Here is a 55,334-nt window from a genome sequence, read left to right as displayed (position 1 = left end):
CGGTCCTGTGGGGCCTGGCCATCTCCACCCGCGCGATGGGGTCCCGGCCCCGCCCGGCGTGGCTGTTCGACCTTCACCGCTTCCTGGGTGGCATCGCGGTGGTGTTCACGGGCGTCCACGTCGGCGCGATCCTCCTCGACACGTACGTGCAGTTCAGCCTGGTGAACGTCCTGGTCCCGTTCACGGGGAACTGGCATCCCGCCGCCGTGGCCTGGGGCATCGCCGCCATGTACGTCCTCTTGGCCGTCGAGATCACGTCGCTCGCGCGGTCACGGATCCCCAAACGCCTCTGGCGGCGCGTCCACTACGGCGGCTTCGTGGTGTTCGCGGCCGGGACCGTCCACGCGCTGAGCGCGGGAACCGACGCGGGCTCGACGTGGTTCCGGATCCTGGTGATGGGGGTGGTCCTGGCCGCCGCCACCCTGACGGCCGTGCGGGTCATGCAGTGGGGACGGCGGCAGCCCGTCGCCGCCGTCGATCGCCGGCGAGCCGCTACGAGCTGAACGCCGGCCCGGCCGGGGCGTCCCGCTGCGGCGCGTCCTTCGCCAGCTCACGGACGAAGGAGTCCTCCAGCTCGCGGATCGTGCCGCCCAGCGGGGTGTAGCCGAACAGCACGCTGTGGCCGTCCGGGAACTGGAGCCCGATGAGGTTCTGGGTCACCCCGATGTTGAAGTCCACCCCCCGGAGGGTGTGGACGTCCTGCCCGCGCACCACCCGCACGCCGGCCCGGGGCCACGACGCCAGCTCGTCAAGGACCTTGACGCTTCCCGAATACGCCCCGACCTTGAAGGCGAAGACCTGGAGCCGAGTCGGGGTCACCGCGACGGCCACCGGCTGTTTCATGAGGTGCTTCACGTCGCGCCCGGACTGGCCGGGGGTGAGGGCCGACCGGGGCATGAACATGCCGAGGGCCTGGATCGGCTCCGAGAGGCGGCCCCGAAGGCTCTCGGTGAGCCCCGCGATCGTCTTCTTCGGGGTGGGGAACATCCGTCCTCCTCTCCTCGTCCCGCGGCCCGTCCAACCGCGTACGGTCGAGGATTCACGCAACCGTTCGACCCGTCAAACGAGGTAGGGTTGGCCCGCCGGAACGGAAGGAGGCGCGATGCCACTGTTCATGGACGTGCACAAGGAGCTGCCCGAGGGGTCGACCGCGAAGGACGTGGCCGACGCTCACGCGGCGGACGTGAAGACTCAGGACCAGTACGGCGTGAAGTACCTGCGCTACTGGGTTGACGAGGGGTCGGGCAAGGTGTTCTGCCTGGTGGACGCGCCGGATGCCGAGACGGCGGCCACGGTGCACCGGGAGGCCCACGGCCTGGTGGCCGACGAGATCTACCAGGTCCAGGAAGGGTCGTAGCCAAGCCTGACGCCGGTGACGCCGGGACGCCCTGGCTCAGTCCCGCGTCCCGGCCGGGTCCAACCCGGAGGCCAGCGCCAGCACGACCTGCTCCTCCAGCCAGCCCAAGTAGCTGTAGATGGCGAAGGGAACGGTCCGCGGGTCGTTCTCCGGCAGTCCGGTCTCATAGAGGTCCTCGGTCACGTCGAGACGGGTCCCGAGCACCAGCCGTAGGTCGTTGATGGCGCTCAGCCAGGCCAGGACCTGTTCCTCGTCCAGGCGGGTCGCGTCGATGGTTGACGCCATGACGTCCAGGGAGGTCTCCCGGGTCACGACCAGGTCTTCCCGGACCAGCCCGCGATACTCCTCCTCCAACCGCGCGTCCTCCGCGTAGGCCGGCGGGAACAGCCGTTCCAGGGCCGGGTCGCCCGACCGCAGCACCACCCGGAGCTGCGAGGGGAGGGACCGCAGGACGTCGCGCTCGGCCCCGGGCAGCCGGAGCTCGAAGTCGCCGCGGCGCGTTCGCCGAATCCTCGCCCCCCGCATCGCCTCAACCTCGCTGCATGGTGGCCCACAGGCCGTGGGCATGGAGGCGGAACGTGTCGAACTCCGCGTGCTCGCGGCTCCCGCTGGACACCACCGCCTTGCCCTTGTGGTGCACGTCGAGCATCAGCCGGGTGGCCTTCTCCAGGCTGTACCCGAACAGCTTCTGGAACACGTAGGTCACGTAGGACATCAGGTTGATCGGATCGTTCCACACGACGACCAGCCACAGCCGTTCGGGATCGACGACGTCGTCGGCGGAGGGCCGTTCGGTCTCGACCGGGAGCGTCGTGGTGGAGGAGTCCGTCACCCCTCGATTGTCGCAACTCCCGGCCCGGGTTGCGGGCTCAGGCAGAGGTGGCTGCCGTGGCCGCCGTGGTCAGCTCCGGGACGGAGGAGATCGGGCAGGTCACGGTGCGGGTCACCCCCGGGATCTCCTGGATGGCGGCGAGGGTGGTGCCGTTGAGGCTGAACATGTCCCGGCCCCTCACCCGGGCGACGACGTCGTACGGACCCGTGATGGGCTCCGCGTACACCACACCCTCCAGGCGGCCGATCTCCCGCGCGACCTCCCGCGACTGCCCGATCTGCGTCTGCACCAGCATGTAGGCGTCCATTTCCGCCCTCCCGTCTCGGGGTCTCGTCTCTCGTCACCGGCGAGGATGCGCCGGCCGCGTTCGCGGATCTCGGGTCGGTGGACCCCACGTCCAGGGGCCGGACGGGCCTCGCTTCGCCGGGCTCGCCGCGGAAACCCTTCCGGTAGAATCGGCCCGATGCGCTCGCGCCGTCCCCGTCTGTCCCGACCGATGGTGCCGCTCGTTGCCGCGATCCTCGGCGTCGTCCTGCTCCCACAGGCCGCGCTGGCCCAGGTCAGCATCAACCCGACGCAGTCCCCGTCCCGGGACACCGGCGGGTGGGTGTACTGGATGGCCGAGGGAGCCATCGTGCTGGGGGGCATCATCCTGTTGCTGGCAGCGTTCTCGTACCTCCGGTTCTCCCCGCGCTTCTCTCGGGACGAGGACGCGGAGGGGCGGCCCAGAGCCGGGGTCCGGGCTCCGGAGCCCCAGGTCGGCCTCCAGCGGTCGTGGCGGCAGGCGTCTCCGCCCGTCGCGGTGCAGCCCGTTCCCCCGCCCATCGTGGCGCCGCCGCAACCGGTCGCCGTCGGCGCGCCCGCTGCGCCCGCACCTGGAGCCGCTCCCGCCGCGGCTGGCTCGGCTGGACAGGCGCCCGCTGCTGCGGCGGCACCGGCCGCGGGGGCCTCCGCGCCGGCAGCCGCTCCCGCACCTCCCCGGCCCAAAGCGGAAGCCATCGAGCTCGACCAGGAGACCCTCGAGCGTGTCCTGGCCGAGCAGCTGGCCAAAGGCACGGACCGTCGGGTCGCGGAAGGGCGGGCCCGGTCCGCCGCCATGAAGGCCGCCAGGGCCAAGGCGGAGAGCTGATTCCCTCGGGCGCGGTTCGGGGATGCCCCCTGGTGAGGGGGAGGTAGCCGTGCGGGCCCTGGACTGGAAGATGGGCGAGCAGGCATCCCGGCTGGTCGACTGGCAGGTCGCGTCGATGGTGGGCGCCAGGGTGGGCGGGGCCGGCGCGCACCTGACCGACGTGGAGCGGGCCCGCCTGGACGAGGACTTCGCCGAAGCGGTGTCCGAGGCCCAGGACCTGGTGGTCGAGTTCACCGGCCTCCAGCCCTCCGGGTACCGGGCCCGGGCCTGGGTCATGAGCCGCTCCGAGTGGATCGACGCGAATCTCCGCGGGTTCCAGCGGGTGCTGGAGCCGCTGGCGGAGCGGGTGCTGGCCCACCGGAGCGACGGCGCGGGCGTGGCCATCCGCCGCAAGGGCCTGGGGCTCCAGATCGGGATCCTGATGGGATACGTCTCCCGGAAGGTCCTGGGGCAGTACGACCTGTTCGTTCCGCCCGACGACGACGGGCTGCTGTACTTCGTGGGGCCGAACGTGGTCGGAGCGGAACGGCGCTTTCGTTTCCCGCGGCGGGACTTCCGGAGGTGGCTGTCGCTGCACGAGGCCGCCCACCGGGTCCAGTTCGGCGCCGTCCCGTGGCTCCGGGGCTACCTGACCGGCCGGATCGACGCGTACCTGTCGGCGGTCCAGCTCGACCCGCACCAGATCGTGGAAGCCCTGAAGGGCGTCGTCGAGGAGCTCCGCACCAAGGGCGGCAAGCGGGGCCAGGACCTGGTTCTGCTCCTGATGACCCCGGAGCAGCGGGCCATCCTGGAGGGCATCCAGGCCATGATGTCGCTGCTGGAGGGCCACGCGAACTTCGTCATGGACCGGGTCGGCGAGGGGCGGATCCCGGAGGCGGGCCGGATGCGCCGGTCCCTCCAGGAACGTCGGCGCTCGTCGGGCCTGGAGCGGTCGTTCCAGCGCCTGATCGGCTTCGAGTCGAAGATCCGCCAGTACGACGTCGGCGAGCGGTTCGTCGCGGAGATCGTGGACCGTGTCGGCATGGACGGCTTCAACCGGGTGTGGGATGACGAGGCGAACCTTCCCTCCATGTCCGAGGTGCTGAAGCCGGAGGAGTGGCTGGCCCGGGTGGGACCGGCCCGGTAGCGCCTGCCGTGGCCGCGCGCCGGCCTCCCGCGGTCGCCCGGGTGCTGGAACGCGTCACCGCCACCGTCCGCGAGCACCACATGCTCATGCCCGGGGATCGCGTCCTGGTCGCCCTGTCGGGAGGCCCGGATTCCACCTGCCTGCTGCACGCGCTGCACCGGCTGCGGCGGCTGTTCCGGATCCGGCTGGAGGTGTTCCACTTCGACCACCGGCTCCGGCCGGACTCCGGAAAGGACGCCGCGTACGCCCGCCGCCAGGCCGAGCGGCTGCGGCTGCCGTTTCACCTCCGGACGGCGGAGGACCGGCCCGACCGGGGCGAGTCGGTGGAGGCCTGGGCCCGGGCCGTGCGCCTTGGCGCGCTGGCCGGCGTGCTGCGCGACGCCCCGGCCACCCGGGCCGCGACCGGCCACACGCTGGACGACCAGGCGGAGACGGTCCTGCTGGCGCTGACGCGGGGCGGTGGGCTGGGCTCGGTGGCGGGGATCCGGCCCGCGGAGGGGCCGATGGTGCGGCCCCTCATCGACGTCACCAGGGAGGAGGTGGAGGCGTTCGTGCGGGCGCTCCGGCTTCGCCCCCGCATCGATCCGACCAACCGCGACCTCGGGATTCCGCGCAACGCGATCCGCCACACGGTCCTTCCCGCGATGGAACGGGCGCTGGGGCGGGAGGTGAAGCACCCCATCGCCCGCAGCGCCGCACTACTTCGGACCGACGCCGACGAGCTGGCCCGGCAGTCCGAGGCCGCGGCGCGGGAGCTGCTGGAGGAGGTGCCGGACGGCTTCACGCTCCCGGCGGCCGAGCTGGCCTCGCTGCCCCGGGCCGTGGCCGGCCGGGTGGCCCGCCTGGGCCTCATCGCGCTCCACGTGGCGCCACAGGAAGACCACGTCGCGGCCATCCTCGACCTGGCCGCGGGCGTCCCCGGCCGCAGGCGAAATCTGGCCGAGGGATTGCTCGCCGTCCGGGAGAAGGAGTATGTTCGCGTGGCCCGAACTTCCCCCGGAGCCGCGGGCACACGCCACTAGAGGGGGGAGCTTCCAATGGACGTCGGCATCGCAGATCCGATCTCCCGTTCGCGTATCGAAGCTCCCCTTCCTACACTGCTGGCTCACGTGCCCGACCACGAGACCGACATCGAGAAGGTCCTGATCTCCGGCGAGGAGATCCAGGACACGGTGCGCCGGCTGGGCGAGGAGGTCACCCGCGACTACCAGGGGCAGGACCTGCTGCTGGTGGGCGTGCTGAAGGGCGCGTTCGTGATGATGGCCGACCTGTCTCGGCACATCCGGCTGCCGCTGGAGTTCGACTTCATGGCCGTGTCGTCCTACGGCGCGGCCACGAAGACGTCCGGCGTCGTGCGGATCCTGAAGGACCTCGACCACGAGATCGAGGGCCGCAACGTCCTGCTGGTGGAGGACATCGTGGACTCCGGCCTGACCCTGAACTACCTGCTGAAGAACCTCCGGACCCGCCGGCCGGCCAGCCTGGAGGTCTGCGCGCTGATGGAGAAGCAGGGGATGGCCAAGGTGCCCGTGTCGATCAAGTACAAGGGCTTCGAGATCCCGCCGGTGTTCGTGGTCGGCTACGGCCTCGACTTCGCCGAGAAGTTCCGCAACCTCCCCTACGTGGCCACCCTGAAGCCGGAGGCCTACGAGGGCGTCCTCGGATAACGAAGAGGAGAGCCGCACGAGGCGGCCCTCCTCTCCAGCGGACGCGGGCAGGAAGGCGTCCGGAGTGCGGTCTTGCTCAGATCGCGGGTGTCCTCCGAAAGCGCCGCGTCATCGTGGCCCCCGCCGCGACGAGCACCACCGCTGCGAGGAGCAGCCCGAGTGGGGTCCAGTTCGTCGACGAGCCGGGAGCCGGGGCTCCCACGGCGACGGGCGCCGGAGCCTGCACGTGCACCGGTGTGGGCACGATGTGGTCGCCGAATCCCGGCCGCGCCGACTGGATGCGGTCCCCGAACCCGGGGCGCTCACTCACGACCGCAGGGTGGTTGGTTGTGCCGATCAGATCGCCGAATCCGGGCCGGTCGGCCGAGGCCGCCGGGTCGCTCGGCGCCCCGATGAGGTCGCCGAACCCCGGCCGTCCGGTCGCCGACTGCTGGCCCTTCGGAAGCACCCGGCCCGGCCCCCCGTCCGCCAGCGCGGCGGTGACGGGGCCGGTCACGATCAGGAGGGACAACGCTGCCGTGACGATCCCCTTCAGGGACCGACCGACTCGTTCGCTCATCTCCGTCTCCTTCCGTTCCTGTCCGGGAGCCCGTCTCCCAGATCTGGTCCTCAACCGGAAGGCGTGAGGAACGACGGAACGCCCGTTCACTCGGGCTGAACGACCGGAAAAAGTTCTCTCTACAGGTGCCAGGCCGGCGGGAGCCGGGAATCGGGGACGTAGGAGCAGAACGTGCCGGTCCGGAGGGTGGAGTCGAGGTGCCGGCCCAGGGACTGTGAGTGCTCGGCGATGCGGCCGAGGGCCGACCGGATGGCGCGGGTCACGTTCACTCGGGCCCGCTCCGCGGCCGAGGCGGCCTTGCGGTCCCTGCCCCCCAGCCCCACGGCACCGGCCAGCTCCCGGGCCAGGAACTCCATCTCCTGGCGGGCCCGGGCCGCCCGTTCCGGGTCGTTCCAGGCCTCCGCCTCCTCCAGGTCCTCCCGGAGCTCCTCCATCCGGCGGCGGTAGGCCGCCTTGGCCTGGGGGTCCAGGATCTCCCCGGCGTCCCCGATCAGGCCGCGCTCCGGCTCGGCGCCCTCCTCGCCCCCCACCAGGTCCAGGGCGTGGATCTCCCGACCCGGAGCCGCCAGCAGCGCGGCCAGGTACCGGAGGCCCTTGGAGTCGTGCAGACGGAACGCGTCGCCCTCGAAGGCCACGGACCAGTACTCACCCTCCCGGCGGAACACCCACCGCCCTGTGGCCGGCTCGAGCGAGGCCGGGGCGTCGGCCGTCGGGGTGACCAGTGGTTCGACCTTCGCTTCGAGTGCCGTCATGCCGAGCTCTCGGGCCGTGGCCAGCGCGGCGCCGAGCAGCTGAGCGGCCCGGTCCCGGTCCCCGGGGCCGTCACGTGCCAGCAGCATCCTGGCGAGGTCGTGCCGGGTGTGCGCAGCCCAGGGCCTGGAGCCCATCCGTTCGTTCATCTCGATTCCCTCGCCGAGGTGGCGCTCGGCGTCGTCGAGGCGGCCCATGGTGGTGGCCAGCAGGCCGAGGTAGCGGTCGACGGCGCCGACGCTCCCCTCCCCGAATCCGATCGCCTGTCGCCCGGCGAAGGGGACCAGCTGGTCGTAGAGGATCGCCGCCGAGGCGGCGTCTCCCAGGAGGGAACACGCCTCGCTGGCCAGGCTCATCCCGAGGAGCCACTCGTTGTCTCGGTAGAGGGCCTCGAAGTCGTTCCGGGCCAGGTCCTCGAAAACGGTTCGGGCCTCGTCGATCCGCTCCAGGTCGAGCAGCAGGCACGCCAAGGCGGCCCGGTTGAGCGGGTACCAGGGGAATTCCACCATCGACGACCGGATTAGGTCTTCGACCTCGCCGACTCGGCCCTGCTCCCTTCGGAGCATGAACAGGTGACACCTCGCCGCGGCCACGTTGTCCCGGATGGGCGTGGCGGGCTGGTCCGCTTCCAGGCCGAGTGGGATGAGGTCCTCCGCCAGCCCGTACTGCCCCTCGAGCAGGGCGAGCTGGCACCGGAGGGCCCAGCCGACCCACTGCTGCGCGGGCTGGCGGAGCTCCTCGGCGATGCGGACCAGGGGGGCGAGCTCGGCCCGCGCCTGCCCCATCGCGCCCTGGTCGGCCAGGGCCGCGTACCTCGCGAGGTGGGCCTCCACCATCAGCTCCCCGTCGTCGACTTCCGTCGCGATCCGGAGGACCTCGGACGCGATGTCGAGACGCTCCTGCGCGTTCTCGGGCCACCACGTGGCGAAGCACTTTCCGCGCAAGGCGTAGCCGAGCGTCAACGGGTCGCCGAGCCGCCGAGCCACGTCCACGGCTTGCTGGGACAACGCGGCGGGGTGCTCGCGGTCGGGGGAGCTCCGGAGGGCGCAGGCCAGCCGGGTCAGCAGGCGGACCCGCAGCCGGTCGTCGCTTCCACCCAGCAGCACCAGGGCGTCCTGGAGCAGCGGGATGAGATGCGGGTCGTCGCCGACTCGCGCGTACGTGACCCTGCCGCCGTAGCCGAGCACGGCCCGTCCGAGCATGTCGGCCGCCCCGAGTCGCCGGGCGATGGCGGCGGCCGACAGGAACGTCTCCCGGGCGCTCCACAGCTCCCCCATGCGGGCCTGGGCGTCCCCCAGGCCGATCAGGAGCTCGCCGCGGGCCGCCTGGTCCGGGGAGGCCTGCGTGTCGAAGGCCTGGAGCGCCATCCGGTACAGATGGGCCGCCTCCTCGTACGCAAGCGCGCCGGCGGCCTGGTCGCCGGCTCGGCGGGCGTAGTCCGCCGCCTTCTCCGCGTCCCCTCCTCGGGCGGCCTCGAAGAAGTGGTGGGCCAGCTCCGCGAGGTGCGGTTGCGCGTCCGATCCGTACAGCTCCTCCAGGACCTCCCCCGCCCGCCGGTGCAGCCGGACCCGCCGAGCCGGAGACAGCCCTCGTACAGCGTCTCCCGGACCAGGCCGTGCGAGAACCGGAAGCGGCCGAGGGCCCCGGGTACCTCGACCAGCAGTCCCGCCTGCACCACCTCGTCGACCACGTCCAGGAGCTGGTCAGCGGAGAGCTCGGCCAGACGCCGCAGGACCTCGGAGGTGAATTCCGGACCGAGGACCGAGCCGAGCGTCAGGGCCTGCTGGCACGTCTCGCCGAGATGGTCAACGCGCCGCCCGATCACGGCTCGAATCCCGGCCGGCACCGCGATCCGGAGCGACGCCGGGTCGGCCATCTCGTCGAGACGTCCCTCCGCGGCCAGGAGCCTGACGGCCTCGCCCAGGAACAGCGGGTTGCCGTTGGTCTCCCGATGCAGCATCGAGACCAGCTGTCCCTGTGGGGCGACGTGGGCCGCCGTCTCGATGAACTTCGCCACGTCGGCCTCTCCCAGTCCCGCGATGACCAGGTGGCGAGTGTTCGGCTCGCGGGCGAGCTCCGAAAGGGCAGGGGTCAGCGGATGGTCGGGGGTGAGCTCGACGTCCCGGTAGGTGGCCAGGACCAGGATGTGGCTGTCCGAGACCTGCCCGGCCAGGAACCGCAGGAGCAGGAGCGATGCGGTGTCGGCCGCGTGGAGGTCCTCGATGACCAGAGCCATGGCCCCTCGCCACTCGCGTTCCGGAGGAACGCCGCCGTGGAGTCGAACAGGCGGAAGCGGGCGGACTCCGGGTCGACGGATGGGGGCGGCGGAAGCTCGGGGATCAGGGCCCGGACCTCCGGAAGCATCTGCGCCACGTCCATGGCCCCTTCCCCCATCTGCTCCCGCACCGTGGCGGGATCCTGGCCGCGGAGGCAGGAACGGAGGAGCTGCACCCACGGCCAGTAGGCGGGCGCCCCTCCGGCCTCCCAGCAACGGCCCCACAGGACCCGAACCCCTTGCGCCCGGGCCCTGGAGGCCAGCTCGTCCGCCAGGCGGCTCTTGCCGACCCCCGGCTCCCCCGCCACGAGGAACAGCCGGCCCCGGCCGGCCACGGCTCCCCGCAGCCCCTCCAGCAGCTCTCCCAGCTCACGCTCCCGCCCGATGAGGGCGCCGGGCTGGACCGGTCTCCTTTCTCGAGCGGCGGGAGGCTGCTCGGCGCCGGGGAACCGGGCCGCCGGCGCGGTGATGGCCTCCCGGAGCGCCCCGACCAGCTCGCCGGCCGTGGCGTACCGGTTCTGGGGCCGCTCGGCCGTGGCCCTCGCGATGACGGCGTCGATCTCCGGCGAGTCCCGGGTGGGGGACCTCCCAACCTCCAGGCAGAATCGAGCCACACGGCCCAGGGCGTACACGTCGGCCCGGCCATCCACCCCTTCGGTCTGGGACTGCTCCGGAGCCACGTAGTCGGCGGGCAGATTCGCCCCGGCCGCCGCGCCGAGGCCGAAGTCGGTGAGGTACGCGTGCCACGAGGCCCCCTCAGCCCGAGCCACCAGGATGTTCGCTGGCCTGACGTTGCCGTGGACCAGGCCGGCGGCGTGCGCGGCGTCCAGGGCGGAGGCCACCTGAGACAGGACGGCGACGGCGTGCTCCGGCGCGATGCCCCACCAGTCCACCAGGCGTCCGAGGTCCTCACCCTCCACGTACCGCATGGTGAGGTACACGACCCCGTCCGCCTCGCCCACCTCGTGGATGGGGATGACGTTGGGGTGGTCCAGCGCGGCCGCGGCCCGGGACTCGCGCACGAATCGTTCGCGGAAGGCACGGTCGGACCCCACCTCGGGGGCGAGGACCTTCAGTGCGGCCTTCTCGGAGGAGGATCCCTGGGCGGCCAGGTAGACGACGCTCCGGGGGCCTCGTCCCAGGACCGAGAGGACGCGGTGGCCCGCAATCTCCGTCCCGATTCGAAGGTCTGTCTGCATCCCGGCCGAGTTGTACACCCCGAACGGCCGGTCCCGGTAGGGGGCCGTCGGCGGGGGGCTATGCTCGGCTCGATGGCGGTGATGGTGCGATGAGGGCGAGGAACCGAGCGCCCGGCCGGAGCGTCGAAGCGAGCGTGAGACGGATCGTGCCCCTCTTCCTCGTGCTCGTGGCCCTGGTGGGATGCGCGAAGCAGGCCTCGACCCCGGGCGGGTCTTCCGGCGGCGACTCGGGGATCAACGGGCTGGTGACCCTGGGGCCGCTCTGTCCGGTGGAACGCGCGGACAGCCCCTGTCCCGACAGGCCGCTGGCGGCGAAGATCCAGGTGAAGGACCCGTCGGGCGACGTCGTGGCGACCGTGCAGTCGGGCGACGACGGCCGCTTCACCGTGGCGCTGGCCCCGGGAAGCTACGTTCTTCAGGGACTCTCGCCGACGCCGGGCAACCCCTTCCCCATTGGCAGCTCCGTCACCGCCACCGTGAAGCCGCATCGGTTCACGCAGGTCACGGTCACCTTCGACTCCGGCATTCGCTGACGCCGGCGCCGCGCCCCGAGCGCGCGAACCGGGACATTTCGCCCCTGGTGATGTCACAGCCCTGTGCTACCATCGGCGCCAGGCGCGGCGGGGAGGACGCCCCTCGGCCGGTTCCGGCATCCCCAGGAGTAGAGAGATCCCGACCAATCGGCCCGACTCGATCCTCGGAAAGCTTCTCCGGGGACCCTTCATCTACATCCTCCTGATCCTGGCGGCCCTGTGGCTGTTCGTCTCGTTCGCCCTCAAGGGGCCCGAGGCCAGGAAGATCCCGCTGTCGCGGTTCGAGCGGCTGGTCACCGCGGGCGACGTCCGCTCCGCCACCTTCCTGGAGCAGAAGCAGGTCATCGAGGGCGAGCTCAGCGACGGCCAGCGGTACCAGGTGAGCTACCTGGCCGACGCCGGCAGCGACCTCACCAAGCTCCTGAACGACGCCGGCGTTGCCTACGACGTCAACCCCCAGAAGTCCTCCGCCCTCATCGGGGTGCTCCTCCAGACGGTGGTGCCCGTGGTCGTCATCGTCGTGCTGTTCCTGTTCTTCATGAACCAGATGCAGGGCGGCGGCAACCGGGTCATGTCGTTCGGGAAGTCCCGGGCCAAGCTGCTGACCAAGGACCAGCCCAAGACCTCGTTCGCCGACGTGGCGGGGGTGGACGAAGCCATCGAAGAGCTCGAGGAGGTCCGGGACTACCTGAAGAGCCCGGCCAAGTTCCAGGCCATGGGGGCGAAGATCCCCCGTGGCGTCCTGCTGTTCGGCCCGCCCGGCACCGGAAAGACGCTGCTGGCCCGCGCGGTGGCCGGCGAGGCGGGCGTCCCCTTCTACTCCATCTCCGGCTCCGACTTCGTGGAGATGTTCGTGGGCGTCGGCGCGGCCCGGGTCCGCGACCTGTTCGAGCAGGCCAAGCAGAACGCGCCGGCCATCGTGTTCATCGACGAGATCGACGCCGTGGGCCGGCATCGCGGCGCCGGGCTGGGCGGCGGCCACGACGAGCGGGAGCAGACCCTCAACCAGCTGCTGGTGGAGATGGACGGGTTCGACCAGAGCACCGCGGTGATCCTGATGGCGGCGACGAACCGGCCGGACATCCTGGACCCCGCGTTGCTGCGGCCGGGGCGGTTCGACCGGCAGGTGGTCATCGACCGGCCGGACCTGGAGGGCCGCAAGGGCATCCTGCGGGTCCACGGGCGGGGCAAGCCGCTCGACGCCGGGGTCGACCTCGACGTGATCGCCCGGCGGACCCCCGGGTTCACCGGCGCCGACCTGGCCAACGTGATCAACGAGGCCGCGTTGCTCACGGCCCGGCGGAACAAGCGGGCCGTCACCATGTCCGAGCTGGACGAGGCCATCGACCGGGTGGTGGCGGGCCCGGAGCGCCGCAGCCGCATCATCTCCGACAAGGAGAAGCGGGTCATCGCCTACCACGAGGGCGGCCACGCGCTGGTGGCCTACCTGCTGCCGAACGCGGACCCCGTCCACAAGATCACGATCATCCCCAGGGGCCGCGCCCTCGGGTACACCATGACCCTGCCCATGCAGGACAAGTTCCTGATGAGCCGGGGCGAGCTGATCGACGAGCTGGCCATGCTCCTGGGGGGCCGGGTGGCCGAGGAGCTCGTGTTCGGCGACATCACCACGGGCGCCCAGAACGACCTGGACCGGGCCACCAAGATCTCGCGGCAGATGGTGACCGAGTTCGGGATGTCCGACCTGCTCGGGCCGCTGACCCTGGGGCAGAAGCAGGGCGAGGTGTTCCTGGGACGGGACTTCGCGTCGCACCCCGACTACAGCGACCAGGTGGCGTTCGAGATCGACACGGAGATCCGAAAGCTGATCGACGAGGCCCACGACGAGTCGCTGGAGATCCTCACCGAGCACCGGGTGCATCTGGACAAGCTGGCCGAGGTCCTCATCGAGCGGGAGACCATCGACAAGGACGAGCTCATCGAGCTGCTGGACGGGCTGATGAAGCGCCCCCAGCGGGGAGCCGGCTCCGGCCTCGCCGTGGCCCGCCGCAGCGTCGCCCGCGACCAGGGCCTGGAGCCGCCCAGCCTGAGGTAGTCTCACCTACGTGGAGCAACCTGCCGAGCGGGTCGCTACTCCGCGGCTCCCCGTGGACCGGGCGAGAGTCGAGGACTTCTGCCGGCGCTGGAAGATCACCGAGTTCGCCTTCTTCGGTTCGGTGCCGCGCGACGACTTCGGCCCTGATAGCGACGTTGACGTGCTGATGTCCTTCGCCGAGGACGCCCACTGGAGCCTGTTCGACCTGGTCACCATGGAGGACGAACTGAGCGGCATCCTCGGTCGCCACGCGGACCTGGTCGAGCGTGGAGGGGTCGAGCAAAGCAAGAACTGGATCCGCCGGCGAGCCATTCTCCAGGCCGCGGACTTCTCGAGATGAGGCCTGGGTCGTCGACATGCTGGTGGCGGCGAACTCGATCCTCGGTTTCGTCGGGCCCGGCGCGAAGGATCGCTTCTTCAGCGAGCCGCTGACCCAGTCGGCGGTCTTGTACCAGTTCACGGTACTCGGGGAGGCCGCCAAGCGAGTTCGACTGAATGGACAGTCCCTTGGCCATCATCGTCCTGGATTCCTGACGATCAGGACCGGCGTTAGTCTCCGAGCACGGCACGGCGCTAGGCCGTCGTCCGCGCGTTGAACGACTCCATCCAGGATTGCACGGCCCGAGGATCGGTCGGGTCCACGCCCTCGTCCATCATGGCCAGCATGATCGCCTTGGCCGGTCCGAAGTGGGTCCGGTCCTGGGTGGCATCCAGTAACTCGGGCTCGAACCGATCGACCGCCTCGAGGGTCTCCGCCACGAGGTGGGAGGGAAAGCCCACCCGCTCGCCGGTGTAGCGGATCCACGCTCGGAGAGCGCTCGGGATGGTCGGGGCCACGTCCTCGGCTCGCAGAACCTTCCTCGGGTACCAGTCGCACAGGAAGAGCTCCACCGCGACGGGGTTCCAGCGGAGCGGATCGCCCGCTCCATAGTCGCTCGCATAGTCCACGAAGAGTCCCGCCTGCTCGGCGTTCGGCACTCCTGCGCTCCACGGCGATCCAAGGAAGTCGTCGACCAGGGTGTCCCGTTCCGCACGGCCGAACTCGGGCCGCGGCTCCTCCTCCCACCCCTTCGGGAGCGCGCGCATGCGGGCCTCGAGCAGGGCGTGGGTGGCGAAGAACTCGTCGGCAACCGGCGGGTCGAGGGTCATGTCGGTCATGGCCAGCGCGCGTTCGATCCTTCCTCGAATCTCGGCTGCGGCGATCGGCTCGACGGTCATGTCGGGCTGGGCTCGCCAGCCGTCGGCGACCCCTCCCGGATCCTCGATCGGGAAGGCGCTTTTCAGGATGCCACCCAGGTTGTGGTCGATGAGGACCGAGAGTCCGTCGACGGGCCAGCCCTCGTGCCGAAATGCGGCCACCAAGGCGTCCTGGTCGCGGTACGGGTGGGTGACCAGCCACGCACCAGAGAATGATTCCTTTCCGATCACTGCCCCCCAGGGCTGGTCTGGCACTCCCGCCTCCGCCAGGGTCGATGCGGCAAGGAGGGCCCGATGGCACGAGGGCGGCGGCGCAACGGACGAGAGGCTGCGCAGGAAGGCGAGCGCATCTGGCGTCCGCCGCCGGGACAGGGATCGCACCAACTCGTCGCAGAGGCGGACGACGGCTTCGGAGTCCGCACCAGAGCTCATCACGAGACCGAGGAGATCGCTTCCCCACATCTCGGCGTCGGTAGGGTCGTCGAGTTCCAGGATGGTGGGTGAGCCCCCAATGATGGTCTCGACCAGGTCCTTCAGGGGGTCCGGGCGGGCCGCCCTGGATCGCGGAACGCGACTCTTTCGCGCCTTCCCAGCCACAGCCGCAACTCCTCTCCGGGGAAGGCGGTTAGACGGCGCCCTCAACCTAGTGACCCGGGGAACGCCCGGCAAGCCCTCCCTCGATAGGATTGCGCTTCGCATGGTTGATCGCTGGGCGACGTTCGACTGTTACGGGACGCTCATCGACTGGGAGCAGGGGATCCAGGGGGCGTTCCTGTCCTTGTGGCCCGATGCCGACGCGGAACGCCTGCTCGACCTGTACCACGAGATCGAACCGAAGGTGCAGGAGCGGCGGGACATCCCGTACCGGGAAGTCCTGGGCGAGGTCCTCCGGCAGGTGGCCGCCCACGAGGGGCTGCCCCTTCGGGTCGAGGACGAGACGACGCTGGGGGTGTCGCTCTCGGCCTGGCCGGCGTTCCCGGAGGTCCCCGCCGCGTTGAGCGAGGCCCGGTCGCGCGGATGGAAGCTGGCCATCCTGTCGAACACCGACCCGGACCTGCTCTCGGCGTCGCTGGGGAACGTCGGCGTGCCGGTCGACCTCACCGTGACCGCGGCGGAGGCCGGTTCCTACAAGCCGGCCCACGGCCACTGGGACCGGTTCTTCGAGCTCTCGGGCGCGGACCGGGCCGGCCACGTCCACGTGGGGGGGAGCCTGTTCCACGACATCGTGCCAGCCTCCGACATGGGCCTGCGGACGGTGTGGATCAACCGGCTGGGGGAGGCCACCAACCTGCCGCGGGACGCCGAGCTGCTGGACCTCACCGAGCTCCCCGACACCCTGGACGCCCTGGTCCCGGCGTAGAGTCTGGGCGGCCGTGTTCGACGACGAAAAGATCCGCCGCGGGGTGCGGCTGATCCTGGAAGGGATCGGCGAGGACCCTTATCGCGAGGGCGTGGTGGAGACGCCCCGGCGGGTCGCCGGCATGTACCGTGAGGTCTTCGGCGGCATGGACGGCGATCCGCTCGCCGTCCTCACGGTGGTCAAGGGCGCGGAGCACGACGAGATGATCATGGTTCGCGACATCCCCTTGTATTCGATGTGCGAGCACCATCTGGTCCCGTTCACCGGAAAGGCCCACGTGGCCTACCTGCCGAACGAGGACGGGCGGATCACCGGGCTGTCGAAGATCGCGCGGCTGGTGGACCTGCTGTCCCGCCGGCCGCAGGTCCAGGAGCGACTGACCACCGAGATCGCCGACGCCCTGGAGCGCTCCCTCGAGCCCAAGGGGGTGTTCGTGGTGATCGAGGCCGAGCACCTGTGCATGACCATGCGGGGGGTGAAGAAGCCGGGGTCCGTCACGGTGACCTCGGCGGTGCGGGGCCGGTTCCGCTCGGACGCCCGGACGCGCTCCGAGGCCATGGCCCTGATCCGTCCGGACCGGTAGCGCTTACTCCTGCGGGAGCAGCGCATCCGCGTCGCGGAAGATGCGGCGCGGGTCGCGCAGGATCGTTCCCAACGCGCTCTCGATGGCTTCCAGGTGGGCGGGCTCAAGGAGCCCCTTCGATGCGGCCTCCTTGGCCTCATCCTCGTCCTCCACGTGGACGTCGCCGGTGGCCGAGACCACCACGTCGACGATGAGGTCCAGGTACTCGATGCGGTCCGGTTCGACGCTGACCTCGGCGACCACGTCCAGCCGGTGGCCCAGCAGGTCTCCGTCCGGCGACAGGAACCGGTACAGGTTGTAGCTCCGGTTCTCCCAGAAGAACCCCAGCGTCATGGTGCCGCGGGGCCAGTCGCCGACCCGCGTGGGAAGCTGGAACCGGACCACCGCCCGGTCCTCGGCGACGTGCACCGGCTCGCAGTCGAACGTCTGGACGCGCCCGTCCAGGTGCCGCTTGACCTCTTGGACCTTCGCGGCCTTTGCCTTGCCCACGAGGGGAAGGCTACTCCGGGTCAGCACCACGCCTGGATGCACGGATAGACCTTCTCGGCCACGGCCTGCACGAGGTTCCCCAGCTGGTCCACGGAGTACACCGGGTCGGCCCGGGTGACCTGCTCGTTGGAGCCTCCTCCGGAGTTCCCGGACGTCCCCGAGATGATCCAGTTCCCGGCTTCCGCCCCGATGCCCGAGCGGTCCGGCCGGACCAGCACCACCTCGATGGTCTTGTTGCCGTTCTGGTCGAGCACGCCCCGCAGGACCAGCAGGCTGCCGCCGACACCCTGCTCTTCGACGCACGGGGCGCCCTGGGTGAACTCCGGGTCCGAGCAGGGGTGGGCCTCCAGTTTCCCGGGCGCGTCGGTGACGTCGATCATCAGGCGCCCGGGGCCGGAACCGTCGTCGACCGTGCCGTCCAGCGTCCAGTCGCCGTCCAGCCGTCCGGGAGTGAGGTCGAACGTCCAGTGCGGCGGGCTGGCCGCCCGAATCGTGGTGAGCATCGTGCCGAAGACGCCGCTTTCGATCGTCGGTGAGGGAGTCACCGTCGTGGATTCGGACGGGACGACCCCCGTAGCGAGCCGGAGCACCGTGACCCCGACCACCGCGTACTTCGGGCCGGGCTCCACCTGGCTCGAGTCGAAGGCTGGCACCGACAGGATGTAGCCGCTGTTCCCGCCGTCGGGGACCGGCGTGAGCATCCCAGAGAACGTTCCCCCCACGAGGTCCATCCGTTGGTCGGTGGCCGAGCCGCCCGGGACCACCAGGTGTGGGTGGACCACATCCACCGGCGCCTCATCGGCGACACGGCCCGCCACCTCCAGGCTACTCCCGGGAACGGGACGAGCATCCCCGACAGGTGCGGAGAGAGAGATCCCGCCGAACTCGGACCCCGTCACCGTCCAGATCCCTTCCGGGCCCTGCTTCCCCAGCCGGCGCAACGTGACGCTCGTAACGGTGCCCGCGCTGTCGCCGTACACCTGATCCCACACGTCGACGATAGCCGCGTCCTCCGACTCCGACGAGAGGTGCGACCCGACGTCGTCCTGGCCGAAGTACAGGCGCGTGAACGCCACGGCCGTCCCCTCCGGATCGAGCCGCCAGGGATCCTCCCCCCGGTCGACCCGGGTCTGCTCCTGCTCCAACGCGATGGCATTGGTCTCCGGCCACACGCCGCCGAACACGCCCTCCGGCGTGGGCATTGGGGTCGGCGTCGCGACGGGGGCAGGAGCGAGCCGGCTCTGGAGCGCCTGGACCCCGACCACGCTTCCGGCGACCACGGCGGCGGCCGTCACGGCACCGAGTACCCCACTGGCCCAGCGTCGCCGGCGGGCCCGGCGCAGGACCGGAGCGGACAGCTCCGGAGGTGGCGCCAGCCGGTTGGCGCGGTCCCGGAGCAGCTCCCGAAGTTCGGTTTGCATGTCGTTCACTCCCTCGTCACCAGCTCCCGGAGCCGGTCCATGCCCCGCGAGACCAGCGACTTGACCGTCCCCACCGGGCACTGCATGGCATCCGCGGTCTGGGCCTCCGACAGGTCCTCGTAGTACCGCAGCACGATGGCGGTGCGCTGCCGCTCGGGGAGGGCCAGCAGCGCCTGCCACAACGCCTCGCGCTCCCCCATGTCCGTCGGGGCCTCGACCTCCCCGGCCACGGCGCCCCGCTGTTCCTCCGCGTACCGGCGCTCCACCCGAGCGTGCCGGAAGTGGGAACGGGCCAGGTTCACCACCGTCCGCCGCAGGTACCACTCGAACGCGTCCGGGTTCCGGAGGTCGCGGAACCGCCCGGCAAGCCGGACGAACGCCTCCTGCACCAGGTCCTCGGCCAGGGCCCGGTCGCCGGTCAGCAGGAAGGCCAGCCGCACCGCGGCGGCCGCGTGCTGCCGGTACAGCCCGCCCAGCCGCCCCGTGTCCGTCACCGCCGGCTCCAGGGCATGGGTTCGCATCATGATGACCGCCGGAATGAAGACGCCCTCGTGCTGCCGGAAGTTGCACCGAGCCGGGCCCGGCTAGGCTTGTCCCTCGTGACAACCGGGGAGCTCCTGTGGCGGTTCGGGGAGCGGGCGCTCGACTGGCCCTCCCGCACCAACGTCATGGGCGTGCTGAACGTGACCCCCGACTCGTTCTCCGACGGCGGCCTGTTCCTGGATCCCGAGGCTGCGGTGAGGCGGGGCATCCAGATGGCCGAGGAGGGCGCCGACCTCATCGACGTGGGGGGCGAGTCGACCCGGCCCGGCTCGGACCCCGTGCCGCCCGAGGTCGAGATGGACCGGGTGGTGCCGGTGATCAAGCGCCTGGCCGCCGAGCTCGACGTGCCGCTGTCGATCGACACGCAGAAGCCGGACGTGGCCCGGGCCGGGCTGGATGCTGGCGCCGCGATCGTGAACGACGTCTCGGGAGGGCGCGACCAGCGAATGCTCGAGGTCGTGGCCGATTCCCGAGCCGGGCTGGTCCTCATGCATATGCTGGGCGAGCCCCAGACCATGCAGGCCGAGCCCAGCTACGGCGACGTGGTCGCCGAGGTGAGGGCCTACCTGGGCGAACGGGTCGAGGCGGCCGTGGCCGCGGGGATCGAGCGCGAACGGCTGTGCGTGGATCCCGGGATCGGGTTCGGCAAGACCATGGAACACAACCTGGCCCTGCTTCGCCACATCGAGGCCTTCGCCGACCTCGGCCGGCCGGTGCTGGTGGGTCCCTCCCGGAAGTCGTTCCTGGGGAAGCTGCTCGGCACCGGGGTCGACGACCGGCTGGAGGGGACGGCCGGCGCGGTGGCCTGGCTGGCCGCCCACGGGGCCCACATCGTCCGGGTGCACGACGTCCTCGAGATGGTGCGAGTGGTCCGGGTGGTGGACGCGATCGTGCGGTCCGGATGAGTGGCGGCAGCGTGAAGACCTTCCGAACCTCCGGCGGGGACGTCGCCTATCGGGAGGAACGGGAGGGACCGCCCGTGGTGCTGCTGCACGGGTTCCCCACGTCGTCGGTGCTGTGGCGGGCCATCGTGCCGGCGCTGTCCGCGCGGATGCGGGTGATCACCGTGGACCTCCTGGGGTTCGGGCGTTCTGAGAAGCCCGCGGAAGCGCCGCTGCACATCCGGGCCCAGGCCGGGTACGTCCGGGAGCTCTTGCAGGGCAACGGGATCGAGGAGTTCGCAGTGGCGGGCCACGACATCGGCGGCGGCGTGGCGCAGCTCCTGGCGTTGGAGGGCGGGGTGCGCGCCCTGGTGCTGGTGGACTCGGTCGCGTTCGACACGTGGCCCATCGAGGGCGTCCGCCTGATCCAGGACGCCTCGCCGGACCAGGAGACGCCGGAGTTCGTCCGAGACGTCCTCGGGGTCGCGTTGGACCTCGGCCTGGCGAGGCCCGACGCGCTGCCCGGCGACGTCCGTGAGGCGTACGTGGCCCCGTTCGACGGCGTCGAGGGAGCACGAGCGTTCTTCCGGGCGGCCCGGGCCATCGACGGTCAGGGGCTGGCCGGTCGGGAGGCGGAGCTGGCCCGGCTCGACGTTCCTGCGCTTCTGGTGTGGGGCGAGGACGACCCGTACATCCCCGTGGAGATGGCCGACCGGCTGGCGGACACGCTGGCGCACGCCACGGAGGTCCTCCTGCCCGGCTGTTCCCATTTCCTTCCGGAGGACGCACCCGAGACCCTGGCCGATCTGATGTCGGAGTTCCTGCGGGCCCGGTACCTCGGGCTGTCGCACGGGCACGAGCATGCAGCCGGCCCCGTCCCCCTCGAGCTCCATCGCCGTGGCCCGGCTTGACATCGCGCTCTCGCCCCAGGAGGTCGACGCGTTCCTGGGCGCGCAGCGGACTGCCCGGGTCGCCACCAGCGCTACCGACGGGACGCCGCACGTGGTGCCGCTGTGGTTCGTCTGGATGGGCGGCGCGCTGTTCGTGAACACGACCCGCGGGAACCAGTCGGTCCGGAACCTCGAGGCGAACCCTCGGGCCGCCGCGACCGTGGACGACGGCCAGACCTACGACGACCTGCGGGGCGTGGTGCTGACCGGCCCGATCCAGGAGGCCACGGACGATCCCCGGCTCCCCCTGGTCCGGGAATCGTTCGGGGACAGGTACTTCGGAGGGAACCGGCCGTCGTTCGAGCTGTGGCGGAACCGGGTGTTCTTCCGCCTCGATCCCGAGCGGATCGTGTCGTGGGACTTCCGGAAGATCCCCCAGGCGCGGGCCAGGAGGAGATCGACGTGAGCCACGTCGTCGTGCGGCTGGACGGCATCCGGGCCCGAGGCCGGCACGGGGCCAGCCCCGGCGAGCCCGATCGACCGCAGGACTTCGTGGTGGACCTCGATGTCACCGTGGACGTCGAGGGCGATCACCTGGACGGAACGGCCGACTATCGGGAGCTGGCTCGCACCGCAAGGGACGTGATCGAGGGCGAGCCGGTGGTGCTGCTGGAGACGCTCGCGGCCCGGGTGGCCGCCGCGGTCGCGGCCCTGGAACGCGTGGTGGAGGTTCGGGCCACTATCCACAAGCCCCGCGCGGCCTCGTCGGTGGAGGCGGAGGACGTGTCGGCCACGGCGACGGCCCCGGCAGCGCGGCCCGAGGCGGACGAGCCGGGATGAGTGTCACCGCCTACCTCGGCCTGGGGTCGAACCTCGGCGACCGGCTGGCCAACCTCCGGCGCGCCGTCGACCTGCTGGGGGCGACGCCGGGGATCACGGTGGTCCGGTCGTCGCGGGTCTACGAGACCGATCCGGTCGGAGGGCCTTCCCAGCCCGACTACCTGAACGCGGTGGTGGAGGTGGCGACGGAGCTCGGCGCCGTCGAGCTCCTGCGGGCCTGCCAGGCCATCGAACAGGAGCTGGGGCGGGAACGGGCCGAGCGCTGGGGCCCCAGGACCGTGGACGTCGACGTGCTGACGTACGGGCGGGAAGAGGTTCACCTGGAGTCCCCGGAGCTGGACGTCCCGCATCCGCGGATGCACGAGCGGGGGTTCGTGCTGCTCCCGCTGCTCGAGCTGGACGCCGACCCGCCGCTGCCCGGCGGGCGTCGCGTGGCTTCGCTTCGGCTGGGGCCGCTGGCCCTGGGTGGGGTCCGCGTGTTCGCTCCGCCCCTGGTGGTCGCTCCTTCCCGAACGTGAGCGCGGCGGCCTGCTTTCGGTGCGACTGGGAGGGTGTGCCGTCCGGTTCGGCGTGTCCGCGGTGCGGGGCGGAATTGTGGGTGGGCTCTCCCGACACGCTGGGGCCGGCGTTGGCTGCTCCGCGGGCCAGTCCCCACCCAACCCCAGCTGCGCAACCGCCGCCGGCCTCACTGACCCGGCCTTCTCCCACCTTGCCGCCGACGGTCCGTTGGGCGCCGGAGCTGGAGCCGGACCCGGAACCGCAAACCCCCGCGCCCTTGCCTCCCCGTTCGCGTCGACTGTCTCTCGCGCTTCACCGACGGACCGCGGCGGTCGCTCTCGTGGTCGTGCTGCTGGCGGCGCTGGTGTGGTGGCGAGACTCCTCTCGGCGTGCGCCGACGGTGGCGGCGCTGCACCTGTCGGGGGCCCTGGTGTACGCGGCGTACGATCGCGGCGGCGCGAACGAGCGCCTCTACGTGCTCGACCTGGCCACCGGGAAGGTGTCCGGCGGTCCGCTGATCCGGCCGGTCACGGACCTGGTGTCCTCGCGGGCCGGGACGGGGTGGCTCGGCCTCATCGCCGGCGGGTACGCCTACGTGCTCCAGGGCGAGAGCCCTCGTGAACCTCCGGTGCTGCTCGGCGTGGGCGACGTGCTGTCGTGGGCCCCGGGCGCCGAGGCCCTGGTCCAGGAGGTCCGGGGGCGCTCCGTGAACCCGGAATGTCCGCTCTCGACCATCAGCGAGACCGCCGTGCGAACGGGCGGGGTCCGGGTCCTGTATCGGGCGACGGAGTGCTCGGGGGTGCTGTCCATCGGAGCGGACCAGGCCGGGGCCGTGTACCTGACCCTCTCTGCCCCCCAGGCCGCCGCCGTGTACCAGCTCGGGTACCAGCGCCTGCATCTGCTGTTGCCCGGCTACGCGATGCTCTCGGTCTCCCCGGTCGGCGACATGATCGTGGTGCCCGAGATCCAGCTCCTCGGGCAGGGGCCGATCCCGTCCTCCGGCGCCGCGCTGTTCTGGCGGGGGAAGGGCGGCCCCCTTCGCATCGCCAGCGGAAGCCGGTACCTGGAGGTCGAGCGGGTCCTGGCGTGGTCTGCGGACGGCGCCTTCGCGGTGGCGCTGGGAACGCTCGGCGGTGTCAGGTCGGTCTGGACGATCCGGGCGGGGGTGGGGGAGGGCGAGCGGGTCCCGACCCGGATCGGACCGGTCCTCCCCGACGCCCCGGTGCTCCCGGGGAGCCGCGTGGGCCTCCCGGCCGCCTCCGTGGCTCCGGACGGCAGCGTGTACTTCTCCGCCCAGGGCCACCTGTACGTGTGGCGCCACGGCCGGCGGACGGCGATCCGCCTGCCGAACGGGATGCCGAAGCCGGCCGGCCCGCTGGCCTGGCTGGTGTCCGCGAGCTGAGGCCCCGAACCCCTGCGCTGGTGCGCGGATTCGGCACGCGCCCCACCAGCTCGGTCGCCGCTGCGCGAAGATACGGCCGGCATGGACATCGCCGTGATCGGGTCGGGCCGGGTGGGGACGGCGCTGGCCGTGCTCCTGGCCCGAGCCGGGCATCGCATCGTGGCCGTCTCCGGGCGCTCCGGAACGGCCGAGCGGGCCGGCCGGTACCTCGCCGGTGTGCCCGTCCTGCCCGCCCTCGACGCGGCCTCGCGCGCGGAGCTCGTCCTCGTGGGCACGCCGGACGACCGGATCGCGGGCATGGTGTCCGACGTCGCCGGCCAGGGCGGGTTCCGGCGCGGACAGGTCGTGGCCCACCTGTCCGGGGCCACCGGGCTGGGAGCGCTGGCGGCCGCGGCCGGGGCCGGAGCCCGGACCATGTCGCTGCACCCACTCCAGACCTTCCCCACCGTCGATTCCGCCATCGAGCGCCTTCCGGGAAGCGGCATGGCCGTCACCGCCACCGACGAGCCGGGCTACGTGCTGGGCGAGCGCCTGGCCGCCGACGCAGGGGCGCGCGCCTTCCGGCTCCCCGAGGAGGCCCGGCCGCTGTACCACGCCGCCGCGGTGTTCGCCTCCAACTACGTGGTGACGGTGCTGGACCTGGCGGAGCGGCTGTTCCGGGAAGCGGGGATCGAGGACCCGGCCCCGCTGTACCTCCCGCTGGTCCGGGCCACCCTGGACAACGTGGAATCCATCGGGGCCGACCGGGCCCTCACCGGCCCGGCGGTCCGCGGCGACGCCGGGACCATCGGGCGAAACCTGGAGGCCCTCTCGGTGGCGGCCCCGGACGCCATCCCCGCCTACGTGGCGCTGGCCAGGGTGGCACTGGACCTCGCCGAGCACGCCGGCCGGCTGCCGCCCGAGGACCGCAGGCGTGTGGAGGAGGCTCTGGCCCGGTGGAGGTGACCCGGACCGCGAAAGGGCTGCGGGCCCGCACGGCCGCGGCCCGCGCCATGCGAAGGCCGGTCGGGTTCGTGCCGACCATGGGCTACTTCCACGAAGGGCATCTCTCGCTGATGCGGCGGGCCCGCGAGGATCGCGGCTTCGTGGTGGTGTCCATCTTCGTGAACCCGCTCCAGTTCGGCCCGTCCGAGGAGTTCGCGGCGTACCCGCGCGACCTGGACCATGACCTGGCCGGGGCCGAGGCCCAGGGTGTGGACCTGGTGTTCGTTCCCGAGGTGGACGAGATGTACCCGGGCGGCCTGCCCGACGTGACGGTCGACCCCGGGCCGCTCGGCGACCGGCTGGAGGGGGCGTCGCGGCCGGGGCACTTCCGGGGCGTGGCCACGGTGGTGGCCAAGCTGTTCCACCTGGTCGGGCCCAGCGCCGCGTACTTCGGCGAGAAGGATGCCCAGCAGCTCGCGGTGATCCGCCGGATGGTCCGGGACCTCTCGTTCCCGGTGGACGTGGAGGGCTGCCCCATCGTGCGGGAACCGGACGGCCTGGCCCTGTCCTCTCGCAACGTGTACCTCTCGCCGGAGGAACGAACCTCGGCGACGTGCCTGTACCGGGCGCTCCAGGCGGCCGCGACCCTGGTGGCCGAGGGAGAGCGAGACGCCGGCGCTCTTCGGGCCCGCATGGCCGAGGTCGTGGAGGCCGAGCCGCTGGCCGGCCTGGACTACGCCGCCGTCGTGGACGAGGCCACGTTCGAGGAAGTGGAACGCCTGGCCGGCCCGGCCCGGGCCCTCGTCGCGGCCAGGGTGGGTGCGCCCCGCCTGATCGACAACCTCCGGCTCGATGCCTGAGCTGGATCGGGTCGAGGTGCTGGTCACGGTGACCAGGGCCCTGGCCGAGGACCTCGCGGCCGGAGAGCCCCCGGAGGCTCGAGACATTCCCGAGGAGGCCACGGCGGGAGGGGCGATCGTGTGCCGGACCGCCGGCATGCTGGCCGGGCTCACCGTCGCGAAGGAGGCCTTCGCCCGGGTCGGCGTCCGCCTGCGGCCGCTGGTGGCCGAGGGATCCCGGGCCGCGCCGGGCCAGCACGTGGCCGAGGTCGGCGGGTCGCTCCGCGCGATGCTGGCGGCCCGCGACACCGCCCTGCGCTTCCTGGAGCGGCTCTCCGCCGTGGCGTCGGGCGTCCGCGTCGCCGCCGACGGCGATCCTTTGGAGGCGTACGCTTCCTCGTTCTGGCCGGGCCCCGCGGTTTCGGGCGAGAATGGCCCCCGGTTCGAGCTCGAGGTGGAGGTCACGCCCTAGATGCTGCTCGCGGTGGACGTCGGGAACACCGAGACCCTGATCGGCATGTTCCGGGAGCGCGAGCTGACGTGGCACTGGCGCATGGCCACCAACGCGACGCGCACCGCCGACGAGCTGGCCCTGCTGTTCGGCGGGTTCCTGGAGCAGCAGGGCCTGTCCTTCTCCCGTCAGATCACCGCGGTGGTGATGGCCAGCGTCGTGCCCCAGCAGACGGCCGCGCTCCGGGAGATGGTGGACAGCTACTTCCACTTCCCGCCCATCGTGGTGGAGCCGGGGACGAAGACCGGCATCCCCATCCTGTACGACAACCCCAAGGAGGTCGGCGCCGACCGCATCGCGAACGCGGTGGCCGCCCACGCCAAGTACGGCGGCCCGGCGGTGGTGGTCGACTTCGGGACGGCCACCAACTTCGACGTGGTCTCGGCGAAGGGCGAGTACCTGGGCGGGGTGCTGGCACCGGGTCTCCAGGTGTCGGCCGACGCGCTGTTCGCCCGAACCGCCCGGCTGCCCCGCGTCGAGCTGGTCGCGCCGCGCTCCGTGGTGGCCAAGAACACCGTGGAGAGCCTCCAGTCCGGGCTGATCTACGGGATGGCCGCGCTGGTCGACGGCATCGTGGAGCGCATCGTGAAGGAGGTGGGCCAGGGGGAGGTCATCGCCACCGGCGGCCTGGCCCGCGTGGTGATCGACGAGTGCGCCACCGTGACCCAGCACGAGCCGTGGCTCACGCTGGAGGGCCTCCGGATCATCTACGACCGGAACACCGGATCCGATGCGTGAGCCGCCCGAGCAGCCTCGGGCGGGCGACGATCCGAAGGTGCCTGAGCCCAGGGGGCCTGAACCGGAGGAATCCACGACCGGACGCCTCCAGCAGGTCCAGGCCGCTCGCCTGGAGACGCTGGAGCGCCTGCGCCGGAGCGGCATCGAGCCGTTCGCCCTGGGCTTCGACAAGGACACCGACGTCGCCGACGTCATCGCGGAACACGGCCACATCGAGCCCGGCGCCGAGACCGGCGAACGGCGCTCGCTGGCGGGCCGGGTGGTCCTCGTGCGCCGTCACGGCAAGCTCGCCTTCGTGGTGATCCGGGACCGCTCCGGCGACCTCCAGCTGTTCCTGTCGGAGGACACCCTCGACCCGGGGGGCTGGGCCCTCCTCGACGAGATCAACCTCGGGGACATCGTGGGTGCCACCGGCGAGGTGGTGAAGACCAGGAAGGGCGAGCTGTCCCTGAAGGCCGACCGGCTGGTCATGCTGACGAAGTCGTTGCGTCCTCCGCCCGAGAAGTGGAAGGGCATCCAGGACCCCGAGCTGAAGATCCGGCAGCGGTACGTGCAGCTGTTCGCCGACCCTGAGTACCGCACGGTCGTCGACGCGCGGGCCAAGGTGCTCCATGCCTTCCGGGAGGAGCTGGACGAACGGGGCTTCGTGGAGGTGGAGACGCCGGTGCTGCATCCCACCGCGGGCGGCGCCATCGCCCGGCCGTTCGTCACCCACCACCGGACCCTGGACACGGACCTGTACCTGCGGATCGCGCTGGAGCTCTACCTGAAGCGCGTGCTGGTGGGGGGCCTGGAGCGCGTCTACGAGATCGGGCGGAACTTCCGCAACGAGGGCATCGACCGGGAGCACAACCCCGAGTTCACGATGCTGGAGGCCTATCAGGCCTACGGCGACTACCACACGATGATGGAGCTGGGGCAGGCCCTCGTCACCCGGGCCGCCCTGGCCGTCCGGGGAACCCTCCGGTTCGACTACCTCGGGCGGGAGCTGGACCTGGGCGGCGAGTGGCGGCGGGTCACCGTGCTGGGGGCGGTGTCCGAGGCCGTGGGGAAGGACGTCAGGCTCGACGACCCCGGCGTCCTCGCCGACCTGGCCCGGAGCCACGGCATCGACGCCGATCCGCCCTGGGGTCCGGGCAAGCTCGTGCTGGCGCTGTTCGAGAAGCTCGTCGAGCGCACGCTGTGGCAGCCCACCTTCGTCATGGACTTCCCGCGGGAGGTGTCGCCGCTGGCCCGGCCCCATCGGGACAACCCGCAGCTCACGGAGCACGCCGACCTCGTCATCACGGGCACGGAGATCATCCCCGCCTACTCCGAGATGACCGATCCGATCGAGCAGCGCCGGAGCTTCGAGATCCAGGCCCGGGCCCGCCAGGAGGGCGAGGAGGAGACCCATCCCATGGACGAGGACTTCCTGACCGCCCTGGAGTACGGCATGCCCCCCGCCGGCGGTCTCGGCCTCGGCGTGGACCGCCTGTTGATGATCCTCACGGACCAGGCCTCCATCCGCGACGTCATCCTGTTCCCCCACGTCAGGCCCGAGGAGCCGTCGTAGCGACGGAATTTCGCCCCGGAACTCATCCCCGCGTCCCATTCGTCCGAATGACGGGAGGGAACCCTTGTGCCCCTCCGAGCGTTACAAAGGGTGAGGGCTCGGGAACAACCTCGGTGAAGGAGAGAACGACGGACGCATCGAACGATGTGAGCCAGGGTCTTTCAGTAGCCGGGGGTATAATTCCCAGCGAAGGGCGCTTCGGCGGCGCGCGTCAGCGCCAGGCGGGGCGCCTGTCGCGCCTCGGGGGGAGGACGTGGTCCATCGATCCCCAGAGGCAAGCGAGCAGCGGGCCGGTCGGCCGGCTCGGAGGTCGTTGATATGTTCGAACGCTTCACCGATCGCGCCAGGCGCGTGGTGGTCCTCGCCCAGGAAGAGGCGAGGATGCTCAACCACAACTACATCGGGACCGAGCACATCCTGCTCGGTCTGATCCACGAGGGTGAGGGCGTGGCCGCCAAGGCCCTGGAGTCGCTCGGCATCTCCCTCGAGGCCGTGCGCCAGCAGGTGGAGGAGATCATCGGCCAGGGCCAAGCCGCCCCGACCGGGCACATCCCGTTCACCCCGCGGGCCAAGAAGGTCCTGGAGCTTTCCCTGCGGGAAGCGCTCCAGCTCGGCCACAACTACATCGGAACCGAGCACATCCTGCTCGGGCTGATCCGGGAGGGCGAGGGCGTCGCGGCCCAAGTGCTCCAGAAGCTCGGCGCCGACCTCAACCGGGTCCGCCAGCAGGTCATCCAGCTGCTGTCCGGCTACGCCGGCGGCAAGGGCGAGACCACCTCGTCCGAGCAGGCCCCGCAGGGATCCATGGTCCTGGACCAGTTCGGGCGCAACCTCACCCAGCTGGCCCGGGAGTCCAAGCTCGACCCGGTGATCGGGCGCGAGAAGGAGATCGAGCGGGTCATGCAGGTCCTGTCCCGCCGGACCAAGAACAACCCGGTCCTGATCGGCGAGCCCGGCGTGGGCAAGACCGCCATCGTGGAGGGACTGGCCCAGAAGATCGTGAAGGGCGACGTCCCCGAGACCCTCAAGGGCAAGCAGATCTACACGCTCGACCTGGGCGCCCTGGTGGCCGGCTCCCGGTACCGCGGCGACTTCGAGGAGCGCCTGAAGAAGGTCCTGAAGGAGATCCGCACCCGCGGCGACATCGTGCTGTTCATCGACGAGCTGCACACGCTCGTCGGTGCGGGCGCGGCCGAGGGGGCCATCGACGCCGCCTCCATCCTCAAGCCCATGCTGGCCCGGGGCGAGCTCCAGACCATCGGCGCGACCACCCGCGACGAGTACCGCAAGCACCTGGAGAAGGACGCGGCGCTCGAGCGGCGGTTCCAGCCCATCTCGGTGGACCAGCCCACCGTGGCCCATACCATCGAGATCCTGAAGGGCCTGAGGGACCGGTACGAGGCGCACCACCGGGTGTCGTTCACCGACGAGGCCCTGGTGGCGGCGGCGAACCTGTCCGACCGCTACATCTCCGACCGGTTCCTCCCGGACAAGGCCATCGACCTCATCGACGAGGCCGGCTCGCGCATGCGCATCCGTCGCATGACCGCGCCGCCCGACGTCCGCGAGATCGACGAGAAGGTCGCCGACGTCCGGATGCGCAAGGAATCCGCCATCGACGAGCAGGACTTCGAGCGGGCCGCGCGCCTGCGCGACGACGAGCGCCAGCTCCTCGAGGAGAAGCAGCGACGCGAGCGGGCCTGGAAGTCCGGCGAGATGGACGTGCTCTCCGAAGTGGACGAGGAGGAGATCGCCGAGGTCCTGTCGGTCTGGACCGGCATCCCCGTGTTCAAGCTCACCGAGGAGGAGACGGAGAAGCTCCTGCGCATGGAGGACGAGCTCCACAAGCGCATCGTCGACCAGGGCGAGGCCGTCACGGCCGTGTCCAAGTCGATCCGCCGGACCCGGGCCGGCCTCAAGGACCCCAAGCGGCCCAGCGGCTCGTTCATCTTCCTTGGGCCCTCCGGCGTCGGGAAGACCGAGCTGTCCAAGGCCCTGGCCCAGTTCCTGTTCGGCGACGAGGACATGCTGATCCAGCTCGACATGTCCGAGTACATGGAGAAGCACACGGTGTCGCGGCTGATCGGGTCGCCGCCGGGCTACGTCGGCTACGAGGAGGGCGGCCAGCTCACGGAAGCGGTGCGGCGCAAGCCGTTCAGCGTGGTGCTGTTCGACGAGATCGAGAAGGCCCACCCGGACGTGTTCAACACCCTGCTCCAGATCCTGGAGGACGGGCGGCTGACCGACGCGCAGGGCCACACCGTGGACTTCAAGAACACCGTGATCATCATGACGTCGAACCTGGGGACCCGGGACATCCAGAAGGGCCCCGGCATCGGCTTTGCCATCGCCGGCGACGACCAGATGGGCTACGACAAGATGAAGGACCGGGTCATGGAGGAGCTCAAGCGCTCCTTCCGGCCCGAGTTCCTGAACCGGATCGACGAGGTCATCGTGTTCCACTCGCTGACCCAGGACAACGTGAAGGACATCGTCGACCTCATGATGAAGCGGGTCCGCGAGCAGCTGAAGGCGAAGGACCTCGACATCGTGCTCACCGAGTCGTCCAAGGACCTCCTGGCCGAGAAGGGCTACGACCCGGCGCTGGGGGCCCGGCCGCTGCGCCGGACCATCCAGCGGCTGGTGGAGGACCCGCTGTCCGAGAAGCTCCTGTGGAAGGAGTTCCGGGCCGGGCAGACGGTGATCGTGGACGGACGCGACGGCGAGGTCGTCTTCGAGTCCGCCGACCCCACGCCCGACACGCCGCCGGTGGAGCTGGCAGGGCAGGGCCCGCAGGAAGGCTAGCCCGCGCTGGCCCGCGCAGGATGCGAGACGCGGGGTGAGCCCCTCCGCGACTCGTTTCAAGGCCGAACTCGAGCTCAGCGGCCGAAAGGTCGCTGAGCTCTTCGGCATCCTGGACCAGGGGCGGGGGCCATTCACCTCGGGTAACGGAGAGGATCGCGCCACTCGAGAGGGATGGCGATGCGTACCCTCTTTCGATTCAAGCAAGCAACGCATAGGGTGGCCGGACGTTTTGCAGGGAAGACGGCTCCGGCCGTCCAGGCACGGGCTGGCCGAACGGTCGGCCCCCGTTCCAATCCAGGAAGAGGTGAGGGCAGCGAGACCTGTAACGCGGACGATCGCGGTGGCCCTCGCCACGCTCGTGTTCGCGTCGGGGTGGCTGGGGGCGTCGACCGCGGCCGGCGCGGCCGGTGCGCCCGGTGCGCCAGGTCGAGACTTCGCGGGGTCTTCCGGCGACGCGGGACCGTCGGGCCCCGTGACGGCCGTCGCCCAGCCCCCGAACTCGCTCCCGGGAATCGACGTCTCGCACTGGCAAGGCGCGATCGATTGGGCTCAGGTCGCCGCCTCGGGTCAGCGGTTCGTCATGGCGAAGGCATCCGAGGGCCTCACCTACGTCGACCCCAAGTACCTGACCAACCGGGCCGGCGCGATGGGCGCCGGGCTCGCGTTCGGCGCCTACCACTTCGCGCGGCCGGACCTGCATCCGGACGACCCGGTCGGGGAGGCCGACCACTTCGTGGACACCGCGCAGCTGGAGCCGGGGAACCTGCTTCCCGTCCTGGACATCGAGCGGCGGGGCACCCTCACCACGTCCGAGGAGACCGATTGGATCCTGGCCTGGCTGGACGAGGTCACCGCGCGAACCGGGGTGCGGCCCATCGTCTACACCAGCCCCGGAGGATGGAAGGATCGAACCGGAGACACCACGGCGATCGCCGACGCGGGCTACACGACGCTGTGGGTCGCGCATTGGGGCGTCACCACGCCAACTGTGCCCGCGAACGACTGGCAGGGCGACGGGTGGACGTTCTGGCAGTACTCGGACTGTGGGAAGGTGCCCGGCGTCTCGAGCTGCGTGGACGTCGACTGGTTCAATGGACTGGACTTCGGACCGGTCACCATCCCCTCGCCGGACACCACCGCGCCCGTCGCGGTGCTGGCGACACCGACCGGGATCGACGGCTCCGTGGCCATCTCCTTCAGTGAGGTGGTGCGGTCGGTTACCCCGCAGAACACGGCGCTCCGCGTGCTCGACACGGGCGCGACCGTGCCCTCGAGCCTCGTCTGCCGGTCGAAGTCGAGCAACGAGGTGGACTGCTCCACGGCGAAGGTGATCACCGCGGTCCTGAAACCACTCGATCCGCTCGTGCCGGGGCAGAGCTACGCCGCGATGGTGAATCCACCCGGCGCCGTCCCGCCAGTGGTGGATCTGAGCGGCAACCCGGCCACCGTCACGGAGCAGAACTTCGCGGCGCCCACGTCGGTGGGGCCGGCAAGCGAGGCCATCCGCTACGGCTGGCGGACGAAGTCCAAGCCGTCGGCGTTCGGCGGCTCCTACGCCATGGATCACCTGGCCGGCGCGTCGGCATCGTTCACGTTCACCGGCAAGTCGGTGATCTGGTACACGGTGACGGGCCCCTCCCAGGGAAAGGCAGCCGTCTCGATCGACGGCCGCTCACGCGGCACGTTCGACCAGTACGCGCCGTCGGCCACCTTCAAGGTGGGTCGGGCATTTCGCCATCTCGGGCGGGGCGAGCACACGATCACGGTGCGTGTGGTGGGAAGGGGGCCGGCGAGCGCCTCCGACACCCTGGTGGCGATCGACGCCTTCGAGGCGGGCGGCAAGCTGATCAGGAATCCGGAGCTCCTGGCCTCGTGGCGGAAGGAGAGCGTGCCGGCTCCGTCGGGGGGCAGGGTTGCGGCGAGCGATCTCGCGCGGTCCGGGGCCACGTTCACGTTCCGGGGCACGGGGGTCGCCTGGCAGACCGTCCGCGGCCCGGATCAGGGCAGCGCGCAGGTCTTCGTGGACGGCTCCCTGGTCCAGACCGTGGACAATTACGCGAAGTTGGCGACGGTTTCCATACGGTCGGTCACCGGGCTGTCCGGGGAGGTGCACGTGCTGCGGATCGTCGTCCTCGGTCAGTCCCGGCCGGCCGCCACGGCAACCAAGGTCTCGATCGGCGGCTTCACCGTCACTCCCTGAAGGCCTCCATTCCAACCCCACGCGTACCGAACCCCTCCGCGCGTAAACGGAATCGGGGAGGCTGGGCGTTCATGGTGGCGATGAGCGAACCGGCGAGCGCAGTGGCGAGCGATACGGGTCCCGACGTCTCGGGCCGGTCCTCGTTCGAGGACTTCTTCTCCGAGCAGCACCGCGGGCTGTACGGAGCGCTGGTGCTGGTGACCCGGAGCTCCCACGAGGCCGAGGAGGTCATGCAGGACGCCTTTCTCCGGGTGTGGGAGCGGTGGGACCGGGTCTCCGCCGTCGAGGACCCCGTCGGGTACCTGTACCGGACCGCCATGAACGTGTTCCGGAGCCGGCGCCGCCGGGTGCTGGTGGCCCTGCGCCGGACCGTTCGGCCCCGCGAGCCCGACGACGGGCTGGCGGCGGTGGAGGATCGCGAGGCGGTCGTGCGGGCGCTCGCCCCGCTCACCCCCGGCCAGCGGGCCGCGATCGTGCTCACCGACGTGTTGGGGTTCACCTCCGAGGAAGCGGGCCGGGCCCTGCGGGTCCGGCCGGTCACCGTTCGGGTCCTGGCATCCCGGGGCCGGGCGGCATTGCGGAAGGAGATGACTGAGCGTGGATGACATGAAGGAATCGATGCGGCGGGCGCGTTCGGCGGCCACGCCGCCCGAGCCGGCGTTCGACCGGCTGGTCCGGCGCCGCGAACGCAAGCAGCGCAACGGCCGGATCGCCTCGGCCGCCGTCGCCCTGGTGGTGGTGGCCGGCGTGGTGGCCGGCGGCGTGTGGACGCTCGAGCACCGCTCGTCGAGGGCAATCGCGGGAAGCTCGGGACCGTCCGGGCCCTCGGCGACCGGCGCACCCTCGCCGGGAGCGATCTCTCCCTCGCTGGTGGCCGGCCCGGGCCAGTACTACTACTGGAAGACCGTCCGCCCGACGGGCGAGGGCGGGAACGTCGTCGAGGAGCTCTGGTGGAGCCAGGATGGCTCCGGCCGGTACCTGGTTGACCACGGGAACCCGAACTACGGCACGCCGAATAGCCAGACCTGGGGACCCGGCGGCCCTCCCGTGGACATGGGCTTCCCCTTCGAGACCGATCTGTCCGGGCTGTCCACGGTCCCGGCGACGCTGCTCCAGCAGCTGCTCGACCGAAGCTCGGAGAACGGCTCGTCGCCCGAACCGGACGTGACCATCGCTCCCGGCGTCAGCCCGGAGACCAGCCGGCTGTGGCGGTCCATCCAGAACATGCTCGAGCAGGGGGAGGCCACGGCGCCGCTCCGGGCGGCGCTGTTCGAGGTGGCGTCGGGGCTGGACGGGATCACCGTGCGGGATGGCGCCGGCGACCCGCTGGGCAGGCCCGCGATCACGGTGTCGGTGCCGCTCGGCGACTACTACTGCTCGGGTGGTCCGGGTGGCACGGACATCATGTGGTTCGACCCGCAGACCCACCTGCTGCTGGCTTCGAACGGCGACCTCGGCTGCTCGCCCTCGATGCTCGTGGTGGCCGGCGGGATCGTCGACTCCACGTCGGACACGGTGGCTCCCGGCGACGGCTACGTCCCGGCTCCGGTCAGCGACATCCCTGAGCCGACTCGAACCACCACGGTGCCCGGGCCGGAGCCCAGCATCATCACGGCGTCGCCGTAGTCCGGAGTCCGCCTAGCGGTCAGGGGCGGGAGGATCGGTCTGGGGCCGGTCCTCCCGTCCCTTTCCTGTGCCATTCCCCTCGACCAGCTGCTGGATCCTCTCCGCGAGGTCGTGAACCTGGCGGGTGAGGTCCGTGTTCGCCTCCAGGAGGTCGTGGACCCGCTCCGTGACCTCGGTGTTCGCTTCCAGGACCTTCTTGTGCGTCGCGGCCAAGGACTCGGTCCTGCGGCTCTCGCTGTAGTGGTGGGCGGCGAGCGCCTCGTCCCTGGCCGCGGCACGGTTCTGGCTCATCATGATGATCGGCGCCTGGAGGCCCGCCAGCGCCGACAGCATCAGGTTCAGCGCGATGTAGGGGTACGGGTCGAACTGCTTGTGGTCGAGCACCCGGGCCAGGAAGACGGTGTTCGGCACCATCCACGCGAAGATCAGGCCGAGGAACGTGAAGATGAACGGCCACGACCCGCCGAAGTGGGCGACGTTGTCGGCGACTCGCTCCCCCAACGTGCGATCGTCGTGCATGGCCTTGAGTGCGGGGTGGTCGAGGTTCCTCCGCCCCGACCAGGGAACTCCGGCGCGGCGTCTCGCGTCGGGGCCGCCGCCCGTCGAACCGCTGTCGCTATCCCCTGCCTCCGCCGCCGTCGCGGTCTCGGTCTCGGTCTCGGTCTCGGTCGTCCCCATTCGCCGGCCTCCCTCCATCGCCAGTGCGTTCCGGGCTGCCCGCTCGCTGCCACGAACCGAGACTGTCACACCCCCCTGCTAGGTTCGCGCCATGGCCAGGGTGCGAACGTCCCTCTCCTGCTCCGAGTGCGGGCAGCCGGCCTCGCAGTGGGCCGGCCGGTGCCCGGGATGTGGGGCCTGGGGGACCATCGCCGAGCGGGCCGCGGAGCGGTCCTCGGGCCGGTCTCCGGGCCCGGGAAGACGCCCCACGGTGAGCACCCTGATGGCCGCGGAGGCGCCCGGAGAGCGGGTGGGGACCGGCTTCGCCGGGCTCGACCGGGTGCTGGGTGGGGGCCTCATGCCCTCCTCCGTGGTGCTGCTGGCAGGTGAACCCGGGATCGGCAAGTCGACCCTTCTCCTCCACGTGATGGCCAACCTGTCGGTGGCCGGGTTCACCTGCCTCCTCGCGTCCGGCGAGGAGTCCCGGGGCCAGGTGGCGACCCGGGTCCGCCGGCTGGGCCTGGACGGCGAACGGCTCTCGTTCACCCCCGGCAGGGAACTCCCGGAGGTGCTCGACGCGGCGACGGCGGAGCATCCGTTCTTCCTGGCCGTCGATTCGATCCAGACGGTGCGCGACCCTTCGTCGCCGTCCATGGCCGGCGGGCCGTCCCAGGTCCGCGGGTGCACGGACGCCCTGGTCGGGCTGGCCAAGCAGGAGGGGATCACGGTGCTCGTGACCGGTCACGTCACCAAGGACGGCGACCTGGCCGGCCCGCGGACCCTGGAGCACGCCGTGGACGTCGTGCTGTCCTTCGAGGGCGACACGCGCTCAGGCCTCCGGGTGCTGGCGGGCGGGAAGAACCGGTTCGGCCCCGAAGGGGAGGTGGCCTGGTTCGAGATGGGAACCCACGGGTTGGCGGAGGTCGACCCGGCCAAGGTGCTGGCGCCCGGGGACGGCGGGCCGGGCGCGGCCACCGCGCTGCCGATGGCCGGCCGTCGAGCCCTGGCCGTGGAGGTCCAGGCCCTGGTGGTCGACACCGAGGGGGCGCCCCGGCGCCAGGCGGCCGGCCTCGATCTGCGACGGTTCTCGCTGGTCGCCGCGGTGGTGGATCGGGCCACCCGGCTGCCGCTGGCCCGAGCCGAGCTGTACGGAGCGTCCTCGGGAGGGTTGCGCATCGACGATCCCGGATGCGACCTGGCGGTGGCCGCCGCGCTGGCGTCCGCGGCGACGGGCCGGGCTCCCCCCCGGGCCTCGGCGTTCGTGGGAGAGGTCAGCCTGACCGGTCAGGTCCGGCCGGCCCCCGGCATGCCGCAGCGCCTGGCCGCGGCGAAAGGGGCGGGAATCACCACGGTGTTCGCGGCTGGGACGGCGAAAGGGCCGGACGGCATGCAGGTGGTGCCCGTCCGGCGTGTCGGCGACGCGCTGCGGTGGGCGGGGTCAGAAGGGGGCGAAGGGGCCGCTCAGAGGCCGGAAGGGCTGACCCGCCGCCGGGGCGGGAGGTGACGAAAATGTAGCCTTGACCTGCGATTTCGATTTTGCGAAGGCCCGGCGGGAAGTGCTACCCTAATGGTGCTCGTTCCACTCCATCGCCCAACGAGGGGGTTGTGTGTACCGTAAGGGTGACACTGTGGTCCATCCCGAACACGGCGCCGCGGTAATCACGGAACTTCGCGAACGAGACTTCCTAGGTGAACGCAAGAAGTATTTCGTACTTCGGCTTGCCTATGGGGATCTCACGCTCATGGTTCCCGTGGACAACACCAAGGACGTCGGGCTGAGGCAGGTCGTCAGCAAGCAAGAGGTCAAGAAGGTGCTCGACGTCCTGCGCGAGGACGAGTCGAAGATGGCGACCAACTGGAGCCGCCGCTTCAAGAACAACATGGAGAAGTTGCACTCGGGCGATCCGTACCAGGTCGCCGAGGTGGTCAAGAACCTCTCCATCCGCGAGCGGTCCAAGGGGCTGTCGGCGGGCGAGAAGCGGATGCTCGCGAAGGCGCGCCAGATCCTGGTCTCCGAGTTGGTCTTCGCCGTGGGGTCCACGGAAGCCGAAGCGGAGGGCATGATCGACCGCGTCCTCGACGAGGCGCACTAGCCAGCGCTCCAGCCGGCTCCAGCCACTCGGGGAGAACCCGCAGGAGGGACTTGAACCCGGCTGGCGGCTGCGGCACGGTGGAGTCGTGAGCGAGCCCCGAACGAGGAAGCCGGTCCCCCGCGGACGGCTCGTCGAGTTCGTCCGGTTCATCTTCGTGGTCCTGTTCGCCATCGGCGGCTACGAGGTAGCCACGAACGTGGGGTCCCAGGCCACCGGCAACACCGTCCTCGGGATCGTCCTCGGTTCGGCCACCGGCTATGTCGCCGGCGGCGTGTTCGGCCGCCAGACCGCAACCGCCGTGTCCGCCGTGGAGCAGGAGTTCCGCAGGGCCTCCGCCGCGGAGATCGCCGCGGGCGTGGCCGGCCTCATGGTCGGGCTGGTCATCTCCCTGCTGCTGAGCATCCCGCTGTTCAAGCTGCCCGCGGCGGCGGCGTGGCCGGCCGTGGTGTTCGTCTACCTCACCTTCCCGTACCTCGGCTACCGGATCGGCCGGGCCAAGCGCGAGGAGCTGTTCTCGCTGATCGGGCTGAAGCCCCGGGCCGCCGGGGTGGGCCGGAGCGAGGTCAGCGTGATGGACACCAGTGCCCTCATCGACGGGCGGATCCTTGAGCTGGTGCGCACGGGGTTCGTGAGCGGTGTGCTCCTGGTGCCGCAAGGGGTGCTGGGGGAGCTCCAGCGGATCGCCGATTCATCCGACCCCCGTCGCCGGACGCGGGGACGGCGAGGGCTCGACGTCGTGGCCCAGCTCCAGCACGACCCCACGGTGGAGGTGCTGCTGGTCGAGGAGGAGGCGATGGGCGACGTGGACGCGGGGCTGGTTCGGCTGGCCCGGGACCGGGGCGGGGCCGTGGTCACCGCCGACGCGAACCTCGCCAAGGTGGCCGAAGCCCTGTCGGTCCCCGTTCGGTCCATCAACGCCCTGGCCGCGGGGTTCCGGGTGCCGTTCCTGCCGGGCGAGGAGCTGTCCGTGCACCTGACCCGGGAGGGCCGCGAGCACGGCCAGGGGGTCGGCCATCTCGACGACGGGACCATGGTGGTGGTGGAAGGAGCCCGGCAGCTGGTGGGTTCCGACGTGGCGGTCACGGTGACCAACGTCCTCCAGACCACGACCGGGCGGATGGTGTTCGCCACGCTCACGGATCAACGGTCCGATCAGGCGGGGGCGGCGAACACGGCCGAGGATGGGGAGCAGCCGGCCTCGGGGCTCGGCTCCGCGTGAGCGGCGGCGCCGAGGCCGGGCTCAGCGTTGGCGGCGCGGTCGCCGTGGTGCTCGCGGCCGGGTCGGGAGACCGTCTGGGGCACGGAACACCGAAGGGCTTCGTGACGGTGGGCGGGCGCTCGATCCTGGCCGTCGCCGCCGAGGCCGCCGCGGCGTGTCCCGAGGTTGGCTCGCTGGTGGTGGCGGTGCCGGCCGGATGGGAGGTGCAGGCTGCCGCCGAGGTGCCCGCTTCCAAGCCGGTGGCCGTGGTGGCCGGAGGGCGCTCCCGGCACGAGTCGGTCCGGCTGGCCCTCGCCGCCGTTCCCGTCGACACGACAGCTGTGCTGGTCCACGACGCGGCCCGCTGTCTGGCCTCGCCCGGTCTGTTCCGGGCGGTCCTGGCGGCGCTGGTGGATGCCGATGGCGTGGTCCCGGTGATCGCCGTGCCGGACACCGTCAAGCGGATCCGCGACGGACGGGTGGTGGCGACGGAGTCCCGCGACGAGCTGGGGCTGGCCCAGACCCCGCAGGGGTTCCGGGCCGCCGCGCTCCGTGACGCCCACCGCCGGGCCGAGGCGGAGGGGCTCGAGTTCACCGACGATGCGGCGGCGGTGGAGTGGGCCGGCTACACCGTCCGGGCCATCCCCGGCGAGCGCGAGAACTTCAAGATCACGACGCCGGAGGACCTGGCCCGCGCCGACGCCCTGCTCTCGCGCGCGGACGCGGGGTCCTCCCCGTCGCCGCCTTCTCCGGCCGCGACCCCGGAAGCGACCGGATCCATCCGAACCCGTGGCTGAGCTTCGGTTCGGCCTCGGCTTCGACTCGCACCCCCGGGACCCGAGCCGGCCCCTGTGGCTCGGCGGGGTGTCCTTCCCAGGGGAGCCCGGCCTGGCCGGCCACTCCGACGCCGACGTGGTCTGCCACGCTCTGGCGGACGCCCTGCTCGGCGCGGCGGGCCTCGGCGACATCGGGCAGCATTTCCCGGACACCGATCCCCGGTACGAGGGCATGGGCGGCCTGGACCTCCTGGCGCGGACGGTCGCCCTGGTCCGGGCGCAGGGCCTGGAGCCCTCTTCCTGCGACCTCACGCTGATCGCGGAGCGGCCGGCGCTGGCGCCTCGCCGCGACGACCTCCGGCGGAACCTGGGGGCCGCCCTGGGCATCGAGGACCCGACCAGGGTATCCGTGAAGGCGCACCGGCCGGAGGGGCTCGGCCTCACCGGGGACGGGGCCGCGTGTCTCGCCCTCGCCGTGCTGGCGCCGCGGTGAAGGACTCGCCGCGCCGGGACCATCGCGCAGCGTCCCCGGCGCCGCGACGCGCCAGGCGCCTCGGCCCACCTCGCGGCTCGCCAGAGGGAATCTGGATCGCCGGCCGCCGGGCCGTCACCGAGGCGGTTCGGGCGGGCCGGGCTCGGGAAATTCTCGTCGCGGCGGGGTCCCGGCAGACGCCCGGCCTTCTGGGGCTGGTGGAAGCCGCCGCGGCGTCGGGGCTCCCACTCCGCGAGGTCCCGAGATCGGACCTGGACGGCATCGCCCCGGACCACCAGGGCGTGGCGGCCAGGGTCACGCCGCCCCGTCCGCTCACGGACCGGGACCTCCGGCGGCTGGCGTTCGGTCCCGACGCGGTCGTCGTGGTGCTGGACGGGGTCACCGATCCCCAGAACCTGGGAGCGGCCGCGCGCACCGCGGAGGCGGCCGGGGTCGACCTCCTGGTGACCAGGGAGCGCCGGTCCGCCCCCGTGACGGCCGCGGCCGTCCGCGCGTCGGCCGGCGCGCTCCTGCACCTTCCCTATGCCCGCGTGGTGAACCTGACCCGGACCCTGCGGTGGCTGGCCGACGAGGCTGCCTTCACGGTGGTGGGCCTGGACGAGGACGCTCCGGCGTCGATCCACGACGAGCCGTGCCCGCCCGGCCGGATCGCGCTGGTGGTGGGGTCCGAGGGCGAGGGGATGTCCCGCCTGGTCAGGGAGGCGTGCGACCAGCTGGTGCGCGTGCCCATGCGGGGGCGGGTGTCCTCGCTGAACGCGGCGGCGTCACTGGCCGCGGCCCTGTTCGGCTACGTCCTCCCCTCGAGGCCACTTCCAACCCGGTAGCGAGGGTTCAGTTCACCCGGTACTGCGGGGGCTCGTGCGCCCCGAGGTACGTCCACGCCAGCAGGCACCGGAACGCCTCGGCGAAGTCGTCCGTCCGGAACCGAACGGTCCTCGGCCCCACCCGCTCCGTTCCCGGCTCCAGCGAGCCGGCGCCGCGGACGGCCTCCGCGGCGGCCTCGCGGATCTGGGCCCGTGCCGCGGCCGGGGACAGGCTCGTCGCGACGTGGCGTCCGCTGGCCTGCTTGACCACGACGGTCCGAATGCCCGGGAGGCGTTTCCCCGCCTGCTCGCAGCACTTGTCGTCCCCCGCCACCAGCGCGACCGGGACGCCGTACAGCCCGGCCAGGGCGGCGTTGAGGTCGGTCTCGTTCCAGGGCTCGCCGTTGACCCGGACCTCGTAGAGCAGCCGGCCCGAGTAGGTGTGGTCGAGGATGGCGGCCTCCGTCCCCGCGCCGGCGTGGAACCCGATGAACAGCGCGCACCCGAAGTTCGCCCCGATGCCGGTCATCATGCTGTGCGGCACCTTGGGCGATCCGAGCGTGAGCTCCGCCCGGTCGTCCATGAGCTCGGGGAGCAGGTTGGTCATGTCCCCGTGCGAGTCGTTGACCACCACGCGGGTGGCGCCGCCCTCGAAGGCCCCGGCCACGGTGGCGTTGGCCTCCTCGGTCATCAGCTCGCGCGACCGCGGGTAGTCGTCCGTGCCCCGCATGACCTGCCGGATGTGCGCGATCCCGGCGATGCCCTCCATGTCGATCGACACGAAGACCTCCACAGCGAACCCCTTTCGAGCGCGAGAACGGGGGCTATCCTAGGCCCGAAGCGCGGGGCGCGGGCTCGACGACAGGGGGTCCGCGACGGGAACGCTGGCGTGGCGCAGTCCGGTAGCGCAAGCGACTTGTAATCGCTAGGTCGTCGGTTCGAATCCGACCGCCAGCTCGAGAGAAGGTCCGGTCAGCGGGCGCGTCTGCTCCGGGTGCCCGGCGTCCCGCGACTGATGGCGAGCCTCGAGTAGAGCGTCACCAGCACGATCGCGACGATGATCGATCCGATCCACGCGACGCCGTCGTTGCTGGGGAAGATCGCATTCCAGGCCAGGCCGCCGATGATCGCGGACACGATGCCGAGCACGACCGTCGCCACGAAGCTCATGTTTTGCCTGCCGGGAACGAGCAGCCGGGCCAGGAACCCGATCACGATGCCGGCCAGGATGTAGATCAGCACGTCGCCGACCGTGACGTGGAAAGTCGCCTCCATGGTTTCCTTCCCTCCTCCCTGAAGGGGTGCCGACGCCAGATCGTTCGCGGCGGCGACGCGAGTATGACGTAGCGGTCAGCCGGGCGCCGGCCCGGGCCGCCCTGATCACCCGCACCATGCTCCTGGCGAACCCGTCACCTCCGGTCCGAGCCTTACCCACAAACGGCCGCTCCAAAGGCAGCCGCGGATCACCGTTCGACGCCACCGCCACCGCCACCGCCACCGCCACGGCCACCGCCGCCGTGAATCGCCCGGACCGTTTCGATGGTGTCGGCGTCTGCCGGGCCCTTGTCGGGCCGGTACCCCTTGACCCGGGCGAACCGCAGCGCCAGCCCCCCGGGGTAGCGGGTGCTGGCCTGGAGGCCGTCGAACGCCACCTCCACCACGAGCTCCGGCCGCACGTACACCGTGTGGGCATCCCGGCCGGTCTCGAGCTCCAGGAACCGGTCGGTCTGCCAGGCCAGCATCTGGTCGGTCATGCCCTTGAACGTCTTGCCCAGCATGATGAACCCGCCCGTCGACGGGTCGCGGGCCCCCAGGTGCAGGTTCGACAGCCACCCCTGCCGGCGGCCGTGTCCCCACTCCGCGGCCAGCACCACCAGGTCCAGCGTGTGGGCCCGCTTCACCTTCAGCCACGTCGACCCCCGCCGGCCCGCCTCGTACGGCGCGTCCAGCGCCTTCACCATGACCCCCTCGTGGCCTCGCCCCAGCGCGGCCTCCAGGAACGCCTCGCCCTCCGCCGTTCCCTCCGCCGTGTCCTTCACCACGACCCGCGGCACCCGCAACCCGTCGGGAAGCCGCTCCGCGAGCGCCGCCACCCGCTCGGAGGTGGGGCGGTCGATGAGGTCGTCGCCGTCCACGTGCAGGCAGTCGAAGAAGAACGCCGACAGCGGCGTCGCGGCCCGGAGCTGCTCCACCTCCAGCCGGCTCCCGAACCGGCTCATGGTCACCTGGAACGGATGCGGCCGGCCGTCCGCCCGGAGCGCGATGGCCTCGCCGTCCAGCACCAGCGCCTCCGCCGGGAGCGCGCCGACCGCCGCCACCACCTCGGGAACGCGGTCGGTGGCGTCGGCCAGGTTCCTGGTGAAGGCCCGCACCTCCGTTCCCAGGCGGTGGACCTGGATCCGAGCGCCGTCGAGCTTCCACTCCACGGCCGCGGGCCGGATTCGCTCCAGGGCCTGGCCGACGTCCTCGGCCGTCTGGGCCAGCATGGGCTGGACCGGCCGCAGCACCGTCAGCCGAAAAGCCCCGAGCCCCGCCCGGCCGTCCGCGATGGCCGCCGCGGCCACCGCCCCCAGGTCGCCCGCCAGCATCGCCGCCCGACGGACCTCCGCGGCCGGCACCTCGGCCGCTCGGCCCACCGCCTCCACCATCACGCCCTCCAGCGCGCCCTGGCGGAGCTCCCCCGACAGCAGGCCGAACAGGAACCGCCGCTCTTCCTCGGTGGCCCGACCGAACAGGTCCGCGATCTCGTGGCGGCGTACGGCCTGGGAGCCCGGGCCCGTCGCCGCCTTGAGCCGGTCGAACGCGCCGTGGACGTCGAGAAGGGTGAGCGACGGGGAGGCGGCGGCGGGGGGCAGCTCACGAAGCGACGCCCATCCCACCCCGATTGTCCCCTGGGGCAGCTCGCCCGAGAGGTAGGCCACCGCCACGGGGACCTCCTCCGGGCGGAGGCTCAGGAGCACGGAGGCCAGCCGCCCGATCTTGCCCAGCCGTGCGGCCGTGGCGGCGACCTCGGCGGACGTGCGGGCGATCTCCTCCAGCAGCACGCGTGCAGTGTCCTCCCGGCGGCGACGGGCTCGTTTCAGGGGGTCCAGGCCGCGTCGTCGAGACGCTCGATCACGAAGAACTGCGGGAACAGCCGCAGCCCGCCGAGGGCCATGTATCCCTTCCCCAGCATGAGGTCGGGGTTCCCCGGGTCGGGCTGCACCAGATAGTCGCGGATGGGGCGGGTCGGCGACCGGGGAGGGTTCCTGGGGCTCGCCCCGTAGTCGAGCAGCAGCGCCTTCGGGTACCGGCTGTCCCTGCCCCCCGGGGCCACCGGCTTGACCAGGAAGAACCCGAACCGCTTCGGTCGCTCCGGCGAAGGCTTCGGGGTCCACGGCCCGCCCGGAACGCCCCGGCCGCCGGGTCCGCCCTTGCCGCCCTGGCGAACCGGCGTGTTGTAGCCCTCGATCCCGTCGGGGCCCGCGAAGAACCCCTTGCGGAACTTCTGCGCGCCGAGCAGGCGCATCTTCAGTCCCACGTTGAACCCCCGCCACTCGGAGCCGGTGAGCGAGGCGGCGTCCGGCGCCGCCCCTTCCCGCAGAACCGGTTCCAGCTCGCGGATCGAGCTGCGGGCCAGTCCTTCGAACGTCACGTCAGCCACGCTGTCCCTCCACCATCCTCGTGGCGGCGAGCATCGCCATCCCCATGATCGACAGCTGCGGGTTCACGCCGGTGTTGGTCGGGAACACCGAGGAGTCGACCACGTACAGGTTGCGGGTCCCGTGCACGGCGAAGTCCGGCCCGACCACGCCGTCCCCGGGCCGCACGCTCATCCGCGCGGTCCCGAACAGATGGGTGAGCGCCATCGAATACGCTCGCGCGTCTTCCGGCCCCTCCCGCAGTAGCCGCGCGTCGTCCGGCCGCTCGATCACCTCGGGCAGGCCGTGGACCAGCGGCATCACCCCGCGCGCCCCCGCCGCGAACATCATCTCCGCGGTGAACGCCAGCCCCCCGCGGAGGTTCGCCACGTCGCGCCGCTCCAGGTCGAAGCGGATCCGCGGCTTGCCCCGGCGCGCATCGATCCGCCCCTCCGCGTACGCTCGCATGTCCACCGCCCACATCGCCATGTGTCCGGCCCGGCCGATGGCCTCCAGCCACCGGGCGCCCACCCCTGGAAGGGTCGCGATCAGCAGCTCCGGCATCAGGGCCACGCTCTCGACCTTGAACCGGCCGTCGATCCGGTGCTGGTCCGATTCGAACCCCTGGGTGGCGCCTCGCCACAGGCCGACCGGCTGGTCGAACAGGCCGACGATCGACGCTCCCGGGTGCCCCTGGAAGTGCGCCCCGAGATGCAGGGACTGCACCCCGCTCCGCTGGAGCAGGCCCGGCGTCTGGGTCGCGGACCCGGCGACCACGACCGACCGCCTGGCCCGGAGCAGGAACGTTCCTCCGGCGGAGAACCGGCCGGACACCCCGACGGCGCGGTCGCCGCTCATGAGGGCCCGGTCCGCCCGTGCGCCGACGAACAGGACGGCGCCCTGCCGCTCGGCCCGGGGGAGGTAGGTCAGGGCCATGCTCTGCTTCGCGCCGTGCGGGCACCCGCTCTGGCACCGGGCGCTGCCGCGGCAGCCCACCACGGCCCGGCGCATCGGGGACGCGCGAACGCCCAGCGCCGTCCCGGCCACGGCCATCAGCCGGTTGTTCCCGCCCCACACGCCCTCGTCGGTGGCCGCCACGGACAGGTTGCGTTCGATCCGGTCGCAATGCCCGTCCAGCTCCCCGAACGGCACGGCGTCGCCCAGCCCGAAGTCGTCGCGCCAGCCCGCCCACACGTCCTCGGGCAGCCGCCACATGATCGCGGAGTTGACGACCGTGCTTCCACCCAGGCACCGCCCCTGGAGCACCGGGATGGCGGCCCGGCCCCGCGCGAGCTGCCCCCCCATGTCGCGATACAGCGTGCGGAGCGTGTCGTACCCCCGATCCACGAACTGCTCGGTTCTGACCGCGGGCCCTTCCTCGACCACCGCCACGGAGGCCCCCGATTCCGCCAGCACCAGCGCAGCCGTCGCTCCGGCCGCTCCCGAGCCCACGACGACGTGATCGAAGGCCTCGTCCACCGGCCGATCCTGCGTCGCGCCGTCCACGATCACCGGCCGGATGCCTCCTGGGGAACCGGGTAGCCGATGGCTCGCCGGACCTCCGGGTCCACCCCGTAGCCGAAGGAGACCACCAGCTTCAGTCCTCCGAACGCGGCCCGAAGCGGGTACACCCGGGTCCTGGCCAGCGCCTCCAGTGCCCGCTCCCTGGTCCGGCGTCCGTACAGTGTGATCGGTGGGAGGCGGCCGATCAGCACCGGCGCGATCCAGACGGCGGTGAACATCCCAGCGCGCAGCCCCAGCCGGAGCAGCGGGGTCGCCGAGCGCTCGTACTCGTCCAGGAACTCCGGGACGCGCGCGCCCTCCGCCCCGGGCAGCCGGGGGTGCGCGTGCGCGGGCAGCATGGTGTCGACGACGATTCGGGCTCGTTTCCTCACGACGGGATCCTCCGACGGGTCGGCCGATTATCCCGCGGCGGCGCGTTCTCGACCCGGGCCCGGCGGGAAGGTTCACTGTGACGATGCTGAAGAAGCGGGACTCGCTGGAGACCTACCGTCGCAAACGGGACCTCGCCCGCACGCCCGAGCCCTCCGGGTCCGGCCGGCGAGACTCGGCGCGTTCGGCGCGCTCGACGCGCGGGCGCCGGCGCCGGGAGCCCATCTTCGTCATCCAGAAACACGACGCCACCGCACTGCATTACGACTTCCGGCTGGAGGCGGGCGGCGTGCTGAAGTCGTGGGCCGTCCCCAAGGGCCCTTCCACCGATCCTCGCGAGAAGCGCCTGGCCATGCCCACCGAGGACCATCCGCTGGCCTATGCGAGCTTCGAGGGCGTCATCCCGGAGGGGCTGTACGGAGCGGGCCCCGTCATCGTGTGGGACACGGGCACGTACCGGAACCTCACCGAGCGCGACGGCCGGCCGGTGCTGGTGGAGGAAGCTGTCGAAGCGGGCCACGTGGCCGTGTGGCTCGAAGGGACCAAGCTGAAGGGCGGCTACGCCCTCACCCGGACCGGCCCGGCCTCCGGCGGGCGCCAGAAGTGGCTGCTGGTGAAGATGAGGGACGAGGCGGCCGACGCCCGGCGCAACCCGGTGACGACCCAGCCCGAGTCCGTCCTGTCGGGGAAGCGGATCGAGGACCTGGCCGCCGAGGCATCGTGAGCGGCGACCGCGTGCGGTTCGGCCGCTACACGATCGAGGTCTCCAACCGGACCAAGGTGCTGTTCCCCGGGGATGGCATCACGAAGGGCGACCTCATCGAGTACTACGCCGCGATCGCGGAGCGGATGGTGCCCCTCATCAGCGGCCGCCCGCTGTCCCTGGAGCGCTTCCCCGAGGGGATCGACGGCCATCGGGTGTTCCAGCAGAACGTCCCCACCTACTTCCCCGCGTGGGTCCGCCGGGTCAACGTTCGCAAGGAGGGCGGGAGGCTCGATCACGTCGTGTGCGAGAACGCCGCCACCCTCGCGTACCTCGCCAACCAGGCCGTCATCACCCCCCACGCCTGGCTCAGCCGAGCCGACCGGCCCGAGCATCCCGACCAGCTCATCTTCGACCTCGACCCCCCCGGCGACGAGTTCGAGGCGGCACGGGCTGCGGCGCGTTCGGTGCGGACCCTCCTCGACGAGCTCGGCCTCCCGGCGTTCCTGAAGACCTCCGGCGGGAAGGGGCTGCACGTGATGGTGCCGCTCGACCGGAAGGAGCCCTTCGAGGCGGTGCGTTCGTTCGCCCGCGACGCGGCGGCGGAGCTGGCTCGAAGGGAGCCCGAGCGCCTGACCACGGAGACGCGCAAGGCCAAGCGGGACGGGAGGCTGTTCCTCGACGTGGGCCGGAACGCGTACGCCCAGACAGCGGTGCCCCCGTTCGCGGTGCGTCCCCGCCCGGGTGCCCCGGTGGCCACGCCCATCCCGTGGGACGAGCTGGAGGACCCGAAGCTCCTCCCCGGTCGCTTCACCATCCGTTCGGTGTTCGAGCACCTCGACCCGGACCCGTGGCGCGACGCCCGCCGGCAGGCTCGTTCCCTGGCGGAACCCCGGAGGCGCCTGGCCCGGATCCGCGAGCAGGAGCGCTAGTCGCGGCCGGCGAGATGGCGGAGGAACCACCGGCCGGCCAGGTCGGCCACCTCCTCCAACGCGCCCGGCTCCTCGAACAGGTGGGTCGCGCCGGGCACGATCTCCAGGTGTACCTCGGTGCCGGCCCGGAGCCGCTCGCGGGCTTCCTCGTTGAGCCCGATGACGACACGGTCGGCCCCGCCCACGATCAGCAGGGTCGGCGCGCGGACCCGTTCCAGGTCGTCACCGGCCAGGTCGGGGCGGCCGCCACGCGACACCACGGCACGGACCGCGTCGGGGCGCCGGGCCGCGGCGACCAGCGCCGCCGCTGCGCCGGTGCTCGCGCCGAACGCCCCCAGCGGAAGGGCCGCCGATTCCTCCCGTCCGCCCAGCCAGTCGACCGCCGCCACGAGTCGGCTCGCCAGCAGCCCGATGTCGAACCGCAGGTGCGCGGTACGCACGTCCACGGATTCCTCGTCCGCCGTCAGCAGGTCCATCAGCAGCGTGCCGAAGCCGTTGCCCTGCAACGCTTCCGCCACGAACCGGTTCCTCGGACTGAACCTGCTGCTGCCGGTCCCGTGCGCGAACACGACGAGCCCGATCGGGCTCGAAGGAAGGGCGAGGTTGCCCCCGAGCGTCGCGCCTCCCACGGGGATCCGCACCTCCCGCTCTGCCACGGCCCCACCATAGTCGCGGTACGGTGAGGGCAGCTCCGCGCACGCAGCACGCAGCCCACAGTCCGCGGCCGACCAGGAGGACCCGATGCCCCGCACCATCGACCGCCACGAGCTCCAGCGGCTGGTGGACGGGGGCGCCCAGCTGGTGGAGGTCCTGCCCCGCGAGGAGTACGAGGAGCAGCACCTCCCGGGCGCCGTGAGCGTTCCGCTCCGCCGGATCGAGCAGGCCAGGGAGGTGCTCGACCCCAGCCGTCCGGTCATCGTGTACTGCTGGGACTCGGCCTGAGACATCAGCCCACGAGCCGCGTGGCGGCTCGAGAGCCTCGGGTTCGGTGAGGTGTACGAGTACCCGGCGGGCAAGCTCGACTGGCTGGCCGCGGGGCTTCCCATCGAGGGAAGCTTCGCGGGGTTGCCCACGGCAGGCGGAGTCGCCCGGGAGGACGTCCCCACGTGCCGCCTGGACGAGCCCGTCGGCGAGGTTCGGGCCCGCGTGCACGAAGCCGGCTGGGACACGTGTGTGGTGGTGAACGAGGAGCGCGTGGTGCTCGGGCTGCTCCGGGCCAAGGAGCTCGAGGCCACGGCGGCCCAGACCGTGGAGCAGTCCATGCGTCCGGGACCCTCCACGTTCCGCCCGCACGTGCACATCCTGGAGATGGCCGAAGTCATGCTCGAGCACAACCTGGAGAGCTCCCCGGTTACCACGTCCGACGGCCGGCTGGTGGGGTGCTCCGGCGCGAGGACGCCGAGCGGGCCGCCCTCGAGTTCCACCAGGCCATGCACCACCACGAGGAGGACGAGGATGCCGGAGCGTGAGCTCGCCGACGGCGGGTGCGCCTGCCAGCGCTGCCACCGCGAGATGGAGGACTGCTCGTTCTGCGGCGAGCCGGACTGCCCGGCTCCGATGTGCTACCAGGACATGCTGGCCGCGCTGGGGCTCCAGGTGGCCCAGCCGCACGCCATGGCGGGTAGCCGGAGTTTCCGCACCTCCCTGCGCGGGTAGGTCAGGAAGGCAACCAATCGAAGCCACGGAGCCGGCCGGCGGGCGGCTCGCGACCTCTTCCGAGGAGCTCGGACCATGCGGACCTTGCTGGGAATCGTCTATCTCGTGGTGGGCCTGGTGGTGGCGTCGACCCACCACTACCTGAGCCACCTCGGCGACATCAAGTCCATCGCGTCGGCTGTCCTGGCGATCCTGCTGTGGCCCCTGGTGCTGTTCGGCGTGAACCTGCACCTGGGAACCGTGCACGCCGGCTCGTAGATGGCCGGCCCGTAGCACGCCGGCTCCTCAGCTCCCGGCGGCGGCCCGGCCCTCCCGCTCCAAGCCGGCCAGTCGCCGGAGCGCGGCGACCTTCTCCGTGCGACCGGCCCGCGCGTCCTGCACGGCCCGGCGCACCGACTCGATGGTGGCGTCGTAGGTGGCCCGGTCCACCGGAAACGGCGTGCCGTCCTTCCCGCCGTGGGCCCACGCGTACGAGACGGGGTCCCGCACCGAGGCCGGTTCGCCGTAGGTGAGCTCCGCCACCAGCGCCAGCGCCCGCAGCCCTTTCGCGCCGACCCCGGGCACGGCCAGCAGCGCCGTGTAGTCCTCCGGCTGCGACTCGTACGCGGCCAGCAACACCCGCCGGAGCCGGTCGGGATGCAGGTCCGACAGCCGGACCTCGTGCCGGTGCGGCATCGACAGCGACCGCATCCGCTCGATCTCCCGCACCACCGGCTCCGGGCCCTCTCGAGCCAGCTGCACGGAGACGCCGCGGTTCTCCTCCGCCTCCCCCGCCACCAGGTTCAGGACCTCCTGCCCGCCGGCGCCGGCCACCGCGGCGTGCGGGTCCGCGTCGAACCGGGGCGGGGTCAGCCAGTGGTACCGCCGGGCCCGCCCGGTGGCTTCGTTCATCCCCTGCTGCACCACCGCCCAGGCGCCATCCGTCGAGAACAGGAAGGTGTGGTGATACACCTGGAACCCGTCCTGCACGGCCGAGGAATCGACCTTCGCGGACAGCCGGCTCGCCGCGACGAGCGGTGCGGCGTCCCGGCCGCTCCGCTCGCACGCCGACTCGATCTCCTGCGGGGTTCGGCGCGAGGCGCGTCCCTTCCCGCCGGCCACCACCAAGCCGGTATCGGCCTCCAGCCCTCGGAGCCCCTCCTTCAGCGCGCCGCACGCCGTGGTGGTGACCCCGCTCGAGTGCCAGTCGAACCCCAGCACGCACCCGAACGCCTGGAACCACACCGGATCCGACAGCCGGCGCAGGAGCCCCGGCGAGCCCTCCTCGGTGACCACGGCCAGGGAGATCTCCCGGGCCAGCGCGACCATCCGCTCGAACAGCCACCGGGGAGCCCGTCCGCCGTGCAGCGGCAGATCCGCGTGTCCAGTCCGCATCGCAGCGAGTATAGGAACCGGGTCCGACACGTCCCGCGCTAGACTCGGCCCGCGTACCATCCCCGTCCAAGGAGCCGGCGTGACCACGACATCGCCCTGGGACGCGGCCCTGTCGCAGCTGCAGCAGGCCGCCGACATGCTCGACCTCGATCCGGGCGTCCACGAGATCCTGCGCAACCCCAAGCGCATCCTCACCGTGGCCATCCCCATCCACCGCGACGACGGAAGCGTTGCCGTGTTCACGGGATACCGCGTCCACCACAACACCTCCCGCGGCCCCTCGAAGGGCGGCATCCGCTACCACCCCAGCGTGACCCTCGACGAGGTGAAGGCGCTGGCCATGTGGATGACCTGGAAGTGCGCCATCGTGAGCATCCCCTACGGGGGAGCGAAGGGCGGCGTCGTGGTCGATCCGAAGGAGCTGTCGACCACCGAGCTCGAGCGACTCACCCGGCGGTACGCGTCGGAGATCCTGCCCCTCATCGGGCCCGACCGCGACGTGCCGGCCCCGGACATGGGAACCGACGAACAGATCATGGCGTGGATCATGGACACGTACTCCATGAACGTCGGGCACTCCGCGCTCGGCGTCGTCACCGGCAAGCCGATCTCGGTGGGGGGCTCGCGGGGCCGGGGAGACGCCACCGCCCGCGGCGTCATGTACATCACCGAGGCCACGCTCAAGCACCGGGGCATGAAGGTGGACGAGACCACGGTGGCCATCCAGGGCTACGGGAAGGTGGGCGCTCCTGCCGTCCGCCTGCTGGAGCAGCTGGGCTGCATCGTGGTGGCGGTGTCCGACGTGCACGGCGGCGTGTACAACCCCAAAGGCATCTCGGCGGAGGCTCTCGCGGCGTACCGGGCCGAGACGGGGACGGTGGCCGGGTTCGAGGACGGTGAGGCCATCACGAACGAGGACCTGCTGACGGTGGACTGCGACGTGTTGATCCCGGCCGCGCTGGAGAGCCAGCTGACCGGGGACAACGCCGACCGGGTCCGGGCCGAAGTCATCATCGAGGCCGCGAACGGACCCACCACGCCGGAGGCTGATCTCATCTTCGAGGAACGGGGCATCCTGGTCGTCCCCGACATCCTCGCCAACTCTGGCGGCGTCACGGTGTCGTACTTCGAGTGGGTCCAGGACCTCCAGGCCTATTTCTGGGACGAGGACGAGGTGAACGTGAAGCTCCGCTCCATCATGGAACGGGCCTACGTCGACGTCCTGGCCCTGTCCGCCGAGCGGAAGGTGCCGATGCGGACCGCCGCCACCATGCTGGGTGTCGCTCGCGTGGCGGAGGCGCACACGACCCGGGGACTGTTCCCCTAACGGGCTAGTCTGGCCCAGACTAGCTGCGGATGCTTGCACCGCCCCTTGGCCGTGCTAGCGTCGCCTCATGAGCACCCCATACCGCCATCACCCCGCCGGGGGCGGGCTTTCCAGCCTCGGCGAGCTGGACGAACGGTCCAAAGCCATCCTCGACTTCGAGCGCAACTGGTGGAAGTACCCGGGGCCCAAGGAGCGGGCCATCCGGGAGCGGTTCCAGCTCTCGGCGGCCCGGTACCACCAGATCCTGAACGGCCTGATCGACCGGCCCGACGCCCTGGCGTACGACCCCATGCTGGTGCGGCGCCTCCGGCGGCTCCGGGAGGCCAGGCGGAGGAAGCGATTCGCGCGACAACTGGGGCTGGAGCGGTAGGATCGATGCCGCCGTGGCCCGCCCGGGGCACGCGGGCCGGGCTTTCGGGCCCGCGTCCTGAGTCGAGGGAGCCGAGAAGCGTGAGCTGTTCCAGGAACGGAGGGCCGTGGGTCACGGCGCGGTGAGGGTCGCCATCCTGGTGGCCGCCGTCGTGATCGGTGCGGTGGTCATCTCGAAGGGGTTCCCGACCTTCGGTGAGACCGTTCCCGTGCCGTCGCACTCGCCCACGCAGTCGCCCACCGGGCCCACGCCCACCGGCTCGCAGAGCTCGAGCCCCACTCCCCAGCTCACCCCGCGCCAGCAGGGCGTGAAGATCGCCGTGTTCAACGCGACCAGCGTGGCGGGGCTGGCGGGCGTGACGGCGGACCAGCTCCAGAAGAACGGTGGGTACGTGGTGCCGGTGGTCGGGAACTTCCCGAACTCGCAGATCACGCTGATCTACTACCGGGACGCGCAGGGCAAGGTGGACGCACAGCACCTGAAGGAGAAGTTCCTGAAGGAGGGCCACATCAAGCACCTGCCCCCGAAGACGCTCGACGTCCCCCAGACCGTGGAGCTCGCCATCGTGCTGGGCTCGGACTACGCCGCCGCCAACCCCATCAGCTGAGCCTGACGGCTGGCGCCGGGCGTCTCATCAGTTTGAGCCTGCCGGCGGCCCGATCCTCCATCGACCCACCACAGTAGGGTGGTCGCGATGCGCATCGGGGTCGTCGCGCCGGTGTGGGTCGCCGTGCCGCCGAAGGGATACGGCGGGGTCGAGGTCGTGGTGAGCCTGCTGGTGGAGGAGCTGGTGGACCGCGGTCACGACGTGACGCTGTTCGCGTCCGGCGACTCCACGACCGGCGCCACGTTGCGGTTCGCCTACGAGGTGGCGCCCACCGACCGGCTGGGGGAGGTCGAGCCCGACGCCACCCACGTCGGCTGGGCGTATCGCACCATCGTCGCCGCGCATGCCGCCGGCGAGGGGTTCGACCTCGTGCACGACCACACCGACCTTCTGGGGGCCGCGTTCGCCGCCGCCCTCCCGGCACCGGTCGTGCACACGGTGCACCTCCCGATCGAGCAGCACCGGCGTGCGTTCCTCCGGCGGTTCGGGGAGGACACGTACCTCACCGCGGTCAGCGACCACCAGCGGGACGAGGCCCCCGAGCTTCCCTGGCGGGCTCGCGTGCACAACGCCGTGGACGTGGAGTCGTTCCCGTTCCGGGAGGACGACGACGGCTACCTGCTGTGCCTGGGCCGGGTATGCGCTCAGAAGGGCCAGGACCTCGCGATCGACGTGGCCCGGAAGGCGGACCTGCCACTGGTGATCGCGGGCCGCATGCACCCGGCGGATGCGGAGTTCTTCCACCGGGCCGTGGAGCCGCGGGTGGACGGCGATGCCGTGGTGTTCCTGGGCGAGGTGTCGAACGAGCGCAAGCGGTCGCTGGTGGCGGGGGCTCGCGCGCTGCTGTTCACCGTCCGGGAGCCCGAGGCGTTCGGGCTGGTGATGGTCGAGGCCATGGCCAGCGGTACGCCCGTGGTGGCCGAGCCGCTGGGCGCGGTGCCCGAGATCGTGTGCCACGGGGAGACCGGGTTCCTCGCGTCCGGGGTGGACGCGATGGCGGACGCCGTGCGCCGAACCGGGGAGATCTCGGCCGGGCGGTGCCGGGACGAAGCGATGGCGCGGTTTCACCCCCGAGGCATGGCCGACGGCTACGAGGCCGTGTATCGCGACGTGGTGGCGTCGCGGTGAGGGAACCCGAGGATCCCCTGGCCGCGATCCGGCGCAACCCCGATCGGACGGCCATCCTGCTCGACTTCGACGGGTCGCTGTCGGAGATCGTGGAGCACCCGGACCTGGCCCGTCCGGTGGAAGGGGTGCGGGAGGTCCTAGGGGATCTCGCGGCCCGGTACCTGCTGGTGGCCATGGTGTCGGGGCGGCCGACGGAAGATCTGCAGCGACTGCTTGGTGTACCAAGCGTGCGCTATGCGGGCCATTACGGTCGCTTGGTGGACCAAGCACCCCTCACGCGGCGGGCCCGGGAACGGGCCGCGGCGGCCGCGCGGGGCCTGGAAGGCGTGTGGGTGGAGGACAAGGGTGAATCGCTCGCGGTGCACTACCGGCTGGCAGCCGACCCGGCGGCGGCTCGGGCGGCGCTGATGGGCTCGCTCGCGGACATCGCTCGCGGCGAGGGGCTCGACCTCATCGAAGGAAAGATGGTCCTCGAGCTCGTGCAGGGCAACGCTTCTCGAAAGGGCGAGGCCGTGGTTCGCTTGGTGCGAGAGGCCGACGCGGCCGCTGCCCTCTTCGCCGGCGACGACCTGGCAGACCTCGAGGCGTTCCGGGCGCTGGATGGCCTCCGCCGCGAAGGGGTCGCGGTGGTGAAGGTGGCCGTCCGGGGGCGGGAGACTCCGCCCGCGCTGATGGAAGCTGCCGACGTCGCGGTGGACGGCCCCGGGGGACTGGTGGACCTGCTGCGCGGCCTGCTCTGAGCGTTAGGCTCCGGAACGGAATTACATGACTGTAGTTAGCCGGTGGCCCGACGGCGGAACGATCGTGTAGTTCCACTCACCGTGGAACCTGTGGCCCTTGATGCGCGGGCCGATCGCGGCCATCTCCTCGTCGCTGACCTTGACCCCTCGGGGGTAGCTGTTGGTGTCGGCTTCGGCGT

63 protein-coding genes and 1 tRNA gene (1 of these 64 running past the window's edge) are annotated in these 55,334 nt (G+C 71.6%); 43 read left to right on the top strand and 21 right to left on the bottom strand.

Annotated elements, in window-relative coordinates; translation table 11 throughout:
* On the top strand, nt 1–503 hold the 3' portion of the coding sequence (locus M3Q23_04360) for a ferric reductase-like transmembrane domain-containing protein (GenBank protein MDP9341345.1). 70 nt of this gene lie to the left of the window's left edge; the window shows 503 of its 573 coding nt (coding positions 71–573); the start codon falls outside the window, past its left edge; the stop codon is at nt 501–503.
* On the opposite strand, the gene M3Q23_04355 is transcribed toward M3Q23_04360, so the two are convergent.
* Nucleotides 493–987 (bottom strand): hypothetical protein, encoded by a 495-nt coding sequence (locus tag M3Q23_04355; protein MDP9341344.1) that lies wholly within the window; start codon nt 985–987, stop codon nt 493–495. The two genes, M3Q23_04360 and M3Q23_04355, sit on opposite strands and share 11 nt — an antisense overlap.
* Before the next feature lie 115 nt (nt 988–1,102).
* Here M3Q23_04355 and M3Q23_04350 point away from each other — a divergent pair, with 115 nt between their 5' ends.
* Nucleotides 1,103–1,357 carry a DUF4242 domain-containing protein gene (locus M3Q23_04350; protein ID MDP9341343.1) on the top strand — a complete coding sequence of 85 codons (255 nt, stop codon included), beginning with the start codon at nt 1,103–1,105 and terminating at the stop codon, nt 1,355–1,357.
* Between the two features lie 36 nt (nt 1,358–1,393).
* Here M3Q23_04350 and M3Q23_04345 read toward each other — a convergent pair whose 3' ends face one another.
* The 3 genes from M3Q23_04345 to M3Q23_04335 form a co-directional block, all read right to left on the bottom strand.
* Nucleotides 1,394–1,882 carry a DUF2017 domain-containing protein gene (locus M3Q23_04345; GenBank protein MDP9341342.1) on the bottom strand — a complete coding sequence of 163 codons (489 nt, stop codon included), beginning with the start codon at nt 1,880–1,882 and terminating at the stop codon, nt 1,394–1,396.
* Between the two features lie 4 nt (nt 1,883–1,886).
* On the bottom strand, nt 1,887–2,111 hold the full coding sequence (gene clpS / locus M3Q23_04340; protein ID MDP9341341.1) for an ATP-dependent Clp protease adapter ClpS: 225 nt from the start codon (nt 2,109–2,111) through the stop codon (nt 1,887–1,889).
* A 115-nt stretch (nt 2,112–2,226) separates the two neighbouring features.
* Nucleotides 2,227–2,496, bottom strand: coding sequence for an Lrp/AsnC ligand binding domain-containing protein (locus M3Q23_04335; protein ID MDP9341340.1), 270 nt, complete (start codon nt 2,494–2,496; stop codon nt 2,227–2,229).
* A gap of 156 nt (nt 2,497–2,652) precedes the next feature.
* Here M3Q23_04335 and M3Q23_04330 point away from each other — a divergent pair, with 156 nt between their 5' ends.
* The 4 genes from M3Q23_04330 to hpt all read left to right on the top strand — a co-directional run bounded on the left by M3Q23_04330 (nt 2,653) and on the right by hpt (nt 6,111).
* Nucleotides 2,653–3,318 (top strand): hypothetical protein, encoded by a 666-nt coding sequence (locus M3Q23_04330; GenBank protein ID MDP9341339.1) that lies wholly within the window; start codon nt 2,653–2,655, stop codon nt 3,316–3,318.
* 49 nt (nt 3,319–3,367) lie between these two features.
* Nucleotides 3,368–4,444: a zinc-dependent metalloprotease gene (locus M3Q23_04325; GenBank protein MDP9341338.1), complete on the top strand. Its 1,077-nt coding sequence runs from the start codon at nt 3,368–3,370 to the stop codon at nt 4,442–4,444.
* 8 nt (nt 4,445–4,452) lie between these two features.
* A complete protein-coding gene (gene tilS, locus M3Q23_04320) occupies nt 4,453–5,466 on the top strand; it encodes a tRNA lysidine(34) synthetase TilS (protein ID MDP9341337.1) in 1,014 nt (337 codons plus the stop codon).
* Between the two features lie 87 nt (nt 5,467–5,553).
* Entirely contained in the window at nt 5,554–6,111 is a 558-nt protein-coding gene (gene hpt, locus M3Q23_04315; GenBank protein ID MDP9341336.1) for a hypoxanthine phosphoribosyltransferase, read from the top strand.
* 76 nt (nt 6,112–6,187) lie between these two features.
* Here the strand turns inward: hpt and M3Q23_04310 are convergent, their stop codons facing one another.
* The 3 genes from M3Q23_04310 to M3Q23_04300 form a co-directional block, all read right to left on the bottom strand.
* Complete coding sequence (locus M3Q23_04310; protein MDP9341335.1) at nt 6,188–6,670, bottom strand: hypothetical protein; 483 nt, start codon at nt 6,668–6,670, stop codon at nt 6,188–6,190.
* A 119-nt stretch (nt 6,671–6,789) separates the two neighbouring features.
* On the bottom strand, nt 6,790–8,787 hold the full coding sequence (locus tag M3Q23_04305; GenBank protein MDP9341334.1) for a hypothetical protein: 1,998 nt from the start codon (nt 8,785–8,787) through the stop codon (nt 6,790–6,792).
* 724 nt (nt 8,788–9,511) lie between these two features.
* On the bottom strand, nt 9,512–10,894 hold the full coding sequence (locus M3Q23_04300) for a serine/threonine-protein kinase (protein ID MDP9341333.1): 1,383 nt from the start codon (nt 10,892–10,894) through the stop codon (nt 9,512–9,514).
* 134 nt (nt 10,895–11,028) lie between these two features.
* Here M3Q23_04300 and M3Q23_04295 point away from each other — a divergent pair, with 134 nt between their 5' ends.
* From M3Q23_04295 to M3Q23_04285, 3 genes are all read left to right on the top strand, one after another.
* The gene (locus tag M3Q23_04295; GenBank protein ID MDP9341332.1) at nt 11,029–11,427 is read left to right on the top strand and encodes a hypothetical protein; all 399 of its coding nucleotides are present in this window, start codon (nt 11,029–11,031) and stop codon (nt 11,425–11,427) included.
* A gap of 136 nt (nt 11,428–11,563) precedes the next feature.
* Complete coding sequence (gene ftsH, locus M3Q23_04290) at nt 11,564–13,483, top strand: ATP-dependent zinc metalloprotease FtsH (protein MDP9341331.1); 1,920 nt, start codon at nt 11,564–11,566, stop codon at nt 13,481–13,483.
* A gap of 10 nt (nt 13,484–13,493) precedes the next feature.
* Nucleotides 13,494–13,823, top strand: a complete 330-nt coding sequence (locus tag M3Q23_04285; GenBank protein MDP9341330.1) for a nucleotidyltransferase domain-containing protein — start codon at nt 13,494–13,496, stop codon at nt 13,821–13,823.
* A gap of 233 nt (nt 13,824–14,056) precedes the next feature.
* On the opposite strand, the gene M3Q23_04280 is transcribed toward M3Q23_04285, so the two are convergent.
* Nucleotides 14,057–15,277, bottom strand: a complete 1,221-nt coding sequence (locus M3Q23_04280; GenBank protein MDP9341329.1) for a hypothetical protein — start codon at nt 15,275–15,277, stop codon at nt 14,057–14,059.
* 100 nt (nt 15,278–15,377) lie between these two features.
* Between M3Q23_04280 and M3Q23_04275 the strand changes: the two genes are divergently transcribed.
* Nucleotides 15,378–16,040 carry an HAD hydrolase-like protein gene (locus M3Q23_04275; protein ID MDP9341328.1) on the top strand — a complete coding sequence of 221 codons (663 nt, stop codon included), beginning with the start codon at nt 15,378–15,380 and terminating at the stop codon, nt 16,038–16,040.
* 13 nt (nt 16,041–16,053) lie between these two features.
* Entirely contained in the window at nt 16,054–16,623 is a 570-nt protein-coding gene (gene folE, locus M3Q23_04270; GenBank protein ID MDP9341327.1) for a GTP cyclohydrolase I FolE, read from the top strand.
* A gap of 3 nt (nt 16,624–16,626) precedes the next feature.
* On the opposite strand, the gene M3Q23_04265 is transcribed toward folE, so the two are convergent.
* Genes M3Q23_04265 through M3Q23_04255 form a run of 3 tightly spaced genes read right to left on the bottom strand, consistent with a single transcriptional unit; the run spans nt 16,627 to nt 19,057 of the window.
* Nucleotides 16,627–17,112, bottom strand: coding sequence for a DUF402 domain-containing protein (locus M3Q23_04265; protein MDP9341326.1), 486 nt, complete (start codon nt 17,110–17,112; stop codon nt 16,627–16,629).
* 20 nt (nt 17,113–17,132) lie between these two features.
* Nucleotides 17,133–18,533, bottom strand: coding sequence for a hypothetical protein (locus M3Q23_04260; protein ID MDP9341325.1), 1,401 nt, complete (start codon nt 18,531–18,533; stop codon nt 17,133–17,135).
* Between the two features lie 5 nt (nt 18,534–18,538).
* Nucleotides 18,539–19,057 (bottom strand): SigE family RNA polymerase sigma factor, encoded by a 519-nt coding sequence (locus tag M3Q23_04255; protein ID MDP9341324.1) that lies wholly within the window; start codon nt 19,055–19,057, stop codon nt 18,539–18,541.
* 75 nt (nt 19,058–19,132) lie between these two features.
* Here M3Q23_04255 and folP point away from each other — a divergent pair, with 75 nt between their 5' ends.
* From folP to M3Q23_04180, 15 genes are all read left to right on the top strand, one after another.
* On the top strand, nt 19,133–19,981 hold the full coding sequence (folP, locus tag M3Q23_04250; GenBank protein MDP9341323.1) for a dihydropteroate synthase: 849 nt from the start codon (nt 19,133–19,135) through the stop codon (nt 19,979–19,981).
* 11 nt (nt 19,982–19,992) lie between these two features.
* Nucleotides 19,993–20,868, top strand: a complete 876-nt coding sequence (locus tag M3Q23_04245) for an alpha/beta hydrolase (GenBank protein ID MDP9341322.1) — start codon at nt 19,993–19,995, stop codon at nt 20,866–20,868.
* Nucleotides 20,855–21,313: a pyridoxamine 5'-phosphate oxidase family protein gene (locus tag M3Q23_04240; GenBank protein ID MDP9341321.1), complete on the top strand. Its 459-nt coding sequence runs from the start codon at nt 20,855–20,857 to the stop codon at nt 21,311–21,313. The genes M3Q23_04245 and M3Q23_04240 overlap by 14 nt, the downstream gene beginning before the upstream one ends.
* Nucleotides 21,310–21,687, top strand: a complete 378-nt coding sequence (locus M3Q23_04235; GenBank protein ID MDP9341320.1) for a dihydroneopterin aldolase — start codon at nt 21,310–21,312, stop codon at nt 21,685–21,687. Before M3Q23_04240 ends, M3Q23_04235 begins: the two co-directional genes overlap by 4 nt.
* On the top strand, nt 21,684–22,205 hold the full coding sequence (gene folK, locus M3Q23_04230) for a 2-amino-4-hydroxy-6-hydroxymethyldihydropteridine diphosphokinase (GenBank protein ID MDP9341319.1): 522 nt from the start codon (nt 21,684–21,686) through the stop codon (nt 22,203–22,205). The genes M3Q23_04235 and folK overlap by 4 nt, the downstream gene beginning before the upstream one ends.
* Before the next feature lie 320 nt (nt 22,206–22,525).
* Nucleotides 22,526–23,587 (top strand): hypothetical protein, encoded by a 1,062-nt coding sequence (locus M3Q23_04225; GenBank protein ID MDP9341318.1) that lies wholly within the window; start codon nt 22,526–22,528, stop codon nt 23,585–23,587.
* 81 nt (nt 23,588–23,668) lie between these two features.
* On the top strand, nt 23,669–24,532 hold the full coding sequence (locus M3Q23_04220) for a DUF2520 domain-containing protein (GenBank protein ID MDP9341317.1): 864 nt from the start codon (nt 23,669–23,671) through the stop codon (nt 24,530–24,532).
* Between the two features lie 47 nt (nt 24,533–24,579).
* Complete coding sequence (gene panC, locus M3Q23_04215) at nt 24,580–25,371, top strand: pantoate--beta-alanine ligase (GenBank protein MDP9341316.1); 792 nt, start codon at nt 24,580–24,582, stop codon at nt 25,369–25,371.
* Nucleotides 25,364–25,822 (top strand): hypothetical protein, encoded by a 459-nt coding sequence (locus tag M3Q23_04210; GenBank protein MDP9341315.1) that lies wholly within the window; start codon nt 25,364–25,366, stop codon nt 25,820–25,822. Before panC ends, M3Q23_04210 begins: the two co-directional genes overlap by 8 nt.
* Nucleotides 25,823–26,599 carry a type III pantothenate kinase gene (locus M3Q23_04205; protein MDP9341314.1) on the top strand — a complete coding sequence of 259 codons (777 nt, stop codon included), beginning with the start codon at nt 25,823–25,825 and terminating at the stop codon, nt 26,597–26,599.
* A gap of 37 nt (nt 26,600–26,636) precedes the next feature.
* Entirely contained in the window at nt 26,637–28,154 is a 1,518-nt protein-coding gene (gene lysS, locus M3Q23_04200; GenBank protein ID MDP9341313.1) for a lysine--tRNA ligase, read from the top strand.
* Nucleotides 28,155–28,472: 318 nt separating this feature from the next.
* Nucleotides 28,473–30,959, top strand: a complete 2,487-nt coding sequence (locus M3Q23_04195) for an ATP-dependent Clp protease ATP-binding subunit (protein ID MDP9341312.1) — start codon at nt 28,473–28,475, stop codon at nt 30,957–30,959.
* Nucleotides 30,960–31,299: 340 nt separating this feature from the next.
* Nucleotides 31,300–33,159 (top strand): hypothetical protein, encoded by a 1,860-nt coding sequence (locus M3Q23_04190; GenBank protein MDP9341311.1) that lies wholly within the window; start codon nt 31,300–31,302, stop codon nt 33,157–33,159.
* Between the two features lie 80 nt (nt 33,160–33,239).
* Nucleotides 33,240–33,764, top strand: a complete 525-nt coding sequence (locus M3Q23_04185; GenBank protein MDP9341310.1) for an RNA polymerase sigma factor — start codon at nt 33,240–33,242, stop codon at nt 33,762–33,764.
* Nucleotide 33,765: 1 nt separating this feature from the next.
* Nucleotides 33,766–34,785: a hypothetical protein gene (locus M3Q23_04180; GenBank protein MDP9341309.1), complete on the top strand. Its 1,020-nt coding sequence runs from the start codon at nt 33,766–33,768 to the stop codon at nt 34,783–34,785.
* A gap of 12 nt (nt 34,786–34,797) precedes the next feature.
* Here M3Q23_04180 and M3Q23_04175 read toward each other — a convergent pair whose 3' ends face one another.
* Nucleotides 34,798–35,463, bottom strand: coding sequence for a DUF1003 domain-containing protein (locus M3Q23_04175; protein MDP9341308.1), 666 nt, complete (start codon nt 35,461–35,463; stop codon nt 34,798–34,800).
* 91 nt (nt 35,464–35,554) lie between these two features.
* Between M3Q23_04175 and M3Q23_04170 the strand changes: the two genes are divergently transcribed.
* The 6 genes from M3Q23_04170 (at nt 35,555) to M3Q23_04145 (ending at nt 40,826) form a co-directional block, all read left to right on the top strand.
* Entirely contained in the window at nt 35,555–36,946 is a 1,392-nt protein-coding gene (locus tag M3Q23_04170) for a DNA repair protein RadA (GenBank protein ID MDP9341307.1), read from the top strand.
* 103 nt (nt 36,947–37,049) lie between these two features.
* On the top strand, nt 37,050–37,535 hold the full coding sequence (locus tag M3Q23_04165) for a CarD family transcriptional regulator (protein ID MDP9341306.1): 486 nt from the start codon (nt 37,050–37,052) through the stop codon (nt 37,533–37,535).
* Nucleotides 37,536–37,620: 85 nt separating this feature from the next.
* The gene (locus tag M3Q23_04160) at nt 37,621–38,754 is read left to right on the top strand and encodes a TRAM domain-containing protein (protein ID MDP9341305.1); all 1,134 of its coding nucleotides are present in this window, start codon (nt 37,621–37,623) and stop codon (nt 38,752–38,754) included.
* The gene (gene ispD, locus M3Q23_04155) at nt 38,751–39,530 is read left to right on the top strand and encodes a 2-C-methyl-D-erythritol 4-phosphate cytidylyltransferase (protein ID MDP9341304.1); all 780 of its coding nucleotides are present in this window, start codon (nt 38,751–38,753) and stop codon (nt 39,528–39,530) included. Before M3Q23_04160 ends, ispD begins: the two co-directional genes overlap by 4 nt.
* Nucleotides 39,523–40,002, top strand: coding sequence for a 2-C-methyl-D-erythritol 2,4-cyclodiphosphate synthase (gene ispF, locus M3Q23_04150; GenBank protein ID MDP9341303.1), 480 nt, complete (start codon nt 39,523–39,525; stop codon nt 40,000–40,002). Before ispD ends, ispF begins: the two co-directional genes overlap by 8 nt.
* On the top strand, nt 39,999–40,826 hold the full coding sequence (locus tag M3Q23_04145; GenBank protein MDP9341302.1) for an RNA methyltransferase: 828 nt from the start codon (nt 39,999–40,001) through the stop codon (nt 40,824–40,826). Before ispF ends, M3Q23_04145 begins: the two co-directional genes overlap by 4 nt.
* 7 nt (nt 40,827–40,833) lie before the next feature.
* Here the strand turns inward: M3Q23_04145 and M3Q23_04140 are convergent, their stop codons facing one another.
* Nucleotides 40,834–41,598, bottom strand: a complete 765-nt coding sequence (locus M3Q23_04140; protein ID MDP9341301.1) for a M55 family metallopeptidase — start codon at nt 41,596–41,598, stop codon at nt 40,834–40,836.
* A 90-nt stretch (nt 41,599–41,688) separates the two neighbouring features.
* Here M3Q23_04140 and M3Q23_04135 point away from each other — a divergent pair.
* Nucleotides 41,689–41,762: transfer RNA gene (locus M3Q23_04135), tRNA-Thr, on the top strand.
* Nucleotides 41,763–41,777: 15 nt separating this feature from the next.
* On the opposite strand, the gene M3Q23_04130 is transcribed toward M3Q23_04135, so the two are convergent.
* The 5 genes from M3Q23_04130 to M3Q23_04110 all read right to left on the bottom strand — a co-directional run bounded on the left by M3Q23_04130 (nt 41,778) and on the right by M3Q23_04110 (nt 46,320).
* Nucleotides 41,778–42,080 carry a GlsB/YeaQ/YmgE family stress response membrane protein gene (locus tag M3Q23_04130; GenBank protein ID MDP9341300.1) on the bottom strand — a complete coding sequence of 101 codons (303 nt, stop codon included), beginning with the start codon at nt 42,078–42,080 and terminating at the stop codon, nt 41,778–41,780.
* Nucleotides 42,081–42,268: 188 nt separating this feature from the next.
* Nucleotides 42,269–43,849 (bottom strand): ATP-dependent DNA ligase, encoded by a 1,581-nt coding sequence (locus M3Q23_04125; protein ID MDP9341299.1) that lies wholly within the window; start codon nt 43,847–43,849, stop codon nt 42,269–42,271.
* 35 nt (nt 43,850–43,884) lie between these two features.
* A complete protein-coding gene (locus M3Q23_04120; GenBank protein ID MDP9341298.1) occupies nt 43,885–44,448 on the bottom strand; it encodes a hypothetical protein in 564 nt (187 codons plus the stop codon).
* Nucleotides 44,441–45,937 (bottom strand): GMC family oxidoreductase, encoded by a 1,497-nt coding sequence (locus M3Q23_04115; protein MDP9341297.1) that lies wholly within the window; start codon nt 45,935–45,937, stop codon nt 44,441–44,443. Before M3Q23_04115 ends, M3Q23_04120 begins: the two co-directional genes overlap by 8 nt.
* A complete protein-coding gene (locus M3Q23_04110; GenBank protein ID MDP9341296.1) occupies nt 45,934–46,320 on the bottom strand; it encodes a hypothetical protein in 387 nt (128 codons plus the stop codon). Before M3Q23_04110 ends, M3Q23_04115 begins: the two co-directional genes overlap by 4 nt.
* An 83-nt stretch (nt 46,321–46,403) precedes the next feature.
* On the opposite strand from M3Q23_04110, the gene M3Q23_04105 reads away from it, so the two are divergent.
* Both M3Q23_04105 and ligD read left to right on the top strand, forming a co-directional pair.
* Nucleotides 46,404–47,042 carry a DNA ligase gene (locus M3Q23_04105; protein ID MDP9341295.1) on the top strand — a complete coding sequence of 213 codons (639 nt, stop codon included), beginning with the start codon at nt 46,404–46,406 and terminating at the stop codon, nt 47,040–47,042.
* Nucleotides 47,039–47,953 (top strand): non-homologous end-joining DNA ligase, encoded by a 915-nt coding sequence (gene ligD, locus M3Q23_04100; GenBank protein ID MDP9341294.1) that lies wholly within the window; start codon nt 47,039–47,041, stop codon nt 47,951–47,953. Before M3Q23_04105 ends, ligD begins: the two co-directional genes overlap by 4 nt.
* On the opposite strand, the gene M3Q23_04095 is transcribed toward ligD, so the two are convergent.
* Nucleotides 47,950–48,609 (bottom strand): dienelactone hydrolase family protein, encoded by a 660-nt coding sequence (locus M3Q23_04095; GenBank protein MDP9341293.1) that lies wholly within the window; start codon nt 48,607–48,609, stop codon nt 47,950–47,952. The two genes, ligD and M3Q23_04095, sit on opposite strands and share 4 nt — an antisense overlap.
* An 85-nt stretch (nt 48,610–48,694) precedes the next feature.
* Here M3Q23_04095 and M3Q23_04090 point away from each other — a divergent pair, with 85 nt between their 5' ends.
* From M3Q23_04090 to M3Q23_04080, 3 genes are all read left to right on the top strand, one after another.
* On the top strand, nt 48,695–48,895 hold the full coding sequence (locus M3Q23_04090) for a rhodanese-like domain-containing protein (GenBank protein ID MDP9341292.1): 201 nt from the start codon (nt 48,695–48,697) through the stop codon (nt 48,893–48,895).
* A gap of 51 nt (nt 48,896–48,946) precedes the next feature.
* Nucleotides 48,947–49,609: a hypothetical protein gene (locus tag M3Q23_04085; protein ID MDP9341291.1), complete on the top strand. Its 663-nt coding sequence runs from the start codon at nt 48,947–48,949 to the stop codon at nt 49,607–49,609.
* Nucleotides 49,610–49,684: 75 nt separating this feature from the next.
* Nucleotides 49,685–49,867, top strand: coding sequence for a hypothetical protein (locus tag M3Q23_04080; GenBank protein ID MDP9341290.1), 183 nt, complete (start codon nt 49,685–49,687; stop codon nt 49,865–49,867).
* A gap of 27 nt (nt 49,868–49,894) precedes the next feature.
* On the opposite strand, the gene M3Q23_04075 is transcribed toward M3Q23_04080, so the two are convergent.
* Nucleotides 49,895–50,983: a DUF763 domain-containing protein gene (locus M3Q23_04075; GenBank protein MDP9341289.1), complete on the bottom strand. Its 1,089-nt coding sequence runs from the start codon at nt 50,981–50,983 to the stop codon at nt 49,895–49,897.
* 79 nt (nt 50,984–51,062) lie between these two features.
* Between M3Q23_04075 and M3Q23_04070 the strand changes: the two genes are divergently transcribed.
* From M3Q23_04070 to otsB, 5 genes are all read left to right on the top strand, one after another.
* On the top strand, nt 51,063–52,310 hold the full coding sequence (locus tag M3Q23_04070) for a Glu/Leu/Phe/Val dehydrogenase (GenBank protein MDP9341288.1): 1,248 nt from the start codon (nt 51,063–51,065) through the stop codon (nt 52,308–52,310).
* Nucleotides 52,311–52,377: 67 nt separating this feature from the next.
* Nucleotides 52,378–52,680, top strand: a complete 303-nt coding sequence (locus tag M3Q23_04065) for a DUF3263 domain-containing protein (GenBank protein ID MDP9341287.1) — start codon at nt 52,378–52,380, stop codon at nt 52,678–52,680.
* A 121-nt stretch (nt 52,681–52,801) separates the two neighbouring features.
* Complete coding sequence (locus M3Q23_04060) at nt 52,802–53,287, top strand: LytR C-terminal domain-containing protein (protein ID MDP9341286.1); 486 nt, start codon at nt 52,802–52,804, stop codon at nt 53,285–53,287.
* Nucleotides 53,288–53,374: 87 nt separating this feature from the next.
* The gene (locus tag M3Q23_04055; protein MDP9341285.1) at nt 53,375–54,415 is read left to right on the top strand and encodes a glycosyltransferase family 4 protein; all 1,041 of its coding nucleotides are present in this window, start codon (nt 53,375–53,377) and stop codon (nt 54,413–54,415) included.
* Nucleotides 54,412–55,155, top strand: coding sequence for a trehalose-phosphatase (gene otsB, locus M3Q23_04050; protein MDP9341284.1), 744 nt, complete (start codon nt 54,412–54,414; stop codon nt 55,153–55,155). The genes M3Q23_04055 and otsB overlap by 4 nt, the downstream gene beginning before the upstream one ends.
* A 21-nt stretch (nt 55,156–55,176) precedes the next feature.
* On the opposite strand, the gene M3Q23_04045 is transcribed toward otsB, so the two are convergent.
* On the bottom strand, nt 55,177–55,334 hold a 158-nt coding region (locus M3Q23_04045; GenBank protein MDP9341283.1), incomplete at its 5' end, for a hypothetical protein.

The organism is Actinomycetota bacterium (assembly GCA_030774015.1).
Lineage (GTDB): Bacteria > Actinomycetota > UBA4738 > UBA4738 > JACQTL01 > JALYLZ01.
The sequence above is the reverse complement of the archived record's forward strand: the minus strand, read 5'-3'. Positions and strand labels throughout refer to the sequence as shown.

Coding starts and splice junctions, on each gene's coding strand:
- M3Q23_04355 (MDP9341344.1), bottom strand. CDS start 987: ATGTTCCCCACCCCGAAGAAGACGATCGCGGGGCTCACCGAGAGCCTT.
- M3Q23_04350 (MDP9341343.1), top strand. CDS start 1,103: ATGCCACTGTTCATGGACGTGCACAAGGAGCTGCCCGAGGGGTCGACC.
- M3Q23_04345 (MDP9341342.1), bottom strand. CDS start 1,882: ATGCGGGGGGCGAGGATTCGGCGAACGCGCCGCGGCGACTTCGAGCTC.
- M3Q23_04335 (MDP9341340.1), bottom strand. CDS start 2,496: ATGGACGCCTACATGCTGGTGCAGACGCAGATCGGGCAGTCGCGGGAG.
- M3Q23_04330 (MDP9341339.1), top strand. CDS start 2,653: ATGCGCTCGCGCCGTCCCCGTCTGTCCCGACCGATGGTGCCGCTCGTT.
- M3Q23_04310 (MDP9341335.1), bottom strand. CDS start 6,670: ATGAGCGAACGAGTCGGTCGGTCCCTGAAGGGGATCGTCACGGCAGCG.
- M3Q23_04305 (MDP9341334.1), bottom strand. CDS start 8,787: ATGGCGCTCCAGGCCTTCGACACGCAGGCCTCCCCGGACCAGGCGGCC.
- M3Q23_04300 (MDP9341333.1), bottom strand. CDS start 10,894: ATGCAGACAGACCTTCGAATCGGGACGGAGATTGCGGGCCACCGCGTC.
- M3Q23_04275 (MDP9341328.1), top strand. CDS start 15,378: ATGGTTGATCGCTGGGCGACGTTCGACTGTTACGGGACGCTCATCGAC.
- M3Q23_04260 (MDP9341325.1), bottom strand. CDS start 18,533: ATGCAAACCGAACTTCGGGAGCTGCTCCGGGACCGCGCCAACCGGCTG.
- M3Q23_04255 (MDP9341324.1), bottom strand. CDS start 19,057: ATGATGCGAACCCATGCCCTGGAGCCGGCGGTGACGGACACGGGGCGG.
- folK (MDP9341319.1), top strand. CDS start 21,684: ATGAGTGTCACCGCCTACCTCGGCCTGGGGTCGAACCTCGGCGACCGG.
- M3Q23_04220 (MDP9341317.1), top strand. CDS start 23,669: ATGGACATCGCCGTGATCGGGTCGGGCCGGGTGGGGACGGCGCTGGCC.
- panC (MDP9341316.1), top strand. CDS start 24,580: ATGCGAAGGCCGGTCGGGTTCGTGCCGACCATGGGCTACTTCCACGAA.
- M3Q23_04210 (MDP9341315.1), top strand. CDS start 25,364: ATGCCTGAGCTGGATCGGGTCGAGGTGCTGGTCACGGTGACCAGGGCC.
- M3Q23_04205 (MDP9341314.1), top strand. CDS start 25,823: ATGCTGCTCGCGGTGGACGTCGGGAACACCGAGACCCTGATCGGCATG.
- M3Q23_04195 (MDP9341312.1), top strand. CDS start 28,473: ATGTTCGAACGCTTCACCGATCGCGCCAGGCGCGTGGTGGTCCTCGCC.
- M3Q23_04185 (MDP9341310.1), top strand. CDS start 33,240: ATGAGCGAACCGGCGAGCGCAGTGGCGAGCGATACGGGTCCCGACGTC.
- M3Q23_04180 (MDP9341309.1), top strand. CDS start 33,766: ATGAAGGAATCGATGCGGCGGGCGCGTTCGGCGGCCACGCCGCCCGAG.
- M3Q23_04175 (MDP9341308.1), bottom strand. CDS start 35,463: ATGGGGACGACCGAGACCGAGACCGAGACCGAGACCGCGACGGCGGCG.
- M3Q23_04170 (MDP9341307.1), top strand. CDS start 35,555: ATGGCCAGGGTGCGAACGTCCCTCTCCTGCTCCGAGTGCGGGCAGCCG.
- M3Q23_04130 (MDP9341300.1), bottom strand. CDS start 42,080: ATGGAGGCGACTTTCCACGTCACGGTCGGCGACGTGCTGATCTACATC.
- M3Q23_04105 (MDP9341295.1), top strand. CDS start 46,404: ATGCTGAAGAAGCGGGACTCGCTGGAGACCTACCGTCGCAAACGGGAC.
- M3Q23_04090 (MDP9341292.1), top strand. CDS start 48,695: ATGCCCCGCACCATCGACCGCCACGAGCTCCAGCGGCTGGTGGACGGG.
- M3Q23_04080 (MDP9341290.1), top strand. CDS start 49,685: ATGCGGACCTTGCTGGGAATCGTCTATCTCGTGGTGGGCCTGGTGGTG.
- M3Q23_04075 (MDP9341289.1), bottom strand. CDS start 50,983: ATGCGGACTGGACACGCGGATCTGCCGCTGCACGGCGGACGGGCTCCC.
- M3Q23_04065 (MDP9341287.1), top strand. CDS start 52,378: ATGAGCACCCCATACCGCCATCACCCCGCCGGGGGCGGGCTTTCCAGC.
- M3Q23_04055 (MDP9341285.1), top strand. CDS start 53,375: ATGCGCATCGGGGTCGTCGCGCCGGTGTGGGTCGCCGTGCCGCCGAAG.